The sequence below is a fragment of the Streptomyces sp. NPDC057565 genome (genome assembly GCF_042801455.1).
In the GTDB taxonomy this organism is placed as follows: domain Bacteria; phylum Actinomycetota; class Actinomycetes; order Streptomycetales; family Streptomycetaceae; genus Streptomyces; species Streptomyces yanii.
Window position 1 is genome coordinate 485651 of the sequence record NZ_JBHVFU010000004.1, and the last position, 56457, is coordinate 542107.

The window sequence follows — 56457 nt, forward strand, 5'->3', positions numbered from 1 at the left end:
CCTCCTCGCCGGGGCCTCGCTGGGTGGTCGCCCCCGACACCCGTAACCCTTGGCTGCCGGGCCCCGACGTACTGCTCTGGGCCTGTGTGCGCGTGACGCGCTCCGCGCCCACTGGGTCGGCTCGGATTTCGATTTTTCCTCCCGCCGATCAGGGTGCTAAGGTCTACGACGTCAGCAGGCGCCGCTAGCTCAGTTGGTTAGAGCAGCTGACTCTTAATCAGCGGGTCCGGGGTTCGAGTCCCTGGCGGCGCACAGACGGGAGAAGCCCTTCGCGGAAGCGAGGGGCTTCTTCGTTCTGCCGTCACGGCAGCGTTACGTACCCGTGGTGATACGGACGGTCCACGCACCCGACGGCGTCCGGTCCGCGACCTCGATCCGGGTGTGCTCACCGGGGACGGAGTACGTCTCGCCGACTCGCAGCGGGGCGTCCGCCAGCGGTGCGTAGACCGACTGGTCCCAGCAGGCGTCGGTGTGGGGGTGGGTGTCGATGACCTGGATCGGCCCGCCGCCGGACGGTGTCTCGTTGCGGACCCGGTAGATCAGCACCCCCTCGCTGCACGTCGCCCGGTCGTTGCCGGTGGCACTGCGGGCCTCCAGCGCCACGGCACTGCCCTCACCGGTCCTGATCACCGCGAGCCGCGTACCGATGGATGCGCCGGGCACCGGCACGGCCGCCATCGACTCCAGGGTGATGTCCTGGTTGTGCTGGATGCACGCCACTTGCCTGCGGTCCAGCCAGCCCAGCTTCCACTTGTGCCAGCCGAACAGATCCGGCGCGAGACCGAACTGGCTGCCCATCACGTCCCAGTCGCCGACGTAGGTGTCCCAGTCGCCCTTGCCGTCCGACGGCCGGTGGTAGAGATCCGGCAGGTCGAAGACGTGCCCGGTCTCGTGGGCCAGCACGTTCCGGTCCGGCGGATGCTGCTCGAATACGGTGACGACGCGCCTGATGTCCGTGCCGTCGGCGTGCAGCGGCTGGTCGAAGTTGACGACCTTGGTGGCGTCGGAGTCGACGCCGGGCGCGTCCGGGTCGGCGACCAGGTAGACGATGTCGTACTTCGAGAAGTCGACCTGGTCGTCGGCCGCGGCGATCGCGTCGCGCAGATAGGAGCTGCGCCGCTTGTCGTCCCAGTCGCGTTTTATGCCGTACGAGGTGGATGCGTGAGGCATCTGGACCCACCGCCGCTGCGGGTGCGGGCGCAGGGTGAACTTCCCGTACGAGGCGCGCCGGAAGAACTGCGTGGTGGCGGGGAAGTAGTCGGCGGCGAGCTCGGCGGGGGTGGTGACGGGGCGGGCGTCGGGGAACGAGAGAAAGATCATGACCGCATCGAGGGTGTGGTCCGGGCGCGGGTAGGCGCCGTTCCATTCGTCCAGGCCCAGCGTGTGGTGTGCCCCCGTCCTGGGCAGGGCGCAGGGGCCGGCTTCACCCGTGGCGGCCACGGCCGGACCCGCAACGAGGGAGGTGGAGGCGAGCGCCAGGAGAGAGACCAGACCGGCCACCACACCACGCGGACTCGGTCTCTCCAGTCCCCCGAGCCTGCGCTGAGGCGGCACATCGACCTCCGGGTGCGGGATGCGGATACACGCAGTCCACCCTGTGCCGGTTCGTGGGCATTCGCCCTGTTGTGCTGCCCCACTCGTGTCAGCAGTCAGCCTCTCGGAGCTCTTTCACGGACAGTCACAATCGATCACTGTGGCAACGTGAACGAGATCCAAGATCGACATGAGGGAACAGAGCCGCGCAGAAATAATCAGTCGCGGGCAAACCGGAACGACGCGCGAATGGCCCATGCGGGGTGCTCCCCGGGGCCGCAACGGGTCGGGAGCTGGAACGGGCGAGACAACAGCATCTATGCTTCACCACGCTTTCCTGCGTGGTTTCCGCCTCGGACAACGGCACTCCGCGCGGCGGGCCAGTCCGACCACAACTGTTCGGGACAGAACTGCACGGCGGGAGCGAGCGGTGAGCGGAACCTCCGAAGGGCCGAGGCCCGCGGCAGGCACAGCGCCCCCTACCGTGCAACCACCCGTCACGGAGCGTCACACAGAACCGGTCGGCCCGGGAGCCGTCGACTCACGCCCGGCCGATTACCGGGCCGCCTTCCGGGGCGCCGTGCTGCCGATGGCCGTCGTCGACCACGAGGGCCTGGTCCTGTGCGCCAACGACGCTCTCGGCGGGCTGCTCGGCGCCGATCCCGCGGCGCTGGCCGCCCAGTCCGCGTCCGATCTGCTCGACCTCTCCGCCGACGTCCGGACCTGGCATGCGTACCGCGAGGTGTTGCGCGGCCGGCGATCCCGGTTCCGCTGCACCCGCAGACTCAAGCACCCCGACGGGCGCTCGATGTGGGCCGAGATCACCGTTGTACCGATGCCGGAGACGGGGACGACAGACCCGGAGACAAGCGCGGGGACAGATCCGGAGACCGGAACGGGCGCGGAGACCGGAACCGGGGTCACCCGGGGCGCCTCCGCCGTGCTGCTCTCCGTCGCCGACATCAGCGACCGGCACGAGCTGCAGAAGCGACTGCGCCACCTCCAGACGCACGACCCGGTGACCCGGCTGCCCAACCGGACGCTGTTCTTCGAGCGGCTCGCCTCCGCTCTGGAGACCCCGCCGTACCAGGACGACAGTCGACCGCGGCACGGCCGGATCGGGCTCTGCTACCTCGACCTGGACGGCTTCAAGGCCGTCAACGACACGATGGGGCACCGGATCGGCGACCGGCTGCTCGCCGCCGTCGCCGCCCGGCTCACCGACTGCGCCGAACAGGAGAGCCTGCACCGCACCGGCGGCACGCTCGTGGCGCGCCTCGGCGGCGACGAGTTCGCGATCCTGGTCGAGGAATCCGCCGGGACGCAGCAACTCACCGATCTCGCCCGCGCGGTGCTCGCCTCCCTCCAGAAGCCGTTCGACCTGGCCGGCACACGGCTGGCCGTGTCGGCGTCGATCGGAGTGGTGGAGCGTGGCGTCGCCGGGACCTCGGCCACCGGTCTGATGCAGGCCGCGGACACCACGCTGTACTGGGCGAAGGCGGACGGCAAGGCACGCTGGACGCTCTTCGACCCCGAGCGCAACGCGCACCGGATGACACGGCAGGCGCTCTCCTCCACGCTCCGGCCCGCCGTCGAGCGCGGCGAGTTCACCATCGAGTACCAGCCCCTTGTCGGGATGGCCGACGGAATCGTGCGAGGCGTGGAGGCTCTGGTCCGCTGGAACCACCCGCAGTTCGGCATGCTCTCACCGAATCGGTTCGTCGCGATCGCCGAGGAGGACGGCTCGATCGTCCAGCTCGGCCGCTGGGTGCTCCGGTCGGCCTGCCGTCAGGCCCGGCGCTGGCAGCTGGACCATCCGGCCGAGCCGCCGCTCTTCATCAGCGTCAATGTCGCCGTGCGGCAGGTCTGGGACTCCGACCTGGTCACCGATGTCGCCGAGATCCTCGCCGAGACCGGTCTGGCCCCCGGACTGCTGCAGCTGGAACTGACCGAGTCCGCGGTGATGGGCTCGGCGGGCCGCCCGCTGGAGGCGCTCCAGACGCTCAGCGACATGGGCGTCCGGATCGCCATCGACGACTTCGGGACCGGCTATTCGAACCTCGCCTATCTGAGCCGGCTGCCGGTCTCCGTACTGAAGCTGGACGGCTCGTTCGTGCGCGGCTTCCGGTACGAGGACGGGGCGCACCCCAGCCCGGCCGACGAGACGATCGTCGAGGCGATGGTGCAGCTGGCGCACCGGCTGGGGCTGACCGTCACCGCGGAGTGCGTGGAGACCTTGAGCCAGGCGGAACGGCTGCGGCGGATCGGCTGCGACACGGGGCAGGGCTGGCTCTACTCCCGGGCGGTGGCCCCGGAGCGCATCGCGGAACTCATCGGGACGAGCCCCCTGGCGCTCTGAGAGAGCCGCGCCCCGGAACACGGAGCCGGCCGTGCCCCCGAGCGCCGGGAAGGCCGGGCTCAGGCCCGCCCGGCGCTCGATGGCGGAACGGGCCGGACCGCGCAGACCTCAGCCACGCAGCCCGTACGCATCCGCGATCAGGTCGTAGCTGCGCAGCCGCGCCTCCCCGCCATGCGCATTCGCCGTGATCATCAGCTCGTCCGCCCCGGTCCGCTTGGCCAGGTCGTCCAGACCGCTGCGCACCTCGTCCGCCGTCCCGTGGATGACATTGCCGAGCCAGCTGTCGACGAACTCCCGCTCCATCGGACTGAAGGCATAGGCCTCCGCCTCCTCCGGCGTCGGGATCAGACCGGGGCGGCCGGTGCGCAGGCGGACCATCGACAGGGCACCGGTCAGGACCTGGCGGCGGGCCTCGCGCTCCTCGTCGGCTGCCAGCGCCGAGACGCCGATCAGGGCGTACGGAGCGTCCAGCACCGCGGACGGCTTGAACGAGTCCCGGTACAGGTCGAGCGCCGGAATCGTGTTCTGCGCCGAGAAGTGGTGGGCGAACGCGAACGGCAGACCCAGGACCCCGGCCAGCCGGGCGCTGAAGCCGGAGGAGCCGAGCAGCCAGATCGGCGGGCGGCCCGTGGGACCCTGCACCGGGCCCGGGACCGCATGGATCCGGGCGTACGGGTGGCCGTCCGGGAAGTCGTCGTCCAGGAACCGGGTCAGCTCGGCGAGCTGCTGCGGGAAGTCGTCGGCGCCCTCGCCGAGCCGGTCCGTGCGGCGCAGCGCGGCGGCGGTCGCACCGTCCGTGCCGGGGGCGCGCCCGAGGCCGAGGTCGATGCGGCCGGGGGCCATGGCCTCCAGTGTGCCGAACTGTTCGGCGATGACCAGCGGGGCGTGGTTGGGCAGCATGACCCCGCCGGAGCCGAGCCGGATCCGCTCGGTGCGGGCGGCGAGGTGGGCCAGGATCACGGCCGGGGACGACGAGGCGACGCCGGGCATGGAGTGGTGCTCGGCGACCCAGAGGCGGTGGTAGCCGCGGCGCTCGGCGAGCTGGGCGATGTCCACGCTGGTGCGCAGCGCCTGGGTCGCGGTGCGGCCCCGGCCGACGGTCACCAGGTCGAGCACCGACAGCGGCACGGAGGCCGTTCCCTCGGCCCTGCCCCGAATGCCGTCGCCGCGACTCTCGTCGCCTCGGTTCTCGCCGCCTCGGTTCTTGTCCACGTGAAGGCCTCTCCGGTGATGCTCGTACGTCCGGGGAAACCTAACAGGAGGATGTCTCCGTTTATTCCCGGCCGGTCACTTCCCGACCGGCGCGGGCGGCGCCTCCCGGGTGGCGAACAGCGTGCCGAGCTGGGGCGCCCAGGTGCGCCGACGGGCCAGCCGCAGAGCCTCGTACACCGCCACCTGGTTCGCGGTGAGGACCGGTTTGGCGAGGAGTTCCTCCAGGTCACGAACGTGCGCGGCGGTGTGCACGGCGTTGTCCGGCAGCAGCACCGCCTCCGCGTCCGGTCGGTCCGCGGCAACCGCGAGCTCCTTCAGCCGGTCCAGCCCCCACCCCGCGGCCGCGGCCGCGGAGGTGACGCCACCGCCGCGCACGGCGACCACCTCGACGCCCGCGGCGGCCAGGAAGTCGCCGAAGAGCCCCGCGATCTCCTCGGTGTACGGAGCGGCGACCGCGACACGCGCGGCGCCCAGCGCCCGTACCGCGTGGACGAAGGCGAGCGACGTACTCGATGCGGGCAGCCCCGCCGCCCTGGCCAGAGCGGTGCTCTGCTGATGGGCGCCCTCCCAGCCGTACACGAGACTCGCGCCGGTGCTGGCCCAGACCACCGACTCGGCACCGGCGCGCCGCAGCTCCTCGACCCCGGCGGCGAGGCGTTCGGGAGCGCCCCGCTGCCGCAGGGTCTCGGCGCGGCGGTCGTCCTCGCCCGGCTCCGTGCGGTTGACGACGAGCCTGATGGTGGTGTCGAGGATGACCTCCATACGCGGGAAGTCGTCGTCCGCGAAATGGCCCGGGTAGAGGAATCCGACGGTCGTCATATTCACCCTCCTGCACTGCTGGACCGCTGTACTGCCGCTGCCCTCCCCTCTGCCCAGTATTCCTCCGGCGCCCGCACCCCTGCCGACCTTGGCGTTGACGGGCGCGGACCCGGGTGCGAGCGTGGTCAATCCGCACATCTCAGACGTTGACGAGGCGACCATCCCCTGATGTCAGAGCCCACCCTCCTCGTACTGGACGCCGCCCCGCCGCCGCGCCTCGGACGGCTGACCGGTCGGGTCCGGATCCGCTCCGTGGACGAGGCCGGCCTCGCCGCGGAGCTGCCGCACGCCGACGCCCTGCTCGTGTGGGACTTCACCTCCGACGCGGTACGCGCCGCCTGGCCCGGCGACGGACCGCGGCCCCGGTGGGTGCATACGGCCAGCGCGGGAGTGGACCGGCTGCTCTGCCCGGAGCTGGCCGGGTCCGACACCGTGCTGACCAACGCGCGGGGCATCTTCGAGCGGCCGATCGCCGAGTACGTGCTGGGCCTGGTGCTCGCGTTCGCCAAGGACGTCCCCGGCACGCTGGAGCTGCAGCGCCGGCGGCGCTGGCACCACCGCGAGTCGGAGCAGCTCGCGGGCACCCGCGCGGTCGTTGTCGGGGCCGGTCCGATCGGCCGGGAGATCACCCGGCTGCTCGACGCACTGGGCGTCCAGGTGGCACTCGTGGGGCGTACGGCGCGGCGCACCATCCATGGCGCCGATGATCTGGACCGGCTGGCGGCGCTCGCCGACTGGGTGATCTGCGCGGCGCCCCTGACGGAACGGACGCGCGGGATGTTCGACGCGCGGTTCTTCGGGCTGATGCAGCCTTCGGCCCGCTTCATCAATGTGGGGCGAGGTCCCATGGTCGTCGAGGACGATCTCGCCGACGCGCTGCGCCGACGGTGGATCGCGGGCGCGGCGCTCGACGTCTTCCAGCACGAACCGCTCGCTGCGGGCAGTGAACTGTGGGACGTACCGGGCCTGATCGTCTCCCCGCACATGAGCGGCGACACCGTGGGCTGGCGGGACCGGCTGGGCGAGCAGTTCGTGGAGATGTACGAACGGTGGGCGGCCGGGGAGCCGTTGCCGAACGTGGTCGACAAGCGGCGCGGATACGTTCCCTCACCGGATGTCCCCCGGAGCCCCGAACGGCGTTGACACGTCTGCGCATTGAGACACGGAGAGGTCACCCTCCGGACACCGTTCGGTCACACCGGGCCGCTTCCTGCATAGACGCACGGGATCGGGCAGGCGTTCCCCCTGTCCGAACTGTTCGTCCGTTCCAGGAGATTGCAAACCATGGCCGACTTCCCGAACCTGTCCCGTCGGGGCTTTCTCAGCCGCTCAACAGCCGTGGGCGGCCTGCTCGTCGTGCCCGGCGCGCTCGCGGCGTGCAGCAAGACAGCATCCGGTGGCACGGACGGCGCGGGGGCACTCGACAAGCTCCGCAAGCAGGGCTTCGTCCGGGTCGCATACGCCAATGAGGCACCGTACGGCTATCTGGAGGGCAAGGAGCTCAAGGGTGAGGCACCCACCCTGCACCGGGAGATCTTCAAGGCGCTCGGGGTCGAGGAGCTGAAGCCCACCCTCTCCGAGTGGGACGGGCTGATTCCCGGGCTGCAGGCCGGGAAGTACGACGTGGTCAGCGCGGGCATGGCGATCACCCCCGAGCGCTGCGCCAACGCCCTTTTCTCCGAACCGGAGTTCATCTCGCCGACCGCGCTGATGGTGAAGAAGGGCAACCCGAAGAAGGTCACGGACCTGCCGTCGGCGAAGGCCGCCGGTATCACCGTCGGTGTGATGTCGGGTGCGGTGGAGGGCTCGTACGCCGAGGGTGCGGGCATCTCGAAGGAGAAGATCAAGACGCTGCAGAAGCCGCAGGACGGCGCCGACGCGGTCAAGGGCGGCAGGATCGACGCCTTCCTGCTCACCGGAATCTCGCTGCGCTGGCTCGCGAAGACCAACCCGGGCACCGAGGTCACCGAGGCGTTCCTGCCGGAGCTCGACGGGAAGAAGCAGTACAGCCCCGGCGGCGCCGTCTTCCGCAAGGGCAACGAGGACCTGCGGGACTCCTTCAACCGCGAACTGAAGAAGATCGTGTCCGACAGCTCACGCTATGTCGAGCTGCTCCAGGAGTACGGCTTCGGCGCCACCGAGCTCCCGCCGGCCACGCTGCGGACGGCGGATCTGTGCAAGGGCTGACCACGCCGACAGGGACGGGCAGCGCCGCATGAGCGACTTCTTCTCCGCCTTCTCCGACAATCTCCCCCAGCTCCGGTCGGGACTGTGGGTCACCCTTCAGGCCACGGTGCTGGGCTCGCTGCTCGCCCTGCTCCTGTCGTTCGTCCTCGGGCTGATGGCCATCAGCAGGATGCTTGCGGTGCGCGGTGTGTCCCGGGTGGTCGTGGAGTTCTTCCGCGGCACCTCCCTCTACATCCAGCTGTTCTGGCTGTACTACGCGATGCCGCCGCTGACCGGGTACGAACTGACACCGCTGCTCTGCGGCGTCGTCGCGTTCGGCCTCAACTACGGGGCGTACGGCTCCGAGGTGGTGCGCGGCGCCATCAACTCCGTGCCGCGTGCCCAGCACGAAGCGGCCGTCGCACTGAACCTGACACCGGTCCAGCGGATGCGGAAGGTGATCCTGCCGCAGGCCTGGGTGCAGATGATTCCGCCCTTCACCAATCTGCTGATCCAGCTGCTGAAGTGCACACCGCTGCTGTGGCTGATCTCCGCGGCCGATCTGATGACCGTGATCCAGCAGCTGCGCGACCGTACCGGCGAGACCCTCACCGCTTATCTGACCCTGCTGGCGGTCTACTTCGTCCTCGCGTACGCGCTGACCCTGCTGATGAACCTGCTCGAGCGGACCGCCAAGCGGCGGCTCGGACTGCCGACCGGCGCGGGCTCACTGCTGCGCACCCGCTCCGCGGTGGACGCCGTGGCGACGACCGCCGGAGGTGCCCGGTGAACGGCTTCGACTGGAACGCCGCGGGCGACGTCCTGCCCCTGGTTCTGCACGGGTTCGAGGTCACGCTGCTGGCGACGGTGCTCGGCACGCTCGTCGCGGCCGTCCTCGGGCTGGCCGTCGCGGTCGCCGGGCGGGCGCCGAGCCGGTTCGTGACGGTGCCGGTGCGGGCCGTCATGGAGTTCATCCGATCCACCCCGCTACTGGTCCAGCTGGTGGGCGCGGCAGCTCTTTTCACCTCGGTGGAGCCGCTGACCATCGGCATCGTGGTGCTGGGTATCCACTACGCCGCCTACACCTCCGAGGTGTACCGCGCCGGGATCGACGGTGTCCCGAAGGGCCAGTGGGAGGCCTGCCGGGCGCTCTCGCTGTCGCCGCGGCGGACCTGGCAGGCCGTTGTCCTGCCGCAGGCGGTACGCAAGGTGCTGCCCGCCCTCGGCAACTATGCGATCTCGATGTTCAAGGAGACCCCGTTCCTCGCCGTGATCACGGTGCAGGAAATGGTCTTCGAGGCCCGGAGGTACGGGGCCGACCACTTCGCGTACACCGAGGCATTCACGCTCGCCGGACTGGTCTTCCTGGTCGCGAGCTACCCCACCTCACTGCTGATGAGAAAGCTGGAGAAGCGCCTTGGCCACTGAACCTCTCCCCCTGCAGAAGACGGCGGCCGCAGCGCCCGAGGACGCCGCGGGCACGGACGCCCTGGTCCGCTTCGACCGCGTGGTCAAGCGGTACGGCGACCACGTCGTCCTCGACGAGCTGGACTTCTCGGTGCGGCGCGGCGAGCACGTCACGCTGATCGGGCCGAGCGGCTCGGGAAAGACCACGATCCTGCGGCTCCTGATGACGCTGGAGAAGGTGAGCGACGGCGTGATCTGGGTGGACGGTGCGCCGTTGTCCCATGTCCGGACGCCGGACGGCGGCCTGAAGCCGGCGGGTGAGAAACATCTGCGCGAGGCCCGGAAGAAGATCGGGATGGTCTTCCAGCAGTTCAATCTGTTCCCGAACATGAAGGTGCTGCAGAACATCACCGAGGCGCCGGTCAGCGTGCTCGGCATGGACCGGGACGAGGCGGAGAGCCGCGCGCGCGAACTGCTCGACCTGGTCGGGCTGGCCGGGAAGATCGATGCGCACCCGTCCCAGCTCTCCGGCGGCCAGCAGCAGCGGGTGGCGATCGCCCGGGCGCTGGCGATGCGGCCGGAGATCCTGCTGCTGGACGAGGTGACGTCCGCGCTCGACCCGGAGCTGGTGGCGGGCGTGCTGGACCTGCTGTCCGACATCGCCCGGACCACCGACATCACCATGCTCTGCGTGACCCACGAGATGAATTTCGCCCGTGACGTCTCGGAGAAGGTGCTGATGTTCGACTCGGGGCGGGTGGTGGAGGCCGGTCCGCCGGAAAAAATCTTCACAGCTCCCGAACATGAACGTACGCGCGATTTCCTCAACGCGGTGCTGTGACCTCGTCGTCCATCGATTTGTCACTGACTCTGGCATATGCCAGAAGGGTGCGCCCCAGCTGACAGCGCCGGGGCGCACCGAGAACTCATCAACAGGCCCCCACCGAAAGCCTCTTGGCGGCTATCGTGGTGCAGAAGCTTGCGGACAACCTGGTGGGGGGAAACCGTGGCGTTGAAGCCCGAACCGGCCGCACCGTTCCACTCGGTGCAGTACGCCCTTCGTGTTCTCGAAACGGTCTCCAAGCACGGCACCGGTGTCACCGACACCCAGATCTCCCGGGAGACGGGACTGCCGGCGGGGCACCTCACCCCACTGCTGCTGACGCTGCGCCGCGAGGGCTATGTCGAGCAGGTGTCCGACGGCGCCTACGTGATCGGCGCCTCACTCCTACTGCTCGGCTCCGGCGCCGCCCGCAGGCAGGCACTGGAGAACAAACTCCAGCAGATCCTGGACCAGCTGCGCGACTCGGTCGGCGCCGCGGTGTACATAAGCCGGTACGTCGACGGCGAGGTCCGGGTCACGCAGTACGCCGACGGTCCGCACACCCCCGCGGTCAACGAGTGGGTGGACTTCCGGTCCGCCGCGCACGCCAGCGCGATCGGCAAGTGCCTGCTGACCCAGCTCGACCAGAACGGCCGCCGCGACCATCTCTCGCGCCACAAGATCGCCCGGCTCACCTCGCGGACCATCACCAGCGAGAAGGCCCTCTTCTCCAAGCTGGACAGCCAGCCGGCGACGGTCCCGGTGCTCGACCTCCAGGAGTACGCGGTGGGCACCGTCTGCGCGGCCGTGCCGCTCACGGCGGGCTCCTCGGCCGGCTGCCTGGCACTGTCGCTGCCCATCGAGCACGCGCACCGGCTGCGCGCGGCGGCGGACACGCTGAACCGGCGGGCCGCGCCGGTCCTGCTGTCAATGGCGCTCTAAGGCGTGTGTCGGAAGTCCCGCCGTCCGCCCGAAGGGCGGGCCCGGCGGCGTCCGGTGCGTGCGATCGCAAGGCGGAGGGTCGTCCTCGTACTGGACGTACTCGGGCGAGCCCGACAACGCAGCGAGCGTGCGTGCCAGGCGTCGCCGGGCAGGCGGGACTTCCGACACACGCCCCTGCGCCGTGACCGGCAATGTTTGCGACGGGGCAAAGCTTGCCGGGAGGGGCACCAGGCCTGCTGGCGGCCGCGGCCGGCGAGTTCCGAGAGCTCGAGGGCGGTGCGCCTGCTACGCCTTCAGCCTGGCGGCGACGGGCCGGTGGTCGCTGCTGGTCGCGGGGAGGGTCCAGGCGGCGGTGGGGGTGACGCCCCGGGTGAGGATGTGGTCGATACGGGCGACCGGGAACGCTGCGGGCCAGCTGAAGCCGAAGCCGGTCCCCGCCTCGTCCTGGACAGACGTCAGCCGGGAGTTCAGGGAGGCGAGGCCCCGGTCGGTGGTGGCGCCGTTGAGATCGCCCATCAGGAGGATTTTCTTCTGCCGTTCCTGGTCGACTGCATGATCGAGCGCGGTCAGGACCTGGTCGCGCCGTGCGATGGTGAAGCCGGAGGCGCCGACCCGGACGGAGGGCAGGTGCACCACGTAGACGGCGAGCGGGCCGTCCGGCCCCTGGACCCGGGCGCGCAGGGAGCGGCTCCAGCCGGGGTCGATGGTGACGCGCTCCGAGTCGGTGATCGGGTAGCGGCTCCACAGGGCAACGGTGCCGATGTGGACCGAGTGCGTGAGCCGGCGGCTCAGCACCTTCCGGTAGGCGGGCATCGCGTCATCGGTGATCTCTTCCAGGGCCACCAGGTCGGGGTCGGCGGCAAGCAGCGTCCGGGCGGTTCCGGCAGGGTCCGGGTTGGCGGCACCGACGTTGTGGGTGACGACCGTCAGGTCCGGCTCGGCATCCGGCCGCCCGCCGAGAAACAACTGCCCGAACATCGCAGCCCACACGGCAGCGACCAGGAGCGCGGCGACGCCGGCCGGCACCGACCTGCGGAGCAGGGCGGCCGACAGCAGCACGGGCACGGCCAGACCTGTCCAGGGCAGCAGGGTTTCGAGCAGGCTGCCCGGATTGCCCATCGAGTTGGGAACCAGCGAGTGGCCGACCAGCACGATCCCCGTCATGACCGCCAGGGCGGTCGGAACCCGGCCCCTGCGCCATCCGTAGTCACGTCCATGCCGATCGGATATGTGGTCCGGCCGGTCGTGGGCTTGTCGGTCCGGCACGGGTGCTGCCCCGGAAGCGGCCTGCTGTTCGGGCTCGGAGTCGGTGGGCGGTATCTGGGCGGGGTCGAAGAATCCGCCACCGATGTACACATCCGGGTAGGGGTCTTCGTGCAGGTCGGGCATGCCGTGTCCTTCAAAGGAGGGGGTGGGTCGGCGCGGACCGGCTCGGCGGTGCCGGCTCAGGGCGAGGCGATGGGTACCCGTCAGCCGGCGGCATTGTTCAGGGGACCGGGGCAGGTGCCGCCGGGGCCGGTCAGCAACTCGAAGTGCCACATCTCGTTGGCGTAGACCTGACACAGGCCATAGGCGGAGCCGTTGCGGATGAGCCAGTCGTCGGCGTCGGTGGGGCCGATGTCCACCGCTTTCCCGGACACGTGGGTCGACTTCTCCGGGGTGTTCACGAACTCCCGCGCCTTTTCCGGGCTCCCGTACTTCTCGATTCCCTCCTCCAGCAGGCGCTGCTGGTGTTCCTTGCTGCGCCAGCCCGACGTGACCACGAATTCGATGCCGTCGTCGCGGGCATCCCGGGCCGCTTCCTGCACGGCCTTCAGCAGACGCTTGTCCAGACGGGTGACGGCCGCGTGGCGGGTGTCGAAAGGGGTGATGTCACGGTCGTCCGGCAGGGCACCGTCGTCGGCGACCTCGGCTGGGACCTCCGCGGGCGCTCCGCCGCTGTCCGGCGAATGCCCTGCCGGTGCGGTTGCCCGCGCGGCCGGTTCGCTCCGGGTCGTCACGACCCACATCGCCGACAGCGTCAGAACCAGGAGTGCGCCGATTCCAGCCATCGTCCAGCCGGGGAATCGGCGCGCCGCCGTGGTTGAGCGGTTCGCCACGTGGGTGTCGTGCATCGCGGCCTCCAGGCATCTCGGACACAGCGGCGGGTGCCGCTCGGTGATGCCTTGAGTCAAGGGCGGGCCGTGTTGTCGGGCCGTCTCGATTTCCCGATACGTTTTCGATAGGCCCGGACCGCTCCAATAGGGATGGCCGCGTACAGGACCGGCGGCCGGTCCGACTCGCGGCGGGAATCGCGGCAGGAGCCCTCCGCAGTGCGGAAATCACTCTTCGCCACCGTTCCCTTCCAGGGCCGTAGGCTGGACCGGAAGCCGGATATCAGCCGGTTTGAGACAGAGCGGGAGAGGCCGCATGCGGGTGCTGATTGTCGAGGACGAGCCGTATCTCGCCGAGGCGGTGCAGGCGGGTCTGAGGCTCGAAGCCATCGCCTCCGACATCGCCGGGGACGGCGACACCGCCCTGGAGCGCCTCGACGTGAACGAGTACGACGTCGTCGTACTCGACCGTGACATCCCCGGCACGCATGGTGACGACGTGTGCCGGATCATCGTGCAGCGGCGCCTCGGCTGCCGCGTGCTCATGCTGACGGCGGCAGGCCTCCTCAGCGAGAAGGTCACCGGGTTCGAGATCGGCGCCGACGACTACCTGACCAAGCCCTTCGACCTGAAAGAGCTGGTCGTACGGCTCCGCTCACTGGCCCGCCGGCCCAAGGACAGCACACCCCCGGTCCTCGAGTACGCCGGAATCCGGCTGGACCCGTTCCGGCGCGAAGTCTTCCGCGACGGGAAGTACGTCGCGCTCACCAGGAAACAGTTCGCCGTCCTGGAAGTCCTCATGACGGCGCGGGGCGGGGTCGTCAGCGCGGAGACGCTGCTGGAGCGGGCCTGGGACGAGAACGCCGACCCGTTCACCAACGCGGTCCGCATCACCATGTCCACGCTCCGCAAACGGCTGGGCGAACCGTGGTCCATCCACACCGTGCCCGGCGTCGGATACCGGCTCGACGAACCGGCGGGGCACGGACGGTGAACCGGCGATCAGCACCCCACCGAGCCACCACCGCGGCACCGGCGGCGGACGACCCGGCGCGCCCCGTTCGGCCGCGGCGGCTGACCGCCCGAATGAAGCTCACCCTCACTTATGCCCTGTTCGTGGTCGTCGCGGGCGCGTTCACCCTTGCCGTCATCTACCTGGCCATGCGCTTCGTGCCCAACTACCCTTTGACCGCAGCGAACCCGCGGGACGAAAGCGGCGCCCCTTCCCGGCAGGAGATTCTTCAGACCCTGCTCGAAGCGTCCGGCCTCACGCTGCTCCTGCTGGCGCTCGTCGGGGTCGGCGGCGGCTGGTTCATCGCGGGCCGCGTCCTGCGGCCCCTGCAGGACATCACCCGAGCTGCCAGGCGGGCGGCCGACGGCTCCCTGGACCACCGCATCGGACTCACCGGTCCGCGCGACGAGTTCACCGATCTCTCCGACACCTTCGACACCATGCTCGCCCGCCTGCAGCGGTCCTTCGACGCCCAGCAGCGCTTCGCCGCCAACGCCTCGCACGAACTGCGCACCCCGCTCGCCATCAACCGCACCATGCTCGACGTCGCCACCGCCGACCCCGACGGCCAGGACTACCCCCGACTCGTGTCCCGGCTGCGCGAGACCAACCAGCGCGGCATCGAGGTCACCGACGCCCTGCTGCAACTCTCCGCCCTCGACCACACCTCGCCCACCACCCGGCCCCTCGATCTCGCCGACACCGCCGAAGAAGCCCTCGATCTCGTCCGCGAGGAAGCCTGGACACGGGGCATCACCCTCTCCACCGACATCCACCCGGCCCCGGCCACCGGCGACGGCGTACTGCTCCGCCAGCTCACCCTGAACCTGCTCCACAACGCCCTGCGGCACAACCTGCCCACCGGCGGATCGCTCACCCTGACCACCGGCCCCGACCCGGCACACCCTGGCCGCGCCGTCCTGACCGTCACCAACACCGGGCCCCTCCTGCCCGACACGGTCGACCACCTCACCGAACCGTTCCTGCGTGGCAGCGGACGCCTGGCCGAGAAGGACCCCGCACGCCGCGGGCACGGCCTCGGCCTGGCCATCGTCGCGGGTATCGTCCGCGCCCACCACGGCGACCTGACCTTGACCCCCAACCCCGGCGGCGGGCTCACCGCCCGCGTGTCACTCCCCGGCCCTTAGGGGCCGTCCGGCCAGGCCGGATGTCCCCGCGGGCCCGTCGCGGGCGCGTGTCGTCAGCACCCTTCGGGACCAGGTATTATTTTCGAGTCAGCAGGCGCCGCTAGCTCAGTTGGTTAGAGCAGCTGACTCTTAATCAGCGGGTCCGGGGTTCGAGTCCCTGGCGGCGCACAGACAACGCCCAGGGCGGTTCACGTACACACGTGGACCGCCCTGGGCGTTTTTCGCGGTCCGCCGCTCCGTACACGCATGTCACGCAGGCGTACCGGACAACCGTCGACCCTGTCGTCCTCAGTCGCCCGACGACACCAGGTGGGCGCGCCCGTGCGCCTCGTACTCGCCGAGCAGGGCGGCCAGCTCCGCGCCCCGCAGCCTTTCGTAGGGTCCGCCGGCCCCGTTCCACCAGATGGGGTCGGCGCTCCGGAAGCCCTCGCGGCGGAGCGCCACCCGGTGCACCTTGTTCGTCGCCGTGACCGGCATCGCCGCGACGATGCGTACGAAGCGGGGCGCCATCTTCGTCCCCAGGTCCGATTGGGCCGCCAGGAACGCGGCGAATCCGCCGGGGTCGAAGGCCGCCCCCTCGCGCAGCGCCAGCGCCGCCATCACCTGGTCGCCGGCCACCGGGTCCGGCACCGCGTACACCGCGACGGCCGCCGCGTCCGACCAGCGGGCCAGGATGTTCTCGATCATCGCGGCGGCCAGGTTCTCGCTGTCGACCCGCAGCCGGTCGTCCGTCCGGCCCGCGAAGTAGAGGAATCCGGCCGGGTCACGGAAGAAGAGATCCCCGGTCCAGTACCAGCCGCCGCGCACCCGGGCCGCGTCCGCCTCCGCGTTGCGCCAGTAGCCCTCGAAGGGCGTACGGCCCCGGTTGACCAATTCTCCTATCGCATCGTCCCCGTTGAGCAGCCGCCCGCGCGCGTCGAGTACCGCCGCAGCCCGCTCCTCGCCGGTCTCCGGGTCGACGACGGCCAGATCGTCGCGGGGGGACGCCCGGCCGACAGCGCCCGGCGGGGTGTCCGGGGTCCGCTGGATCGCCGCACCGCCCTCGGAGGATCCGTACCCCTCCACCAGCCGCACCCCGAACCGCTCCCGGAACCGGGCCGCGTCCACGGCGCCCGCCTCCGTGCCGAATCCGAGCCGCAGCGGATGGTCACGGTCGTCGGGGCGCTCGGGGGTGGCCAGCAGGTATTGGACGGCGCGGCCGACATAGGTGAAGTACGTGGCCCCGTGCGTGCGCACGTCGTCGAGAAAGCCGGAGGCCGAGAACCGGCGGCGCAGGGCGACCGCGGCGCCGCCCGCGAGCGCGGGGGCCCAGTCGGCGATCACGGCGTTGCCGTGGAACATCGGCATGCAGATGTAGTGGACGTCGTCGCGCCGCACCCGGAAGTGGTCGACCAGCGACTGCCCGGCCGCCGCCAGTCGCCCCTGGGTGCAGATCGCGGCCTTGGGCGCACCGGTCGACCCCGAGGTGAAGTAGAGCAGCATCCGGGTCTCGCGCCCGACCTCCCGGAGCACCGCCTCGCCCGGCTTCGCCCCGGCATATCCGGCGAGCAGCGCGGTGTACGCGTCGGTGTCGGTGACCAGCACCCGTACGCCCGGCAGATCGAGCCCGTCGAGCAGCGGCAGATGTGCGCTTTCGGTGACCAGGACCCGGCAGTCGGTGTGCAGGATGTCGCGGGCCAGCTCGGCTCCGCGGCGGGTCGGGTTGATGCCCGCGACGGCGGCCCCGGCCAGGGCCGCCGCGCTCAGCCAGAGCGGGAATTCGGGGGTGTTGTCGAGCAGTACCCCCAGGTGCGGTTCGCCGTCCGCCGACAGCAGATCCGCCAGGAGCGCGGCCCGCGCGGCAGCTCCGGAGGCGACCTGGTGGTGGCTGAGGACGGTGTCCTCGTGCTTCAGCCCTGGCCGGTGGTCGCCCCATTGGCGCTGTACGAGCTCCGCTACGGTGCCTGCGCTCCCCATGGCGCCGAACGGTAACTGACTACGCGTCAGAACTGAACATCGGAGCACGCATAGAACGCGTTCCCGGTGTCCGCGATGGTCCAGACGCTGAGGATGATGTGCTTCCCGGTCTTCTGGGTGGGGATGGTGCCCTGCTGCGTCAGGGTCGCCGGGGGCCGCTGACCGCCGTACGGCACGGTCATGAACGGCTGCGACTCGAGCGCCGCCCTGGTGAGCGGCTTGGTGGGGTCCCAGCCGTTCTTGGTGATGTAGTACCGGAAGTCGGTCGTGGCGTGCTGGGCGGTGAACTGCCAGCGGAAGCTGAAGCCCTGGCCTGCGGTGACCTTGGTGGCGGGCCAGTTGCCGCCGCGCGGGTCGTCCAGCGCGGCGAAGTTGTCGTGGCCGCCGGAGCAGATCCTGCCGTCCGCCGGACCTGCCGCCGGGAAGCCCTTGGGAGCCTCGACGCTCTGCGGTTCCCACTGGATGGCGCCGCAGCCGGTTACGGTGCCGTTGGCACAGAGCTTCTGGCGGCTGATGGGGTTGTCGGTGTAGCCGTGGCTGCCGGCGCTGCTCGTCGCGAACATCGAGACGCCCGCTATCGCCAGGCCGACTACGGCCGCGCTTGCCCTTTTACGCATTGCTGTCGCTCCTCAAGAACGTGGGGGAGGTTCCATGAGCACTGCTGCGCGCGTGGTCGTGCGGTCTAGACCAAGTCTTAGATTATTGACGGAGCATGAACATGTCCAGACCAATGGGAACGGGATTCCGGTTCGCCGCGGACGCGGTACGGACGCGCCGTCAGGCACCGCCCCCACCGCTGCGTCCGGTGTAGAAGGCCACCGTCAAGTCCTTCACCAGCGCCTTCCGTTCATAATCGTCGAGCTCCACGAGGCCGCGCGCGGTCAGCCGGTTGACCGTGTCGTCCACCGCGTCAACCACCGAAGTCAGCACACTGTCCCGGTGCTCGGCGTCAATGGCGGCGATCCTGCGACGCTGCATCGCGGCGGCGAGCTCTGGTGCGTACTCGATGCGGGTCGGCTGCGCGGAGTACACCTCGATGCCCACCGGCTCGCACTCCGCCTTCAGCGTCCCGGTCAGCGCGTCACCGACCGCCTCCGCGTTGCGCAGCGTGTGGGCGTCCTCGTGGAACGCGTCGACAGGCAGCTGCGACAGGACCCGTGCCATCGCCGCCTCGACCTGCTCGCGCAGGTACTTCTCGTGGTCCGCCACCCCGAGCGTCGCCCGCACGGTGTCCTTGATCCGCCACACGACGAGGACGACGACGCGCAGCGCCGTACCGTTCGCATCCACCGTGGGCAGCGGTTCGCTGCGCCAGTGCCGGAGCCGCACGTCGACCCGGCGGCGCCGCAGCAGCGGGCTGACCCAGACGAGCCCCGTCCGCCGCACGCTCCCCCGGTAGGCACCGAAGAGCATCACCACCCATGCGTACCCGACGCGACCGCGAGTCAGACCGCCGAACGCGAAGAGCACCACGGTCACCAGGACGGCGAGCGCCGCCCCTGCCCCGATGCCGATGCCGTCGTACGGACGCGAGCCGATCCCGAGCCGGGCGAGCACCCCGGCGGGCAGCACGCCGGCCCACCACAGCACCGCCCCACCGCCGACCGTCCCGGCCAGCCCGGCGAGCACCCCGGCCCACCCGGGCAGCGCGGGCCCCGGCTTCTCGGTCAGCCGCGGATCACCCACCGGCGCGGGCCTGGTGGGCGCCTGCACCTGCATCCGGCGCGCGACGGGCACTCGCCGCAGGGCCGCCCCCTGCTCGCCGCCGCCGGTCCCCCGGGCGGGACCGACAGGGAGAGCGGCGGCGCCGGGGCGCTCGGACTCGCCAGGGAAGGGCAAGCGTACGAGGGTGGAGCGGGTGTGCTCATGAGCGATGACGACGTGCCGCCGCCCGGTCACCGCGTCGTCGGGGTCCGACACCGATACAGGGGCCGATGCGGATTCCTGTACGGGGACGGCTTCGGCGGCCGAGGCGGGCACAGGCACCATGAGGGGCGGTGTGCCGTGCGGCGTGTCGGGGCCGGGTTCGGTTCGAGTCGGCGCCGTGCTGTCGAACCGGGCGCCCAGGAGCGGGCGGGTCAGCAGGTACGAGCCCGGGGCGAGGGCCGACGCCGAAGCCCCGGCCGGAACCGACACCGAGGCCGAGGCCGCACCGAAGGCGGGGTCCTTGGCGCCCCCCGGGACCAGGTCGAGCACGAGGTCGAGGAGGGCATCCGAGCCGGCCTCCGCCTGCGTCCCCGCACCGGAGCCGCCCCCAGCCTCCACGCCCGGAACCGATGCCGGACCCGCGCCCGGCCAGATGTCCGCACCCGCGTCCGGGCCGGCCCCGGCGCCCGAGGCGCCCTCCGTGGCGTCCGCTCCGCCGCTCATCGGCTCCCGTTCCTTCCCTTCCTCCGGGGTTCCGGAGCTGCCCGACACCGTGGATCGCATTCCCGCCTCCGTCATGTCCGTGTTCTCACGCGAAGAGTCGCCGCCAGGTCTCCGGGCCGGGGTATCCGTCGGCCTCGGCGCCCCGCCAGCCCTGGGCGCGCTGGAAGGCCTCGACGTTGCGCCGGTCCGCCTCCGTCCACCGGGGTCCGGGGCCCTGCGTGTAGTACTTGCCGTATCCCTTCTTCACCAACTGTCTGCCGAGCCTGTCGACATGGCTGTTGGACCGACCCGGCCGGAAGTAGCTCCGGCCGGGGAAGGCCGGGGCCGCATGCGAACCGCCGCCTGCGCTTCCGCTTGCGCTCGCCGGGATGTCGCGGCCGGTCCCGTTCACCAACAGGCGCCAGGTGTGCGGACCGGGAATGCCGTCGGCCTCCTTGCCCTTCCAGCCCTGCGCCCTCTGGAACGCCCGGGTCGCCCGCCGGTCGGCGTCACCCCAGCCCGGCCCGGGTCCGACCTTGTAGAAGTGCCTTCCGCCGCGGTCCACGAGCATCCGTCCGAGCTGGGTGATGTACATGTTGCTGACACCCGCACCGAATTTCGTGGTGCCCGGGAACACCGTCGCCGTCCCGCTGCCGACCTTGTCGGTTCCGGTGGTCAGGCCCTTGTAGCGGTACGGAACGTATTTGCCCGAGTTGGTCCAGTAGGCCATGGGCGTCGTCTGCTTGCGCGTGTGCGCAGGAGTCTGTTCGTAGGCCGTGTAATGCGTGTGCGTGTAGTCGGTCCAGCCTCCGAAGATCGTGACGTGCGAGCCCTTCGAGGGGTCGGCCGGGTTGTGGAAGAGCAGCATGTCGCCGGGCTGCAGCTCCGAGCGCGCGATCCGGGTCCCGTACTCGGCGAGGCTGCCGGTCCACTCGTTGCGCTTCAGTTTCCAGGCCATCGACACATAGCCGGAGCAGTCCTGCCGATACCCGTCGGACCAGTACTTCGCCATGCTGTACGGGACCTTCGCGCTCACCCACTTCTTGGCCCGGTTGATGATGTCCGCCCGGGTCACCTTGTTCAGTGCCGATTTCGAACCGCCGGACGACGGCGAACCCGGGGCCCCGGCGCCGTTCAGCGGACCGGGCATACCCTGCGGATTACCCACATCCGCGTCGCCCGCACCCGAACCCGGATCCGCCATCTCGTCCGTCCGGGCGGACCCGGGCGCCGGCCCGGTCACCACGCTCACCGCCTCGGCGGCACCGGTCCTCAGCGGACCGGGCATGCCCTGCGGATTACCCACATCCGAATCGACCGGCCCCAGATCATCCGGATCACCCACCTCGTCCGGATCCGTCGCCCCATCCGTCGAGCCGGTCCTCAGCGGACCAGGCATGCCCTGCGGATTACCCACATCCGAATCGACCGGCCCCAGATCGCCCGCATCACCCACCTCGTCCGGATCCGTCGCCCCATCCGTCGAGCCGGTCCTCAGCGGACCGGGCATGCCCTGCGGATTACCCACATCCGAATCGACCGGCCCCGGATCGCCCGCATCGCCCGGACCCGTCGTCCCGTCCGTCCGGGCAGACCCGGGCACGAGCCCGGTGACCGCGCTCACCGCCTCGGCCGCGCCGGCGCTCAGCACCACACCGGCCGCCGTGGCCAGCACCAGCACGCGCCGTGCACCACGCGCGGCAGGGTGCCCTCCGTACCGCGTGGGCAGGGCACGAGCGGCGGTGCGCCGCTGCGCGGCGCACCCCGCACAGGTGCAGTCGATGGCGGGCACGTACTCCTCGAAGGCCGGCACAGTCATGCGAATCCCCTCGGCACTCGTCAAGATCTTTTGGCGCATCGGCACGGGCGTCAGTGTCTCAACTCTCCCGACATATTGTATTTTGACGGACAGAACAGAAAAAACGACCATCCGACAGGCCGCGACGGGCGGGAAATGGTCAGGAGCATCCCCCCGTATCGGGTAGAGTTCTCCAGGTCAGCAGGCGCCGCTAGCTCAGTTGGTTAGAGCAGCTGACTCTTAATCAGCGGGTCCGGGGTTCGAGTCCCTGGCGGCGCACGCAGAGTCAAGGCCCCCTCACTCCACGTGAGGGGGCCTTGTTCGTATGCCATTCCCTCATCCACGGCCGCCGAGCGAGCCCCGAGCCGTCTCCCGGGGACCGAAAAGCTCCCCTCATACACCTCCGCGCGCCCCTCCGCAAGAGCCGCCCAAATCGCTCATATGACCGGCAAATACCCCGTTTCGCCCTTGCGATCACGACCTGGGTCATACAACCTGTCATGGGGTCATCAGCCGCAATCGAGTCGATGACGCCCGCAGTTGGGGGCAGTATCAGGGGGAAGTTCCGGTTTGCGCGTACCGCGGGATGGGGGTCCCGCTCGTGGACGGATGCCGAAGGGCACCGGGCGACCGGAAAGGCGCCTTCCGTGAGGGGATGGCGCCCGCCAGAGAGTTCGTCCGCCGCGATCGAGGGGGATGCACGGCGGACGAGACGACCGACCGACCGCGCAGCCAGCATGCGCGCAGGGGGGATGACCCATGACGTCGACGCCGACAGGCGCCCGGCAGAACAGCGACCCTTCCCGGACCATGCAGCTGTGGACCGGGGGCCGGCGCCACCCGAAGAAGGCGCTGCCCCGCTACGACTACGAGCACTACAGCCGTCTCGCCGGGCCACTGACCCTGCCCGATCCGAGCAGACCGTACTCCGTGCAGTACCGCTCGCTGCTCTCGCAGGAACCGCACAGACTCCGCGCGGCGCTCCTGCTCGGCGCCGCACCGCTCGTCTCGCTCGGCCTGTTCGCATGGCTGATGCAGCCCGAACACTGGACCCAGCGCGATCCGAACCTCAAGAACGACACGCTGCTGATCCTCGACATCGTCATGCTCGTCTCGATCGGTCTGATCGAGCTCTTCCGCACCATGAACGTCCTGTCGAACGCGCACGCGACGCTGGTCGCGCGCGACCCGGTCCCGGTCGTGCCGGAGCCCGGCACCCGGGTCGCCTTCCTCACCTCCTTCGTCCCGGGCAAGGAGCCCCTGGAGATGGTGACGAAGACCCTCGAAGCGGCGGTCCGCATCAGACACCGCGGACTGATGCACGTCTGGCTGCTCGACGAGGGCGACGACCCGGCCGCCAAGGAGGTCTGCGCCCGGCTCGGGGTGCACCACTTCTCCCGCAAGGGCGTCGCGCACTGGAACCGGGCCACGGGCGCGCACCGCGCGAAGACCAAGCACGGCAACTACAACGCCTGGCTCGACGCGCACGGCGGCGCGTACGACTTCTTCGCCTCGGTCGACACCGATCACGTGCCACTGCCCAACTACCTGGAGCGGATGCTCGGCTACTTCCGCGACCCGGACGTCGGCTTCGTCATCGGCCCGCAGGTCTACGGCAACTACGACACGTTCGTCACGAAGGCCGCCGAGTCCCAGCAATTCCTCTTCCACGCGCTGATCCAGCGCGCGGGCAACCGCTACGGCGCCCCGATGTTCGTCGGGACCAGCAACGCCGTGCGGATCTCCGCCCTCAAACAGATCGGCGGTCTGTACGACTCGATCACCGAGGACATGGCGACCGGCTTCGAGATGCACCGCGCGCGCAACCCGCACACCGGCCGGAAGTGGCGGTCGGTCTACACCCCGGACGTGCTGGCCGTCGGCGAGGGCCCGACCGCGTGGACGGACTTCTTCACCCAGCAGCTGCGCTGGTCACGGGGGACGTACGAGACGATCCTCACGCAGTACTGGAGAGGGATCGGGACACTCCCCGTCGGCAGGCTCTTCAACTACACGATGATGATCATCTTCTATCCGATGTCCGCCCTGAACTGGATCCTGGCGGCGCTCAGTTGCGCGCTGTTCCTGGGCATGGGCGCCTCCGGCGTGCAGATCGACCCGGTCGTCTGGATGATGCTGTACGGCAACGCCTCGGCACTCCAGATCGGTCTGTACATCTGGAACCGGCGGCACAATGTGTCGCCGCACGAGCCGGAGGGCTCCGGCGGTATGGCGGGGATGATGATGTCCGCGCTCTCCGCCCCGGTCTACGCGCGGTCCCTGATGGATGCCGTGCTGCGCCGCAGGAGCTCGTTCGTGGTGACGCCCAAGGGCGACTCGTCCAGCCCCGACACGTTGTTCGGCACCTTCCGTATCCATCTCTTCTTCATGCTGGTCTTCGGCGGTTCGATCGCCGCCTCCTTCGTCCTCGGCCACAACCATCCCGCGATGCTCACCTGGGCCGCGCTGGCGCTGATGATCACGGCGGCGCCGATCTTCGGCTGGCGGTACACCGTCCACGCGGAGGGGAAGCAGCGGCGCGACGGACCAGCCCCGCAGGACGGCGCACCGGCTCGTCGGCCGGCGCATGCCCCGCAGGGGAAGCCGCACCGGGTGCCGGACGAGCGGACCGTGCAGATCCCCCTGGGGGGACGTAACCAATGACGTACCGTCCCGGCCGCCGTACCCGCCGCATGGCGATCAGTACGGCGGCGGTGCTGGCGCTCGCGGGGGCCAACGGGCCGTGGCTGTACCGCGTCAGCGGCGAGCGCTACCACGAGTACAAGATCAACAAGCCGGAGTACAAGGCCGCCAACGGCCACTGGGGCTTCCTCGACGTCCCGTCCGGGTTCCGGATCAATACGATCCATGCCGCGCTGCTGCACACCGGCAAGGTGCTGCTCGTCGCGGGCTCCGGCAACAACCCGAAGAACTTCGACGCGAAGAGCTTCCGGTCGGTGCTGTGGGACCCGCGGACCGGCAGGTTCACGAACGTACCCACGCCCAAGGACATGTTCTGCTCCGGTCACACCCAGCTGCCGGACGGCCGGCTGCTGATCGCCGGCGGCACGAAGCGGTACGAGAAGCTGAAGGGCGATGTCACCAAGGCGGGCGGCCTGATGATCGTCCACAACGAGGACCCGGACAAGCCGGTCACCCTGCCCGGGGGCACCCGGTTCACCGGCAAGGAGAACGGCAGGACGTTCGTCTCCAAGGATCCGGTGCTGGTCGAGAAGGCCACCAAGGTCTTCGACAGGAGGACCGGCGCCTTCCTGCGCAACGACCCCGGGCTCGGCCGGATCTACGTCGAGGCCCAGAAGTCCGGTACGAAGTACGAGACGGGCACCCAGGACAACTACCGGATCTCCGGGCTCTCCGGCTCCGGCACACGGAACGTGTACGGGATCGCCCAGAAGCTCGCCCTCGACAAGAAGGACTTCCAGGGCATCCGGGAGGCGTTCGAGTTCGACCCGGTGGCGGAGAAGTACATCAGCGTCGATCCGATGAACGAGGCGCGCTGGTACCCGACGCTGACCACGCTGAAGGACGGCAGGGTCCTCGCCCTGTCCGGACTCGACGAGATCGGTCAGATCGTGCCCGGCAAGGACGAGATCTACGACCCCCGGACGAAGAAGTGGGCGTACACCGGCATCGTCCGGAAGTTCCCCACCTACCCCGCGGTCTTCCTGCTGGGCGACGGCCGGCTCTTCTACTCCGGCTCGAACGCCGGGTACGGTCCGGCGGACATCGGCCGCGCACCGGGCGTCTGGGACCTCGCGACGAATACGTTCGAGGAGATCCCCGGGCTGAGCGACGCCCGCGAGATGGAGACATCGGCGACAGTACGGCTGCCACCCGCCCAGGACGAGAAGTTCATGGTCATCGGCGGAGGCGGGGTGGGTGAGTCGGACAGGTCCACCGAGAAGTCCCGGCTCGTGGACCTGAAGGCCGCCGCGCCGAGATTCAGGGACGGCGCGGCGCTCACCGAGGGCACGCGCTACCCGAGCGCGTCGCTGCTGCCCGACGACTCGGTGCTCGTCACCGGCGGGTCGAGCGACTACCGCGGGCGCAGCGGCTCGAACGTCCTGCAGGCCCGGCTGTACGACGCGAGGACGGACACGTACCGGAGGGTGGCGGATCCGGAGGTCGGACGGAACTATCACTCGGGGTCGCTGCTGCTGCCCGACGGGCGCGTCATGATCTTCGGCTCGGACTCGCTGTACGCCGACAAGGCGAACACCCGCCCGGGCGTCTTCGAGCAGCGCATCGAGATCTACACGCCGCCCTACCTGTACCGCGGCTCACGGCCGGAGCTGACGGCCGGGCCGAAGGGCATTCGACGCGGCGGTACGGGGGTGTTCACGACCGGGCAGGGATCGACGATCACGTCGGCGAAGCTGATGCGGCCGAGCGCGGTGACGCATGTGACGGACACGGACCAGCGGTCCGTGGCGCTGGGGCTGAAGCGGACGGCGGGGGGTATCGCCGTGACGGTGCCGGGAAACCGGGCGCTGGTGCCGTCGGGGTGGTACCTGCTGTTCGTGGCCGATGCGAAAGGGACACCGTCGAAGGGGACGTGGGTGCGGGTCCCGTAGGGCCTCCCGTTCGGGTCATGCCGGGGGCCCGGACGGGCGCAGCCCCGTCGAGCCCGTCCGGCGGCCGGGGCAGAGAACCGGCCACCGGACGCCCCGGTACTACTTCGTGTTGCGGGCCAGCCCCAGCGCGTACTCCGGCCACCACTCCCCCGCCTTCGGGCCCCCCTTGCACGCGCCGTCCGACTCCCCCGGCCGCTTGATCCAGAGGTATGCGTCGACCAGGTCCTCAGCCGTGTCCGTGGTCGGGGGTTCGCCCAGGGCACGACCCGGTGGGTTGCACCAGTTCTCCTTGGGGTCGCCCTCGTCGTACGGGCCGTTGCCGTTGCGGCTCGTGTCGATGACGAACGGCTTGTTGCCGACCTTCACCGAAAGCCGCTTTCCGAAGTCCGTACTGGCCGCCGTGGTCTGGAAGTTGGAGACGTTGACCGCGAAGCCGTCCGCGTCCGCGATGCCCGCCTGCCGGAGCGGCCGGAAGAGCGCGTCCGGGGTGTGCCAGCCCGCGTTGCCCGCGTCCATGTAGACGCGCGTGTGCGGCAGTTGCTTCAGCCGTTGCACGGCGCCCTTGAGCAGGTCGTACCGCTCCTCGTGGAACTCCTGCGGGGTGCAGCCGTCGATCAGGTGCAACAGCGCGTCCGGCTCCAGGATCACCGTGGTGCGACGGTCGCCGATGCCCTTCGCCACGCTCTCCAGCCAGGCACGGTACGCGTCGCCGTCCGCGGCGCCGCCCTTCGAGAACTGGCCGCAGTCACGGTGCGGGATGTTGTAGAGGACCAGCAGCGCCTCCCGGCCGGACTTCCGGGCCGCCTCGGTGAAGCCCTGCACCTCCGCCTCGGGGTTGTCAGGACCGATCCACTCCCCGACCGGCTGCCGGGCGATCTTCTTGATCAGGCCGGCGTTCCTGTCGTTTCCGGCCTCGGAGTAGGCGGCGACCTGCCGGGCCGCGTTCCCGTCCGGGTTGACCCAGTAGGGGTCGCTCGCGACGGGGCGCTCGTTGCCACCGGAGGACGAGGACGAAGAACATCCTGCGAGCAGCAGCGTCACGGTCAGCGCCACCGCCCCCGCACCGGACCGGCCGGTGTAATTGCCGTACATCCACTCCCCCTTGGGCACCGGACAAGACCGGGCGAATCCATCCTGACACACCCAGACATCGAAGGACGGAGAGCGACCCGTTCTGGACGTATCGTCAAATGTCTGTTGGGGGTGAGCCGTTGCGCGCCCTACAGTGGCGCGTAGTGGCCCACACACCCCCTTTGCCTCCCGTGTCGGCGCCGGGCTTCTCCCGCAGCCCGCGCACCGCGGTCGAGGACCGGCCCGGTCGGCGCCCCGGGGGGAAAACGGGCGGCCGGCCGGGCCAGGTGTACCCGTCCACCGGACGATCCGCTACGCGGACTTGCCCGCGGACGGCTTCTCGCCGGTCAGGTACGCCGAGACGACCACATTGGCGTTGTACTCGTGCGACGCGCGGTCGAACCTGCCGCCGCAGGTGATCAGCCGCAGCTCCGCCCGGCCGTCCTTGCGGGGCCCGTAGGCCTTGCGGGCGTCGAAGCGTTTCCGGGTGAAGACCTGGACGTCGTCGATGGTGAATTCGGCGACCGAGCCGTCCGTCCGGACGACCCGGACCTTCGCGCCGGGGCGGGCCGCGCTCAGTCCGTAGAAGACGGCCGGTTTGGTCTCGGTGTCGACGTGGCCGACGAGGAGCGCTGCGCCCGCCGCGCCGGGTCGGGTGCCGCTGCCGTACCAGCCGACGGTCTGCGATTTCGCGAACGGTGGCGGGTCGATCCCTCCCGCCTTGTCCAGGCCGCGGACGACGACGGGGGCCCGGACACCTATGGAGGGAATCTCGATGCGTTCCGGTGCCGCGCCCTTGATCGGGGCGTGCGCCGCGGGCAGCGGTACACCGTGGGGGCGCCCGACGGCCGCGATGTCACCGGTGGTCGGGGCGGAGCTGGCGCCGGAGCCGTCGGTGATGCCGCGGCCCCAGAGCCACAGTCCCAGGAGCAGAATGGCCCAGGCCACTCCGGTGAGCAGTCGGCCGGACCCTGCCGGGCGGTTCGAGGCGGACATCTCGTTCAGTCCGCGGCCGTGCGGCGACGGCGGGCGCTGCGGAGGGCTACGGCGACGGCCGCGACGGCGGCCAGGGCCAGCCCGAGCACGGCGTGCGCGGTGCCGGGGCCGTCCTGCTCGGCCTTCTGTTCGCTGAGGACGGCGGTGCCTCCGCCACCGGCGCGGACCGGGGCGATCGGGGCGAGCGGTCCGGAAGGGTCGCCTGCGACGACGGTGACGGTGCCGGACACCCTGGTGTCCTGGTCGCCGTCACAGGTCACCCAGATGTCGTACGCGCCGGGTGCGGCGTCGGGGCGAATCCTGGCCCGGGTGACGAGCCCGTCGCGGTCGTCGGCCGAGAAGCTCGCATCGGAGGCGAAGGCGTCGGAGATCCCTTTGGCCTCCTTGCCCTTGCAGCCGTCGACCTGCAGGTCCACGTCATCGCCGGGGGCGAGGGAGGACGGGGTCACCGAGAGGGTGGCGTGGGACTGCGAGTCCTTCTCGGAGCCGGAGCCGGAGCCGGAGTCGGCCAGTGCGGCGGGAGCGGGTATCAGGGTCGCCGCGATCACCGCGGCCCCACAGAACGTGAGGGGTATGGAACGCATCGTGAACCTCCTGATGGCAGGTTCACGCGTCCGGCGGCTTTTCGCATCCGCAGGGGTGAGGGACTGGGCCGTGCGGGTCAGCGCCTCGCGGGAAACGAGGGGGTGCGGGGAAGGCGCGCAGGCGGCCTTCCCCGCACGGGGCTCAGCCCATGTCGACGAGGTCGACCAGGTCGGCGATGGAGTCGACGACCGTGGAGGGCCGGAACGGGTAGCGGTCGATGTCGGCGGGGGCCGTCAGACCGGTCAGCACCAGGAAGGTGTGCATGCCCGCCTCCAGGCCGGCGAGCACATCGGTGTCCATCCGGTCGCCGATCATGGCGCTGGACTCGGAGTGGGCACCGATCGCGTTCAGCCCGGTGCGCATCATCAGCGGGTTGGGCTTGCCCGCGAAGTACGGGTCCTTGCCGGTGGCCTTGGTGATCAGCGCGGCGACGGCCCCGGTGGCGGGCAGCGGGCCCTGGGCCGACGGGCCGGTCTCGTCGGGGTTGGTGCAGATGAAGCGGGCGCCGCCGTTGATCAGCCGGATCGCCTTGGTGAGCGCCTCGAAGCTGTATGTCCGGGTCTCGCCGAGGACGACGTAGTCCGGCTCCTGGTCGGTGAGGACGTAGCCGATGTCGTGCAGCGCGGTGGTGAGTCCGGCCTCGCCGATGACATAGGCGGTGCCGCCCGGCCGCTGGTCGTCGAGGAACTTCGCGGTGGCCAGTGCGGAGGTCCATATGTTCTCGACCGGGACGTCGAGACCCATGCGTGCCAGCCTGGCGTGCAGGTCGCGCGCCGTGTAGATCGAATTGTTGGTGAGGACCAGGAACGGCAGCCCGGAATCCCGCAGCCGCTTGATGAAGGCGTCGGCCCCGGGGATCGGCGTCCCCTCGTGGATGAGGACTCCGTCCATGTCGGTGAGCCAGGATGTGATCGGCTTGCGCTCTGCCATGTGGGACTCCTGCCGTACGCCGTGTGCGGGGACGCCGGCGGCACCGCGTTGTGCAGCGCCGACGTCACCGATTTTAGAGGTACGGGCAGGTGGCGGGGGGCGGCGGCGGTCCCGTACCCGATCCGGACCGATCCGGACTCCCACCGGGCATGCGCTCAACTCCCCGCTTCGGCGAGGAGTTGAGCTTCAGTCCAGACCCGTTATCTTTCCGGTACGGATCACCGGTGGTCCATATCGGTGCCAGGCCCCGTCGAGCGGGGGTTCAGCTGCCGGTGGCGGCCTTCCAGGCGTCGACGTAGTCGTCCAGGTGAGTGCCGATGTCCGACCAGTCCGGCTCGAAGACCTCGACTCCGTCCATCAGCCCGGTCAGCGCGATCGCGTTGGCATCGGTGGCCTCGACGTCCTTACGGGCGGCGAAGCCGCCGCCGACCTCGCTGACGTCCTTCTGCGCCTGCTCGGAGAGCATGAAGTCGAGCAGCTTCTTGCCGTTGGCGCTGTGCGGAGCCTTGTCGACCAGTCCGGCCGCGTACGGCAGGGCGAAGGTGGTGGGCTTGGAGCCGGCCTTCGCGGGGAACCAGATGCCGAGGTTCGGCATGTCCTTGGACTGGGCGTAGTTCATCTGGACGTCACCGTTGGCGACGAGGAGTTCGCCCTTGTCCACCTTGGGGGCGAGCTTGCCGGTGGAGGCGGACGGGCCGACGTTGTTGGCCTGGAGCTTCTTCAGGTACTCCATCGCCGGCTCCTTGCCGCCGAAGTCGTGCATGGCCTTGATGAGCACGGCCGTGCCGTCACCGGCGACTCCGGGGGTGGAGTACTGGATCTTCTCCTTGTACGTCCCGTCGAGGAGCTCCTCCCAGGTGGCGGGCGCGGTCTTCAGCTCCTTCTTGTTGTAGACGAACCCGAAGTAGTTGTTGACGACCGAGGTCCACTTTCCGTCGGACGCCTTGTCGGCACCGTCGACCTGGTCGGAGCCGGCCGGCTCGTACGCCGTCAGCAGGCCCTTGGAGTCGGCCTGCTGGATGAACGGCGGAAGGGTGACGAGGACGTCGGCCTGGGTGTTGGACTTCTCGCGGACGGCGCGCTGCACCATCTCGCCGGAACCGCCCTCCACGTACTTGACCTTGATGCCGGTCTTCTTCTCGAAGTCCTTGAAGACCTTGTCGTACCAGCCGTCGCCGTTCTCGCCCTTGAGCCCGTCGGCGCTGTAGACGGTGACGACCTTCTCGTCGGAGGCGGCGGAGGAGGACCCGCCGCAGGCGGAGAGGGTGGCGGCGAGTGCGAGGCAGCCGGTGACGGCGGCTACCGGCTTGAGGAAGTTCTTGCGCATGGGTGTGGTATCTCCTGGAAGGTGAGTAAGCATCGGGGTGTCAGCGGTACGAGGCCCTGGTGCGAATGCGGGCGACGCCGAGGAGCACGAGCAGCGTCGTCCCCATGAGGACCACCGCGACCGCGGCACCGGTGAAGAGCGAGCCGCGGTCGGTCGCCGCGAAGATCTGCACCGGAAGCGGAGTCCAGTCGGGCGGGTAGAGCATCATCGTGGCGCTCAACTCGCCCATGGACAGGGCGAAGCAGAGCCCTGCGGCCGCGGTGAGGGCGGGCAGCAGGAGCGGCAGTCTGATCCGCCACAGGACGTAGGACGGGCGGGCGCCGAGACTGGCCGCCGCCTGTTCGTACATCGGGTCAAGACGCACTATTGCGGCTGAAACCGACTGATAGGCAAACGCCGTGACAAGAATGGTGTGCGCCAGGATCACGATCCAGCGCGTTCCGTTGAGCAGCATCGGTGGCTTGCTGAACGCGACGAGCACGGCGAGACCGACGACGACGGACGGCACGGCGACCGGCAGCATGAACAGCCCGTCCAGGAATCGGCGTCCGCGCCGTCGCAGCGAGGCGGCGGCGAGCGCGGCCCAGGAGCCGACGGTGAGGGCGAGCAGGCTGGCGCTGACGGCGGTGATCAGGCTGGTGGTGAGGGCTTGGAGCGAGTCGCCGCTGGTGGCGGCCTTGTAGTGCTCGGAGGTCGGTCCCGACGGGAAGGCGCCGGACCAGTTGGTGGTGAACGACGCGGCAACGATCACCAGCAGCGGCACCGCGAACAGCGGGACGAAGAGCAGGAAGAACACGACCCAGGTGGCCCACTTCCCGGTACGGCTATGCACCAACACGGCGGCTCACCATCCGATACAGGCTGTAGAGACCGACGGAGATCGCGATGTTGACGACGGCGACGACGCAGGCGGCCGGGTAGTCGGACTCCAGGATCGCCTTGCCGTAGACCAGCATCGGCAGGGTCGTGACACCTTTCGCGCCGGTGAACAGCACGATGCCGAACTCGTTGAGGCACATCACGAGGACGAGGGAGCCGCCCGCGGCGAGCGCCGGGAGCGCCTCCGGGAGGATCACCTGCCGCACGATCCGGGCCGGCTTCGCGCCCAGGGAGGACGCCACCTCCAGTTGCGCGGTGTCGAGCTGGGAGAACGCGGCGAGCAGCGGCCGCATCACGAACGGGGTGAAGTACGTGATCTCGGCGAGGAGGACACCCCACGGGGTGGTGAGGAAGTGGAAGGGCCCGTCCGCCGCCCCGGTGACATCCGTCCAGACGCCGTTGGCCATGCCGACGGTGCCGTAGATGAACAGCAGGGCGAGCGTGATCAGGAAGGACGGGAAGGAGAGGAAGACGTCGATGAACCTGGCGACCGCCCGGCCGCCGGGAAACGGCACGAAGGCGATCACCAGCGCGAGGACGAAGCCCAGCACCAGACAGCCGACCGTCGAACCGACGGCGAGCCAGACGGTGGTGGTCAGTGCCGAGCGGAACGACGCGGAGGCGAAGACGTCGCCGTACGGGGCGAGCGAGGTGCCGCCCTCGTCCGGGCTGACGGACTGCTGGACGACGAGGGCCAGTGGGTACAGAAAGACGAGGGCGAGGACGGCGACAGGCGGGAGCGCCCAGAGGAACTTGCCGGGGCCCGTCCAACGATTGCGGACAGGACGGCTGCCGGACGCACCCGCGGACACGTCTCCGGCCACGGCGCTAGCCATGAACCCCTCCCCCGAAGCCGGCGCCCGCCGGCAGCAGCACCGCGTCCTCGGCGGCGAAGTGCACGGTGACCTTGTCGCCGAGCGCCGGGGTCTCGCGAAGTTCGCGCAGGTCGGCCTTGATCCGGTGGCCGTGGATGTCGACGTACAGCCGGTGGGTGGAGCCGCGCCACTGGACCTCGGCGAGAGTGCCGGTCAGCGCGTTGGGGCCGTCGCCGAGTCCGACCAGGTGGGGCCGGACGCAGAGGGTGGCGGTGACGCCGCCCGCCACCTCGCCGGTCGGCACGGCGAGTGCCTGCCCGGCGAAGTCGACGGCGCCGGTGGTGCCTGCGACGGTGACCGGCAGCAGGTTGGCGTTGCCGACGAACGACGCGGTGAACTCCGTACGCGGGCGTCGGTACAGCTCCTGCGGGGTGCCGCAGTCCTGGAGCCGTGCCTTGTCCATGACCGCGATCCGGTCGGCGAGAGTCAGCGCCTCGACCTGATCGTGCGTGACGTACAGGATGGAGACGTCCGGCAACTCCCGGTGCAGCCGCGCCAGTTCGGCGAGCATCCCGGAGCGCAGCTGGGCGTCGAGCGCGGACAACGGTTCGTCGAGCAGGAGTACGCCGGGGCGGATGGCGAGCGCGCGGGCGATGGCGACGCGCTGCTGCTGTCCCCCGGAGAGCTCGCGCGGGTAGCGCGTGGTGTAGGCGGCCATGCCGACGAGTTCGAGGGCTTCGGCGACCCGCTCGGGTATCTCCGCCTTCGCGACCTTGCGGGCCTTGAGGCCGAAGGCGACGTTGTCCCGGACCCGCATGTGCGGGAACAGGGCGTACTGCTGGACGACCATGCCGATGCCGCGCTTGTGCGGCGGCAGGCCGGTGACGTCCCGGTCGCCGAGCCGGATCCGCCCGGAGACGGGCTGGACGAAGCCGGCGACGGCGCGCAGGGCCGTGGTCTTGCCGGACCCGGACGGCCCGAGCAGGGCCATGACCTCGCCGGGTTCCACCGTCAGGTCGAGCCGGTCGAGGACGATGTTCCCGCCGTACGCGACGCTGACCTGGTCGAACCGGATACCGCTGCCCTGGGTGGCCCCGCCGGTCATGCTTCCGCCCGGGCGATGAGGTCCGGCAGCTCGGCGACCGAGCCGAGTACATGCGTGGCACCGTTGCGCTGCAGCTGTTCCTTGTCGTGTGCGCCGGTCAGCACGCCGGCGACGATCCCGGCGCCGGAGCGTACGCCGCTGAGCATGTCGTACGAGGTGTCCCCCGCGACAACGATCTGCTGGACGCCGTCCACGGCCCCGGTGCGCAGGAACGCGGCAAGGACCATGTCCGGGTAGGGGCGGCCGCGGCCGCCCGCGTCGGCCGGGCAGAGGGTCAGGGCGACCAGGTCCCGCCAGCCGAGCGCGGCGAGGATCGCGTCCTGGGTGGTGCGGGCGAAGCCGGTGGACAGGACCACGGTCCGCCCTTCGCCCGTGAGCCGCTCGATGGCTGCGCGGGCACCCGGGACCGGCGCGATGCGGCCGCCGTCGACCAGCTCCCCGTAGGCCTCCTCGAAGGCGAGGTTGGCCTGCTGGGCCTTGCTCTCGTCGCCGAAGAGGTGCCGGAAGACGGAGATCTTGGACTCGCCCATGGTGGCGCGCACGTAGGCGAGCTTCTCGGCGTGGTCGGCGGAGCCGGGCGCCACGCCGAGGCGCCGGGCGGCGGCGCCGAAGGCCTGCTCGACGAGGCCGCCGTCGGCGACGGTGGTCCCGGCCATGTCGAGGACGACGAGATTCAGCGTGTCGGTGTGGGTCAACTTCTTCACCAGCCCAGTTCGTTGGCGGTCGTTTCGGCGATGGCGGGCGAGCAGGTCATGCCGCGGCCGCCCGGCCCGGTGACCAGCCAGACGCCGTCCCGCACCTGCTGGCGGTGGACGACCCGGCTGGTGTCGGTGCACTGGGCGTAGACCCCGGCCCAGCGGTGGCGGATCCTCGGCAGGGGGCGGCCGAGGAAGGACTCGACGACCCGGGTGAGGTGTTCGTACGGCTCCTCGACGACATCGAACGCGAACGGGTGCTCGTACTCGTGGGTGTCGCCGATGGTCAGTCCGCCGTCCTTGCGCTGCACCATCAGCAGCTGCATCCGGTGCTCGGCCGCGGTCGGCGCCTGGGCCTGGCCGGCGTTGAGGGCGTCGAGCGCCTCGCTCCGGTACGCCGGGTAGTAGCGGAAGCTGTCGGCGTCGGCGACGGACGTGGTGAGCGCTTCGCCGAGCGGGTCGGTCTGCATCATCTGGAGGCGGACGCGGCGCACGGGCAGCTCGGGTCCGGCCAGCTCGCGGACGAGGCCGCCGAGCCAGGCGCCGGTGCACAGGATGACGGCGTCGCCGGTGTGCACGTCGCCGTGGTCGTCGCGGACGGAGGCGGTACCGACGACCTCGCGGACCTCTCGGCCGCCGAGGAACGTGTACCGGCCGGACGCCTCCAGCTTCTGCTTCAGTGCCAGCTGCGCCGTGCGCGGCTCGACGGCGGCGTCCCGCTCGCACCACAGGGCGGCGACGTAGTCACCGCGGAGCGCGGGGTTGATCGCGCGGGCCTCGCCGGCCGTCAGCAGCTTGTAGCCGCGGGCCGCGGCGTCGGGGCGGGCGACGGCCGCCTCGGCGACGGCGATCTCCAGCTCGGTGCGGAGCGGGGTCAGCGAACCGCAGGGCCGGAAGCCCAGGCCGGGCACCTGCTCCCCGATGTCCTCCCACAGTTCGCGGGCGCGCAGCGCGGTCTCCAGCTCTTCGCCGCCGGCCCGGCCGCTGACCCATATCTGTCCGAAATTGCGGAGCGATGCTCCGCGTGCCTCGCTCTCGCGCTCGATCTGTACGACCTCGTGGCCGCGGTTCACTGCGTGCCAGGCGTGCATGGTTCCCACCACGCCGGCTCCTACGACGATGACTCTCACGACGGCAACGCTCCTGGCGGCGCATGACTCGCACGGATCGGTATGGCAACGGGAGGGTGAACTGGGACCCAAGGTTGGCCTAGACCCGTTACATCTCCGTTATCGATGTAAGTCGATTGCCGCGCCGTATCGCTCAGTCCTGGCGGCCCAGGTGTGCGGAGAAGGAGAACCGGTCGCCGCGGAAAAGCGTGCGCACCCGCTCCAGCGGCTGCCCGCTCGCGTCCCGCGAGATGCGGTGGAGCAGCAGCATGGGCAGGGCGGGCGGCGTACCGATCAGCAGCGCCTCGCGCGGGGTGGCGAGCACGGTCTCGATCCGCTCGTCCGCGTCGCCGAAGGTGATCCCGAGCCGGTCGTGGAGGTAGGCGTAGAAGGACGAGTCGGGGTCGAACTCCGTGTCCAGGTCCGGTACGCGGGCGACGGAGACGTAGGTGCTCTCCAGGCCGACCCGGTCGTCGTCGGCGAGCAGCACACGCTCCATATGCCAGACCGGTTCGCCCCGCTCGACGCCGGTCTCGGCGGCGAGTGCGGCGGGGCAGGGGAACTGCTCCAGGCCGATGAGGTGACGGCCCGGTGTCCGCCCCTGGCGGCGTACGCCCTCCGTGTAGCTCGCGAGGGAGAGCGGCTGCTCCAGCTTGGGCCCCGCGACGACGGTGCCACGGCCCTGACGGGCGAGGCGGCCCTCCAGCAGGAGTTCACGCAGCGCCTGCCGCACGGTCTCGCGCGACACCTCGTAGCGGACCGCGAGATCACGCTCGGTGGGCAGCATGCCACCCTCACCCAACTCCTCTATGAGGGCGGAGACATGGGCCTTCACGGCGTAGTACTTGGGGATACGGCCGTGCTCCGGGATGCCGGATCGGATCGGTGCGCCAGGTGCCTGGTCGTGCAGGTAGTCCACCTCCCGATGGTGGCAGACGGACATGAACGCCGGTGAACGTTTCGGGGCCCGCAGGTCAACGACGGGTGCGACGGAGCCGCCGCGCCCCTCTCACGGCGGCCACACCGCCGACCAGACAGAGCACGGCGGCGACACCCTCGGCCCAGATGACGGCCCCCGGTCCGGTCCTGGCGAGCTCGGGCTGGTCCTGCGGATCCCGGGCGGTTGACGGCGCCTCTCCGGATCCCTTGGGGCTGGGCGTTTCACCGGATCCGCCGATGTCACCGCCGCCGTCGACCCCGCCCACGTCACCCGATGCCCCGATGACACCGCCGCCGTCGACCCCGCCCACGTCACCCGATGCCCCGATGACACCGCCGCCGTCGACCCCACCCACGTCACCCGATGCCCCGATGACACCGCCGCCGTCGACCCCACCCACGTCACCGGACCCCCCAACGACGCCGCCACCGTCGACCCCACCCACGTCACCGGACCCGCCGGCGTCACCGCCACCATCGACCCCACCGATGTCGCCGATTCCCGGAGTGGCGCTGTCGAGGGGCGGTTCGGGCAGCACGTCCCCCTCGCGGCTGATGCCGCCGACATCACCCGTACCTCCCGTGTCTTCGCCACCACTGGTGTCGCCATCACTGGTGTCGTCCTCGACCACGTCGAAGACGTAGTCGCCGGACTCACCGACCCAGTCCCCGTCGTCACCCGCCGGCATCTTCTTGGCACCGTCGGCAGGCTCGGCCTGCTTCCGCTGGACGATCGCGGCCTTGGCGGTGATCCGATTGGGTTCTGTGTCGGAGGTGAACGCCATCCGGACCTGGACGGTGACGGTGCGCCCCGCAGGGACGGTGAAGCCGCCGAACGTGTCGGCGCCGTCGCCGCCGAAGACGCCGATGTGTTCGTCGCGGTCGGTCGTCTCCCAGGTGACGCGGTGCGGGAAGTCGGGGCGGTCCGGGTCCGAGAACTCCAGCTGGATCTGCTCGGAGGTCAGCTTCTCGTCCTCGTCGGTGAGGACCAGAACCGGATGGATGGAGCCACAGGGCTTCGACGTCGTATTGGTCAGATCCAGGAACCAGGTGCCGTATCCCCCGCCGGACGCATACGTCTCCTGGCCACCGCGGATCCGGGTCGTGATCGGGAAGTCCTGCGCCGTCGGGTCACCACAGGCGGGTTGCTGGTCGGCGGTGACGGCGACGGGCACCGCGGCGGCGTCGGCGGATGCGGCGGACGCGCCGCCGAGCACGACGGACGCCGCGGCCAATCCGAGGGCGATTCCGCGGCGCGGCCGGGGAGGGGGAGGCGTGGGAGGCATTGGGGGGACACCCTTTGCTGCTCGCGAGACGGCCGGATCGCCCCGTACCCGGAGTTCACCGGTTTCGGAGGAGCTCACAAAATGGGCGCCCGGCTCGCGACGCCTGGCACGCACGCTCGCTGATCGGACTCCCACTTTGTGAGTTCCTCTTTGGCAGCGACGCTGCCACGCACGCGCGACCCGGCACACCCCGACATGCGGGAGAGTCGCCCGATCGGGCGACCCGAACCGCTCGAACGGCCCTACGCTCCGGCGCCGCCGAGTCGCCCGAACAGCGGGGCGAGGACGAGCTGGGCGGCCCCCTCGGCGACCGGCCGGTCCCCGCCCGCGGTCATGACGAGCGGCACGGCCGCACCGATGCCGTCACGCCGGACGCGCTCACCGATCACGGCCCGGACCCCTCGGACGTACGCATCGGGGTCGGCGTCGACGGTACGACCGCCCAGCACCACCCGGTCGATGTCGAGCAGCCCGACCAGGTTGGCGGCGCCGGTCCCGAGCACCCGCGCGGCCTCCGCGGCATCACCGCCCGAGACGGCGGCGAGGCAGAGCGCCTCGATACAGCCGCGCCCACCGCAGCTGCACAGGGGCCCGTCCAGCAGCACGGTCTGATGCCCGAACTCACCGGCCCCGGTTCGGGCCCCGCGATGCACGGCCCCACCGAGCACGAGCCCGGCACCGAGCCCGGTCCCGAGATGGAGGTACGCGAAGTCCCCCGGCCCGTCGGCGCGCAGGGCGAGCCCGAGAGCGGCGGCATTGGTGTCCTTGTCGACGACGACGGGCAGCCCGGTGCGAGCGGTGAGAGCGTCCCGGAGCGGAAACCCGTCCCACTGCGGGAACCCGGTGACGCGATGCAGCACACCCCCCCGGTGATCAAGCGGCCCGGGCACGGCAACACCCAGCCCGAGCACGGTGGACGGCGGAGCCACGGGGGAGGCCGCGTGCGGGCCGGAGCCGGCCACGTCGGGGGCGGTGGGCCCGGAGCTTTCCGGCCCTGCTTCCGCGGCCTCGCCCGAGCCGGACCCGCCGGGCCCACCCAGCACCAGGCCCACCTCCCGGGCCGCAGCGGCGACCACCTCGCCCGCCGGTGCGCCGAAGTCCAGCGGCGTCCTGCGGCTCGCCACGACCGCGCCCGCGAGGTCGACCAGGACCACCGTCAGTTCGTCCCGGTCCAGGTGCAGCCCCACCGCGTGTCCCGCGTCCGGAACCAGGCGCAGCACCGTGCGTGGCTTGCCGCCCGTGGAGGCACGATGGCCCGCCTCGGTCGCCAGGCCCTCCGCCCGCAGTCGGGCGGTGATCTTGCTGACGGCCTGCGGGGTGAGCCCCGTCCGTTCCGCCAGCTCCAGCCGGCTGATCCCCCGCTCGCCCGCGACACGCAGCAGGTCAAGCACGAGCGCCGCGTTGTGGCTGCGCAGTGTCGGTAGGTTCGCCCCGGTGTTACTCATGTTCACTGCCCCATTGTCTCCTTCGCTTGCACTTTGGCAACAGCGTTGCTTAAGTGGATTGCATGACTGGCATCACGACACCCCGGACGCCCGGCTCCCCCCTCCGCGTCGGACTCGTCGGCTACGGCCTGGCGGGCTCCGTCTTCCACGCCCCGCTGATCGCCGCGACCGAGGGACTGGCCCTCGACACGGTCGTCACGTCGAACGAGGAGCGTCGGGCCCAGGCCCGTGCCGAGTTCCCCGACGTCCGGTTCGCCGCGTCGCCCGAGGAGCTGTGGGCGCGCGCCGACGAGCTGGACCTGATCGTGATCGCCTCCCCCAACAAGACCCACGTCCCGATCGCGACCGCCGCGCTCGAAGCCGGTCTGCCGGTCGTCGTGGACAAGCCGATCGCCGGCACAGCCGCCGAGGCGCGCGAGCTCGCCGCGCTGGCGCAGGAGCGCGGGCTGCTGCTGTCCGTCTTCCAGAACCGCCGCTGGGACAACGATTTCCTGACGCTCTCCCAGCTGGTCGCGGACGGCGAGCTCGGTGACGTACAGCGTTTCGAGTCCCGTTTCGAGCGGTGGCGCCCGCAGCTCAAGGGCGGCTGGCGCGAGTCGGGCGACCCGGAGGAGATCGGCGGGCTGCTGTACGACCTGGGCAGCCACGTCGTCGACCAGGCGCTCGTGCTGTTCGGCCCGGCGGTGCGGGTGTACGCGGAGTCCGACGTTCGCCGCCCCGGCGCCGTCACCGACGACGACACGTTCATCGCGATCACCCATGCGAACGGGGTCCGCTCGCATCTGTACGTCAGCGCCACCACCGCCCAGCTCGGGCCGCGCTTCCGCGTGCTCGGTTCGCGGGCCGGTTACGTGAAGTACGGTCTTGACCCGCAGGAGGCCGCCCTGCGGGAGGGCCACCGCCCGTCCGCCGCCGCTTCCGGCTGGGGCGAGGAGCCCGAGACCCTGTGGGGCCGGACCGGTTCGGGCGAGTCGCCGCTGACGGGTGGCGGCACCCCGGTCCGCACCCTGCCGGGCGACTACCCGGCGTACTACGCGGCGGTCGCTGACGCGGTGCGCGGAAAGGGCGAGAATCCAGTGACGGCGCTGCAGGCCGCCGCGGCCCTGGACGTCCTGGAGGCCGCCCGCCGCTCGGCCCGCGAGGGCGTCACCGTCACCCTGTCCACCGCTTCCGAGGAGCAGTCCGCATGAACCCCACCGCTCCGACCATCTCCGAGCTCATCGCGCAGGAGCGCCGGCTGACGCTGCCGCATTTCAGTTACGACGACGCGTACGCGCTCGGCGGGCTGCTCGTCTCCATGGCCCGGGAGCGCCACGCGCCGGTCGCGATCGACATCCGGCGCGGCGCCCAGCAGCTGTTCCATGCCGCGCTGCCCGGTTCGAGCGCTGACAACGACGCGTGGATCGACCGCAAGCGCAAGGTCGTCGAGCGGTACGGCGAGAGCTCGTACCTGGTCGGGACCCGGTTCCGGGCGAAGGGGACGACGTTCGAGGACTCCTCGCGGCTGGACCTGGACACGTACGCCGCGCACGGCGGTTCGTTCCCGATCGCGGTCGAGGGCGCGGGAGTGATCGGCTCGGTCACGGTGTCCGGACTGCCGCAGGCGGAGGACCACGCGCTGGTCGTCGAGGCACTGGAACAGTTCGCCACCACGATCTCCGGCTGAGACGACGGAAACGACGGAGGGGTGGCTCGCCGCACCAGCGGCCCGCCACCCCTCCGACCTTTACGCAACGGCTACGCGTCCTTCAGCTCCTGCCGCTGCCGCCCCAGCCCCTCGATCTCCAGCTCGACGACGTCCCCCGCCCGCAGATACGGCTTGGGATCCGGCTGCCCCAGGGCCACACCGGCCGGTGTACCGGTGTTGATGACATCGCCCGGGTACAGCGTCATGAACTGGCTGAGGTAGCGGACCACCTCGCCCACCGGGAAGATCTGGTCGGCGGTCGTGCCGTTCTGCTTCAGCTCGCCGTTGACCCAGAGCTTCAGCGGCAGCGCCTGCGGGTCGGAGACCTCGTCGGCCGTCACGAGCCACGGCCCCAGCGGGTTGAACGTCTCGCAGTTCTTGCCCTTGTCCCAGGTGCCGCCGCGCTCGATCTGGAACTCGCGCTCGGAGACGTCGTGGGCGACCGCGTACCCGGCGACGTGGCCGAGCGCTTCCTCCGCGGAGTCCAGGTAACGGGCGGTGCGGCCGATGACGACGGCGAGCTCGACCTCCCAGTCGGTCTTGACGCTGCCGCGCGGCACCAGCACCGTGTCCTCGGGTCCGACGACGGTGTCCGGTGCCTTGAAGAAGAGGATCGGCTCGGCCGGAATCGCCGCGCCGGTCTCGGTGGCGTGGTCGTGGTAGTTCAGCCCGATGCACACGATCTTGCCGATGCGGGCGAGCGGCGGCCCGACCCGCAGCCCCTCGGCGTCGAGTGCGGGCAGCTCGCCGGGCGCGGCCGCGGCGGCCCGTACCCGCGCCAGTGCGGACTCGTCGGCGAGCAGGGCGCTGTCGATGTCGGTGACGATTCCCGACAGGTCACGCAGGGTTCCGTCCTGGTCCAGCAGCGCCGGTCGTTCCGCACCTGCCGTACCCACGCGAAGCAGCTTCACGGTCTTTCTCCCCTTGGTCGAGATCGGGCCCGTCGAATGGGTGGCGGCCATCGCAGGCTTGGCCGATCCTCCAAGACATCGGATCACTCCGCAAGACCCTGTTCATACACTGGACCGGCGCACTCGCCCCGCCGGTTACGCCACGGTGGCCATGGCGGCGCCGGCGGCCGGCATGTCGCGGTAGAGAGCGGCGCGCTCGATCGCGGTCCAGGTGGTGCTCGTGACGATGTAGAGCGCGGCGGCGAGCGGCACGTACGCCACCGAGACGAGCGTGAAGAAGGACATCAGCGGCATCAGCTTCGTCATCGCGCCCATGCCCGGCACGGGCTGTCCGTCGGGACCGGTGGCGGGGGTGGCCGGGGCGGCCGCGAGCTGGCGCTTCGTACGGCGGTAGTTGAACGTCGCGACGACGGCGACGATCACGAAGAGGCCGAGATAGACGACGCCCTGGGTGCCGAACGGTCCGCCGGCCGCGAGCGCGTCGTGCCAGCGCTCGCCGAGCGGGGCGCCGAAGAGGTCGTGGCCGAGCAGCTCGTTGGGGTCGCCACCGATCTTCTGGCTGGAGAAGAGGTGGTACAGCAGGAAGAAGGCGGGCATCTGCAGGAGGCTGGGCAGGCAGCCGGACAGCGGCGAGACCTTCTCCTCCTTGTGCAGCTCCATGAGCGCCTTCTGCATGCGCTCGGGGTTCTTGCCGTGTTTCTTGCGCAACTCGGCGATCTGCGGCTGGAGCTTGGTGCGGGCCTTCTGCCCACGCGCCGCGGCCCGCGAGAGGGGGTGCACGGCGAGTCGCACGAGCGCGGTGAAGAGGACGATCGCGGCGGCGGTGGCCGCGCCCTGGAAGAGCGGGTGCAGCAGATCGGCGAAGGAGCCGACCAGGGCGGCGAAAGCGGACATGAATGTGGACATGGATGAGCCCTCCGGGGGTCTCGTCGTGCCGGGAGAAGAACGATCTGGCTCGGCATGACGACCCGCGCGGGGCGCGCCTGAGCACACGTGCTCGTGCTCGGGCGGAGAAGGTGCGAAGTCCCTACGCGGCCGTCAGGAGGGCACGGCCGGGGGCTCGGGGCCGCCTGCGGCCCTTGGCGTCGGGATCGCGCTGCGGCAGGAACGCGGTGCGTTTCTCGCGGTCGCGCATGGCGGTACGGACCCGGGTGCGGGGCACCGGGGCGGCGCAGCGGGCGCTGATGACCGAACAGACGACGAGCGCGGAACCGGCGGCGGCGGTGGCGGCGAGCGCGACCGCGGCGGAGAGGCTGCCGCTCTCGGCGAGGAGGACCTCGGTGAGCAGGAAGAGCAGGATTCCGACGGGCCGGGGCAGGCGGGTGATGCCACCGCGCAGGCGGCTGCCGATGCTGCTGCTCATCGATCCCTCCCCGCTCGGTCCGGTGGGCTCGCTCGTTCGGCCCTCCAGTCGTTATACACGATGGCCCGGGGAGTCGGCCGATGTCGGACGGCGTCGGTCGCCGGCGGCCGGAGGAGCCGGCGCGGCGCGAGCCGGGCACGGCCGCGCTCACGCCGGGCCGACGCCCTGCCGCTGAAGTCGGTCGGGCTGTCTCTGGTGGCGGCGGTCGGCGTCAGGCTCCTGCGGAACCGGCGCCCGCGACGGTAACGGCCTCACTCCCGGTCGTGGGCGAGGCCGCCAGAGCCGGCTCCCCGATCTCGTCCCGCGCGAGCACCTCGCTGTCCGGCCGCTCGTCGTGCTCGCGCGGACCCGCGTACGTCACCGCGAGTGCGACGACGAGGTTGGCGGCGAGCGCGACGATGCCCGCGTTCACACCCCACACCGGATCGTTCTCGGTGAACACGAACCCGCAGACCGTTCCCACCCCGACGACCAGCCCGGCCAGCGCCCCGAGCAGCGTCAGCCGCCGCCACATCAGCCCCAGCAGCACCATGGGGAGCAACTGCGCCATCCCCTCGTACGAGATGAGGGAGAGCCGCACCAGCGTGTTCGGCGCCGTGTAGGTGAGCACGAGCGCGATCACGCCCGCGGCCACGACGACGGTCTGGGCGGCGCCCTTCTGCCGGTGCTGCCAGCGCGGCACGAGCGAGAGCACGCTGCGCCCCCACATCGTGCCGATGACCAGCATGAAAACCGCCATGGGCACGATCGAGGACAGCGCGGCGGCCACCCCGATGACGCCGACCGCCCAGGCGGGCAGCGAGTCCACGACGAGCTTGAAGAGCGCGAGGTTGGACTCGGCGCCGACGAGCCCCGGCACGACGAAGAGGGCGGCCATGCCGAGCAGCATCGGGACGAAGAGCAGCACGTTGTAGGCCGGCAGCCACATCGCGTTGCGGCGCAGCACGTCGGCGTTCTTCGCGCCGAGGTAGCCGGCGACGGTGGTCGGGAAGATCACCACGGTGAGGGAGTTGAGGAACGAGGTGGTGATGAACCAGGCCTGCCCGAGCCCGCTGTCGCCGTGCCCGGGGAAGGTCAGCCACTCGCTCTTCTCGGTGACGAGCCGGTCGAGGAAGGGCCCGTACCCGTCGAAGTAGTGCAGAGGGACGTAGAAGACGAGAAACCCGAGAGTGGCGATCACCAGCACGTCCTTGAGGACGGACACCCAGGCGCTGCCGCGCAGCCCGCTGACCACGACGAAACCCGTGGTGACGGCGAAGGCTATGAAGTACGCCCAGTTCAGGCTGATGGCACCGTACGAGATGGTGGAGACGACGACGCCCATGCCGGTGATCTGCAGCTGGATGTACGGCAGCAGGAAGACGGTGGCGAGGACGGCGACGAGCGCGCCGAGCCAGGGCCGCCCGAAGCGGTGCGCGACCATGTCGGTGATCCCGACGAGCCCGTGCCGGCGCGCGTACGCCCAGAGCATCGGGCCGACCACGTACCCGACGGCGTACCCGCAGGACATGTAGGCCACCACGTAGAGCACGGGCGCCCCGTAGTTGTAGCCCCATCCGGCAGCCCCCAGATAACTGAAGCTGGTGTATCCCTCGCCGGCCATCAGCACCCAGATGAAGACGGCCCCGAGACTGCGTCCGCCGACGGACCACTCGGCGAGCCCGCCCCTGCCACCGCTCCCCCGCCCCCGCACGGCGAGCAGCCCGAGCCCCACGGTGACCACCATGAAGACCCCGAAGACCGAGGTCGCCACCGCGGCGTTCACCGGCGGTCCCCCCGTCGGGTCAGCCATACGGCGACGGGTGTGAGCAGCGTCGCCCCGAGCAGCCACACGAAGAGGAACGGCAGTCCGAGTACGACGGGATCGACCCGGTTCACGAACGGCAGCGCTCCCAGGTAGAGCACATAGGGAACCAGCAACCACAACAACTGCGGACGACGTCTGAGCACGTCAGGCAACCTTAGTCCGGTAGTGGCACCGCTGTTCCGCGAGGGCACTACCGCGCCCTGGCTCCCGTCAGCCTCCCCCATACGACAAGCCGGTACCGGGAGGTGAACTCGGGTGTGCACGTGGTCAGCGTCACGTAGGCACCGGGCTCGCTGTACCCGACGTGAGGCCGCACATTGCTGCGCGGAACGGCGGCGATCACCCCGCTGTCCCGCGGAGACGTCCGGGACAGCGTCTTGTCCACGACGTACGTGTACACCCGCTCCCGGGTCTCGACGGTGATCCGGTCGCCCCGGCGCAGCCGGTTGATGTACCGGAACGGTTCGCCGTGCGTGTTGCGGTGCCCGGCGAGCGCGAAGTTCCCCACGCCGCCGGGCTGCGCGGTGCGCGGGTAGTGCCCGACGTACCCCTTGTCGAGGACGCCGCTCTTGCTGATGCCCTGGGCGACCGGCGCGGCGAGCCCGAGGCGCGGGATGCGGATGACGGCGTACGCCTGATCCCAGCGAGGCGCGCGCGCCGCGGCCGTCGTACGCCCGCTCCCGCCGCCACCGGTCCGCGACACCGGGGCCGGGCCGTCGTCCCCGCCCCCACTGTCCGAGGGCCCCACCGGCTCTCCGCCCCCGTCCGTGCCCCGGCCCCACTCCTGCTCCAGGGCCCGCACTTGGTGCTCGGCTCCCGCCCTGGCCTGCCGATTGGTCCACCACAGCTGATGGACGACGAGAAGCAGCAGCACGACACCCAGGGTCATGACCGCCTCGGCGCCCGTCCACAGCCCACGCGCGGCGACGCGTCGCCCCCGCGGGTTCCGCTGCACCGCGACCGGTATCCGCTCCCTCACGGCCCGCACGATAGGGGCACGACCCGTAACTCACCAGGGCCGGAACAACCCTCCGCCCAGTAGCCGTACAGCAGTACGGTGTGGTTCATGCGCCCCGACACGCCTGCTGATCACATCGCCGAAGCCGAGCGCCTGCTGCGCACCGCGGCGCAGTACCCCGACGATCGGGAGCCGATGCTCCTGCGCGCCGCGGCCCACCTGGAACTCGCCGACCAGCGCCCCCGCGCCGCCACTCTCTACGACGAACTGCTCGCCGCGAATCCCGTCGACCCGTCCCTGATCAAAGCCTTCAAGGCAGCGAACCTCTGGGAGTACGGTCACGAGGCCGAGGCCCGCGCGATCATCGATGGCCTCCGCGCGGCGGGACCACTCGAAGCGGCCCCCTGGAGGATCGCCGCCGAGACCCTCGAATCGCACGACGAGCTGGAGTCGGCGCACGACTTCTTCTCGACCGCGCTGACCTTGCTCCTGGCTACGGACGAGGAAGTCTCCTACGCCACCCAGTCCCTGCTGTTCGGGCGCCACCGCGTACGACGCCTGATGGGCCTCGGCCACGATGCCTGGGACGAGCTCGCCGACACCCTCCACAGCGCCACGGTCCCGCTCGACGAGCTTCACGACCCGAAGCGCCTGTGGTCGCTGGGCTCGTCCGACCCGGGCGAGCTCCAGGCCGAGATCGCCCGCCTCCGCGCGGAACTGGGCACCTATCGCACGGCTCTGTCCCGCCCGTTCCCGGTGGCGGTCCTGCACTGGACGGCGGCGGAACTCGACGAGCTCCTGACCGCGTACCCGACCTTGCGCACCGAGTATCCGTCCCACCCCGAGCACCTGAACCGCCTGGAAGCCTCTCTCCGCGACCTGTATGCGGCAGGGACCCCGAACCTCGGCATCGTCACCGGCACGGTTCCGTCGTACGAGGCGTTCGCCGCCTCGGAGGCCGCGTCGCCGTCCGACCCGAACCTCCTCCCCCAGTACGCCACCACCCTCGCGGCCCGCGGCCGCGCGGTCCCGTGGCCGCCGGCCCGGCGCGCGGCGTGCTGGTGCGGGTCGGGGCGGACCTACCGGGAGTGCCACGGGGCGGCGTGACCGGCACCGCACGACCGGCAGGGCTCGACCGACGGGGTACGGCTCCGGCGTCCCGGGGCCGTACGTCCGTCGCTGATCGCCAACGGCCGCTGAGCGCCTTGCGCTGGGCCGCGTCGAGACCGGCCGCGGTCTGTTCGGCGTCGGCTCCGTCGGTCTTCAGCCAGGTGTGCACCTGCGACTGCAGGACCTGAGTGAACGCACCGTAGTAAGGGGTCCGTGGGCATTGGGGTGCCGTTAACGAACGTGTCATCAGCCGCCACAAGCTCGCGGGAGCTTCGTCGTTACGGCTTCTTGTCGCGCTCATGTCCGGCATGATGCGTGGCCGCCCGGACCTCGACCTTTTCACCCGGGTGGCAGGAGACCCGTGCCCTTTGCTGACGCCCAGTACGTATGGAGTTTGACCAGATTCTCGTCGAACTCCCAGTCCCGCCGACCACTGGTGAACAGCCCGGGCATGGTGAGTGGACGACCCTTGGTCCGGTGCACACGAACATCCCAGTACGGGCCGCCGCAGGTGCGCCGCTGCCGTTCTTCGAAGCGCGCGACCTCACTCCAAGGGATCGAGTGGCGCTTCACGAAGCTCTGCAGGCGAATGTGGTCCGGGGCGAGGTACGTGGCTCCGCGCGCTTGATTGATCATGTGGACGGCCAGAAGGATCCAGAAGACCGCTATCCCCAAAAGCCACGCGCCGCGGTCCGGATCCGGTTGCGTACTCGTCCTGTTTGCCGGAAGCCACCAGATCGCCGCCCCAACGGCGGCGCAAACAACGCCCATGCCGCCAATGGCCCACTTGTTCCGCTTCAGGTCCCGGCTACCAAGGCCGAGCCGGATCTCACTCACACCGCGAGCGTAGAGGCTGCTCGCGGAACTGCGCACCGGTTCGACCCTGATCTCCAGCCTGATGTCCTGGTGTGGTGCTGAGGTGTACCCCAGCACCACACCCGACTCTCACTGAAAGCGCGTCAGAATAGAGTCCCACGATGACGCCGTAACCCGCCACCGACAGCCCGCACGCACCGAGCGACCCGCCACCGGTCCTACGGCGGCTGGTGACACATTCGTTAACGGCACCCCGCATTGCACCGCATGCTTCAGTGCCTCGCTCGACGTAAAGGTGTACGCGGCTCGCACCCATTCCGGTTGGGCCCAGGAGCCGCCCTCACCGCCCGGGGACGCGGACGGTGCCGGGCCGGCCGAGTGGAGAGCCTCAGCGAGCGCGGGCGCGGGCGCGTTACGTAACCACGTACTGAGCGCTCTCACGTCGCCCGTTCGACATGCGTGCCGCGCACCGTGAGCCGCAACTCAACGGCCCCGCGCCCCCACTGCCCCGGCCACGTCCGCACTGTCCGCCATACGCTGCCCCCATCGGCGCCGTTGCCGCCCCGGTCGACGAGGCTCCTGACCCATCGACCGCCACGCCCCCGGGACCTGTCCGCGGCGGAACCACCCACGGATAACCGCTTACGCAGCCAATTCCCCAATGCCCCACCTTTGCAATATCATCACATTCAATCCATTGATCTCAGGGCCACACCTCCCCCACGCAGGTTCCAGCTCTGTGTGCGCGAGGAAGTCTTCATGACGCCCTATCAGCCTTCCGGCGACTGGCAGTACGAGATCCCGACGACCGGCAGCAAGCGACTTCCGCCCGCCGCCCGTTACGTCGAATCGCTGACGCACCAGGGTTACGGCTTCGAGGCCGCCATAGCCGACCTGATCGACAACTCCATCGACGCGGGCGCCCGTAACGTCGTCATCAGCTTCCTCCGGGACGAGGACCGCCTCGTCAGCCTGCTCGTCGTCGACGACGGATGCGGCATGAACGACGAGGCCCTGGACACCGCGATGACGGTCGGCGGCCGCGAGGGGTACGCGGCAAGCGCGCTCGGTCACTTCGGGGCGGGCCTCAAGGCCGCCTCCCTCTCGCACGCCGATTCGCTGACTGTCATCAGCCGCACCAAGAAGAGTCCGTCCACCGGCCGCCGCTGGCTGACGGCGCGCGCCCACGCCGACTTCACCTGCGACGTCGTCGACCCCCGCTACTGCCAGGACCTCGTCGACCGCTACGACGGGATCGTCGAATGGCACGGCACGATCGTCCGCTGGGACCGGGTGCGGGCCTTCGACACCGTGACTGCGGGTCAGGCCGACCGGTTCCTCAATGACGCGATCGAGAAGCTGGAGACCCACCTCGGCCTCTATCTCCACCGCTTCCTGGCCCGTGAGGGCTTCAACGTCGACATCGTCGTCGAGGACGTGCGGACCAAGGAGGAGCTCGACCACCGCGGCGTAGAGCCGCTCGACCCGTTCGGTTACCGGGTGCCGGGCCGGGCCGGCTACTCCCGCACGTACACCGCACCGATCGAGGGCGTCGGCGAGCTCGCGCTGACCGCGCACATCTGGCCCCCGAAGTCACCCCTGGTCAGCTTCCGCGGCATCGGTCCGCTCGCCGAACGCCAGGGCTTCTACATCTACCGCAACGACCGGCTCGTCCAGGCGGGCGGCTGGAACAGCACCCGCAGCGCCGAGGGCCACCTCGCCCTGGCCCGGATCGCGGTCGACCTGCCGACCGAACCGAACGATGTCTTCAGCCTCACGGTGAAGAAGGACGGCGTGACGGTCACGCCCGCCTTCGCCCGCGGTCTCGAACAGGCCGCCGCCGACAATGGCCACACATTCGCCGCGTACCTCCAGGAAGCGGAGACGACGTATCGGGAGGCGGCCCGCCGCTCCACCGAACCGACCCGCAAGGCCGTCATCCCGGCCGGCAAGGGCCTCGACCCGAAGCTGAAGCGCGCCCTCCGGGACGAACTGCCGGAACTGGACGGCGAGGACCCGATCACCTTCCGCTGGGACACGCTGCCGTCGGAAGTCTTCTTCGAACTCGACCGGGAGGAGCGGGAGGTCAAGCTCAACAAGGAGTACCGGCAGGCCTTCAACGGAGGCCGCCGCGGTGGCCTGAACGACGCCCCGGTCGTCAAGAGCATGCTCTACCTCATGGTCAACGAGATCTTCCAGAAGGAACGGGTACGGGCCGTCCACACCGACAACGTCGCCCTGTGGAACAGCGTCCTGGTGACGGCCGCGCGCTGCGAACTCGCGCGCTGAGCAACCGAACCGTCCTCCGACCTCCCCTCCCGAGGAAGCCGTCCCCACCATGACCGACCACCTGTTCAACCTGCACGGCGACGTCCTGGCCGCGATGCGCCGCGGACCCAAACACTTCACCAAGCTGGCCTTCGTACTCACCGAGGCCGACGAACCCGCCGACACGGAGCTGAGCCACTTCCGGGACCGCATCGTCGCCGCGGGCCCCGGCGACGAGCTCACCGCGCTCTGGCATCGCACTCTGACCGGCTGGGACCTGGCGGAACAGGCCGACTGGTCCGCCGCCCCGCCCCGTACCGACGAGCGCCGCGCGGACACGCACACCCGCCTCGGCTTCGGCGCCGACCTGCGCAAGGCGCTCGACCATGCGGTGCCGGTCTTCAAGGAGCCCGGCCCGACGATCATCAGCAGGACCCCGACTTCCTGGTACTCCCGGGACACCGCGGCGGCCCGCTCCTTCTACTGGAACTCGTACGAGCAACTGCTGCGCCGCAAGGGCTGGTCGGACGCGGCCGTGTCCAGCCTCGACGAGGCGAGCCACGCCGTGGTCGAGCGCCTCGCCGACCCCACGCGCGCCGAGGCGTACGGAGCCCGCGGCCTGGTCGTCGGCTATGTCCAGTCGGGCAAGACCGCCAACTTCACCGGCGTCACGGCGAAGGCCATCGACGCGGGCTACCGTCTCGTCATCGTCCTCGGCGGCACCCTGAACCTCCTGCGGGGCCAGACCCAGCGCCGCCTGGACATGGAACTGATCGGCCAGGAGAACATCCTGCGCGGCGCCGACCCGTCGGATCCGGACGCCCTGATCGACATCGACTACCAGGACGACGAGGACTGGCCGGCGAAGTTCGTCAGTCACGGCGGCCGGCCCTCCACCCGAGGCGCTTTCGACATCGAACGCCTCACCACCCGGGACGACGACTACAAGAGTCTGGCCACCGGGATCCGCGCGCTCGAATTCGACAAGCAGGTCCGTACGCAGCCGCTGCACGCCCCGGACAACCTGCACCGTGCGGCCGCGCGCGTGATGGTCGTGAAGAAGAACAAGTCCGTGCTGGCCAAGCTCATCAAGGACCTGAAGAAGATCGGTCCGCTCCTCTCCGAGATCCCCGCGCTGATCATCGACGACGAGTCCGACCAGGCTTCGGTCAACACCACGGACCCGAAGAAGTGGGAGGAGGGCAAGGTCGCCCGTACGGCCATCAACGGCCAGATCTCCCAGCTGCTCGGCCTCCTCCCGCGCGCCCAGTACGTCGGCTACACGGCGACGCCCTTCGCCAACGTCTTCGTCGACCCGGGAGACGGCGAGGACATCTTTCCCCGCGACTTCCTCATCTCGCTGCCGCGCCCGACCGGCTACATGGGCGTGCAGGACTTCCACGACCTGGACCGGACCGACGACTCCACCACCGGCACCGCCGAGGAATCCCACATCCGCGGCATCTACGAGGACACGGGGGACCGCCTCCGGGAAGCGCTGGACGCCTTCCTGCTCACCGGAGCCCTGAAGCTGTACCGCGCGGCCAACGGCGTCCCCGACGGCCCGTTCCGCCACCACACGATGCTCGTCCACGAGTCCGTACGCATGGCCGAGCACGCAGCCCTGGCGCTGCGCATCAGCTCCCTGTGGCACGAGGCGGCGTACACCAGCCAGGATGGGCACGACCGCCTGTCGGCCCTGCTGGCCTCCGACTTCCAGCGCTTCGCCGACGACGGACTGCCCACCCCCGCGTCGTACGAGGAGCTGAAGCCACACATCTTCCGGGCCCGTCAGCTGATCAACTCCGGCGGCACACCGGTGATCGTCGTCAACGGCGACACCGAGCGCGACTACGCCCAGCCCGACCTCGACTTCGACCGCACCCCGAACGTGTGGAAGATCCTGGTGGGCGGCACCAAGCTCTCCCGCGGTTTCACGGTCGAGGGCCTGACGGTGACGTACTACCGCCGAAAGACCCAGCAGGCCGACACCCTGATGCAGATGGGCCGGTGGTTCGGCTTCCGCCCCGGCTACCGCGACCTGGTCCGCCTCTACATCGGCCGCGAGGAGCCCATGGGCAAGTCGAAGACGGTCGACCTGTACGAGGCCTTCGAGGCCATCTGCCGTGACGAGGAGACGTTCCGCGCCCAACTCACCCGGTACGCCACCCTGGTGGACGGCAAGCCCCAGGTCACCCCGGCCCAGATCCCGCCTCTGGTCTCCCAGCACCTGTCCTGGATCAAGCCGTCCGCCCGCAACAAGATGTTCAACGCGGAGCTGGTGGAGATCCGGTCGCCGGGCGAGTGGGTGGAGCCGACGGCGTACCCGACGGATGCGGCGGATCTGCGGCACAACGCGGAGGCCTGGCGCCCCGTCCTGGATTCGCTCGACCCCACACCCGTCACGGTGAGCTGCTCCTCCCCCGAGCACGGTCGCAGCGACAGCTACGAGGCCCTGCTCGGCATCGTCGATCACAACACGCTGCTGAAGATCCTGTGCGACCTGCGTTGGTTCGCTCCCTCGCAGTTCTCACCGCATCTGGAGTCCCTCATCACCGTCGAGGAGTCTGGCCCGGGCATCGACGACTGGCTCGTGATCGTCCCGCAGCAGACGTCGGTCAGCCGTACGGAGGCGACGATCTTCGACTCCCGTCCGCTGTCCCTGGCACACCGAACTCGTCGTCGCGGAGATCTCTTCGGTGCGATCAGCGAGCCGAAGCACCGCGGGGTCGCCCTGCGGGTGGCAGGCGCGCTGAAGGACTCGGGGGACCCGCTGGTCGAGTCCCTCGCCCGTGAGCGACGCGGCGTCCTGGTCCTGTATCCCGTGGTCGAGGACGAACCCCGGCTCTCCGCGGGCGGTGCGATCGACCCCGGGCGTCTGGTCATGGCCTTCTCCCTGGTCGCCCCGAAGTCGACTACCGGACGGGAGAAGGGCCTGGTGCGCTTCCGGACCATCGATTCAGGGAAGAGCGATTTCGCGATCATTGATCGCGAGAGCGGCGGGGCGTAGGAGACTTGGCAGTGATGAGCACCGCGAAGCCTTCATCCCCCGGCGTCTCCGCCCGGATGAGCCGCCAGGCGAGCCGCGACACCGCTCCCGAGGTGGCCGTCCGAAAGCTGCTGCATGCCGCGGGCTATCGCTACCGGATCAACGAACGGGTCCCGGGCATGTCCCGGCGCACTATCGACATCGCCTTCACCCGGTCCAAGGTGGCAGTGATGATCGACGGCTGCTTCTGGCACGGTTGCCCCGAGCACGCCACGCAACCGAAGGCGAACTCCGAGTGGTGGCGGAAGAAGCTTGATCGGAACATTGCACGGGATCTGGAGACGACCGAGCATCTGACCGCGGCCGGGTGGACGGTGCTGCGGTTCTGGGAGCACGCTCCCGCGGTCGGAGTCGCCGAACAGGTGGCCGCAGTCGTCGACCGGGAACGGCGCGGGCGCCGGGTACAACACAGGGGTGGGGATCTATGAGCAAGCTGCGGTTTGTCGACGTGTGCGCCGGGGCCGGCGGATTAGCCCTGGGGCTTGAAGGGGCCGGCTTCGAACCTGTGCTGCTGCTGGACAGCAAGCCAGTGGCATGCGAGACGCTTCGCCTGAACCGGCCGACGTGGCGGGTTCTGGAAATGGACCTTCTGGATTTCGTTCCGGACGAGCATCCGGAGACCTACGACGTCGACCTGCTGTCGGCAGGACTTCCGCGCGTGAAGTCCAGCGCGACTGCGGCGAGGGCCGAGACCGAGGAGGAACTGCGCCTTCTGGAGGCTGCGGTCCTTCTGACCCACTCCGTCCAGCCGCGCGCTCTGCTCATCGAGAACGTGCCGGGACTGGTCGATGCCCCGGAGTTCGAGTCCGCTCGCGAGTTCATCCGCAAGGAACTGGAACACCTCGGATACCGGTTCGGCTGGTTCGTGCTCAACGCCGCCGACTTCGGCGTACCGCAGGACCGCAAGCAGGGGGTGCTCGTCGCGTTGAAGGAGCGGTACTTCGACGCCTTCCGGCCGCCGACGCCGACGGTCACGGAGCACGTGTCGGTGGGCAGAGCGCTGCGCCGCTCCATGGCGGCTCGTGGTTGGACCGGCGCCGACGCGTGGGCGGCTCGGGCGCTCAGTGTGGCACCGACCCTCGTGGGCGGCTCCGACAATCGCGGTGGCGCCGACCTCGGGCCGACGGGGACGAAAAAGGCGTGGGCCCGTATGGGGGTCAACGGGGGCGCTCTTGCCGACGAGGTCCCGGGGGCCGAGTTCGACGGTTCCTTGGACATGATCAAGCTCACGGACTCGCAGGCAGCGCTGCTGCAGGCATTCCCCGCGGAATGGCGCTTCGCCGGAAAGAAGACGGCCCGGTACCGGCAGATCGGTCATGCCTCTCCGCCGCCAGTCGGGAAAGCACTCGGGCAGGCCATCACGGCCGCGCTCGGCGCCTGATACGTCGTGGACGCCGGACTCGAACGTACGGCGCCGAGCGGCCTCGCACGCCGGCTACACTTTCACACCATGACCCACCCACCTCATCGATCGCTTCAGCCTGCGCAGATCCACATCGTGGATCTCTTCGCAGGGCCCGGCGGCCTCGACATCGCCGCCACGATCATGGGCCTGAAGAGCATCGGGGTCGAGTGGGACGACCCTACGCGTGCGACGCGGAAAGCGGCCGGTCTCCTGACCACCGTGGAGAAGGATGTCGCCAAACTCGGACCGTGCGACCCCGAGGTCATCGGCGCGAATGTTCTCACCGGCGGGCCGCCGTGCCAGTCCTTCTCCGTCGCGGGCAACCGGAAGGGTCACAAGGCGCTGGACGATGTGAAGCGCCTGGCCACGTGCTTGGCCGACCACGAAGACCTCGCGTCCTTCGAGGCAGCGTGGAAAGAGGTCAAGGCCGAGACCGACCTCATGTCCGACGAGCGCACGGGACTCGTGCTCCAGCCGCTGCGCTGGATCATGGAAGCCAAGCTCAAGCGCGGAAGACCGTACGACGTGATCGTTCTGGAGCAGGTACCCACAGTCCTGCCGGTGTGGAAGCACTACGTCGAGATCCTCAGGCGAACCGGCTACGCCGCTGATGCCCATGTCCTGCACTCCGAGGACTTCGGTGTCCCGCAGACGCGACGGCGTGCCGTACTGATCGCGCAGTACGACCCGGGGAACGAGCGCCGGAAGGTTCGGTTCCCGGAAGCGACCCATCAGCGGTACAGGAAGGGCGCCGAACGACTGACGGCGAAGGACGACCACCAGGACGGTTCGCTGTTTCCGCCCCCCCACGGCGACGGAGAGATCAAGCCGTGGGTGTCCATGGGGGACGCTCTCGATGCGACGCGTCCCCATGAATTCGTCATGGTCTCCAACTACGGCTCCGGCGGCGACCCCAAGAAACGGGGGCGCCGCAATTCCGTGGATCCCGCACCGACGATCACCGGCAAGGTACGACGCAACCGTCTCTTCCTGTTGAAGGAAGCCGAGTCGGGTGCGAAGGACGTCGGTGAGGAGCTGGATCGCCTGACGTTCCCGGAAGCCGGGCTGCTCCAGTCGTTTCCCGTCGCCTATCCCTGGCGATCCACCGACGTGGCCCAGCAGATCGGCAACGCCATCCCGCCTCGCCTCTCGCTCCACATCCTGAGCATGGCGCTCCTGCGCGAACCGCCGCAGGAGAAGTGGTATGCGTTGCTGAAGGACTGGAAGCCCGAGAGCCTGGCCACGGACGAGGCCGAATACGCCTGAGGCCTTCGAAAGGCCCAGGTGTCAAAGTTCGCTGGCCTTCGTGTCGTCGGCGGCCGCCTTTCCGCGTACGGGGACCTCGGCGAAGAGTTCCGTGAAGTGGTCGACAAGTACGGCCACCGAGGTCTCCGGGGTCTTCTCCTCGTCCGGACCTTCCGGAAGCGCTCTGCGCGGCACAGCCGGTGCCGACTCGGCTGCCTCGATCCAGGCCTGCAGCGGCCTGCCGTCCCGTTCCGCGTCCGGGGCGACGACGTCGTACATGAGCGTCGCTGCGGACGCGTTGATCGCTGCCACCAAGGCATTGATCTCCCTGCCGGTCCTCACCGTGGCGCGCGTGATCAGCCGCACGATCGCCTGTGCGGTCGGCCGGTGGTCGATCACGTCGAGCCGTAGAGCGGTGTTGAGCATGTCCTGGTGCGCGCAGAC

At 70.2% G+C, this 56457-nt stretch carries 50 protein-coding genes and 3 tRNA genes (2 of these 53 only partly in view); 23 read left to right on the forward strand and 30 right to left on the reverse strand.

The window, feature by feature from the left end:
* Both ACFU8W_RS12155 and ACFU8W_RS12160 read left to right on the forward strand, forming a co-directional pair.
* A protein-coding gene (locus ACFU8W_RS12155; protein ID WP_345517945.1) for a hypothetical protein crosses the window boundary here: on the forward strand, window positions 1–188 show its end. The gene continues 553 nt to the left of window position 1, outside the view; the window shows 188 of its 741 coding nt (coding positions 554–741); the start codon falls outside the window, past its left edge; the stop codon is at window positions 186–188.
* A tRNA-Lys gene (locus ACFU8W_RS12160) sits at window positions 179–252 on the forward strand. Before ACFU8W_RS12155 ends, ACFU8W_RS12160 begins: the two co-directional genes overlap by 10 nt.
* Before the next feature lie 60 nt (window positions 253–312).
* Here ACFU8W_RS12160 and ACFU8W_RS12165 read toward each other — a convergent pair.
* Window positions 313–1527, reverse strand: a complete 1215-nt coding sequence (locus ACFU8W_RS12165; RefSeq protein ID WP_384035360.1) for a M6 family metalloprotease domain-containing protein — start codon at window positions 1525–1527, stop codon at window positions 313–315.
* A 436-nt stretch (window positions 1528–1963) separates the two neighbouring features.
* On the opposite strand from ACFU8W_RS12165, the gene ACFU8W_RS12170 reads away from it, so the two are divergent.
* Window positions 1964–3892 (forward strand): putative bifunctional diguanylate cyclase/phosphodiesterase, encoded by a 1929-nt coding sequence (locus tag ACFU8W_RS12170; protein WP_384035185.1) that lies wholly within the window; start codon window positions 1964–1966, stop codon window positions 3890–3892.
* Window positions 3893–4000: 108 nt separating this feature from the next.
* Here the strand turns inward: ACFU8W_RS12170 and ACFU8W_RS12175 are convergent, their stop codons facing one another.
* On the reverse strand, window positions 4001–5104 hold the full coding sequence (locus ACFU8W_RS12175; RefSeq protein WP_345517943.1) for an LLM class flavin-dependent oxidoreductase: 1104 nt from the start codon (window positions 5102–5104) through the stop codon (window positions 4001–4003).
* 75 nt (window positions 5105–5179) lie between these two features.
* Window positions 5180–5923 carry a decarboxylase gene (locus ACFU8W_RS12180; protein ID WP_327246193.1) on the reverse strand — a complete coding sequence of 248 codons (744 nt, stop codon included), beginning with the start codon at window positions 5921–5923 and terminating at the stop codon, window positions 5180–5182.
* Between the two features lie 168 nt (window positions 5924–6091).
* Here ACFU8W_RS12180 and ACFU8W_RS12185 point away from each other — a divergent pair, with 168 nt between their 5' ends.
* The 6 genes from ACFU8W_RS12185 (at window position 6092) to ACFU8W_RS12210 (ending at window position 11261) form a co-directional block, all read left to right on the forward strand.
* Window positions 6092–7066 carry a D-2-hydroxyacid dehydrogenase gene (locus ACFU8W_RS12185; protein ID WP_384035189.1) on the forward strand — a complete coding sequence of 325 codons (975 nt, stop codon included), beginning with the start codon at window positions 6092–6094 and terminating at the stop codon, window positions 7064–7066.
* Window positions 7067–7207: 141 nt separating this feature from the next.
* Window positions 7208–8110 carry an ectoine/hydroxyectoine ABC transporter substrate-binding protein EhuB gene (ehuB, locus tag ACFU8W_RS12190; protein ID WP_345517941.1) on the forward strand — a complete coding sequence of 301 codons (903 nt, stop codon included), beginning with the start codon at window positions 7208–7210 and terminating at the stop codon, window positions 8108–8110.
* A 28-nt stretch (window positions 8111–8138) separates the two neighbouring features.
* Entirely contained in the window at window positions 8139–8879 is a 741-nt protein-coding gene (gene ehuC / locus ACFU8W_RS12195; RefSeq protein WP_345517940.1) for an ectoine/hydroxyectoine ABC transporter permease subunit EhuC, read from the forward strand.
* The gene (gene ehuD, locus ACFU8W_RS12200) at window positions 8876–9517 is read left to right on the forward strand and encodes an ectoine/hydroxyectoine ABC transporter permease subunit EhuD (RefSeq protein WP_345517939.1); all 642 of its coding nucleotides are present in this window, start codon (window positions 8876–8878) and stop codon (window positions 9515–9517) included. Before ehuC ends, ehuD begins: the two co-directional genes overlap by 4 nt.
* A complete protein-coding gene (ehuA, locus tag ACFU8W_RS12205; protein WP_345517938.1) occupies window positions 9507–10337 on the forward strand; it encodes an ectoine/hydroxyectoine ABC transporter ATP-binding protein EhuA in 831 nt (276 codons plus the stop codon). Before ehuD ends, ehuA begins: the two co-directional genes overlap by 11 nt.
* 165 nt (window positions 10338–10502) lie before the next feature.
* Complete coding sequence (locus tag ACFU8W_RS12210) at window positions 10503–11261, forward strand: IclR family transcriptional regulator (protein WP_384035194.1); 759 nt, start codon at window positions 10503–10505, stop codon at window positions 11259–11261.
* A gap of 285 nt (window positions 11262–11546) precedes the next feature.
* Here ACFU8W_RS12210 and ACFU8W_RS12215 read toward each other — a convergent pair whose 3' ends face one another.
* Together ACFU8W_RS12215 and ACFU8W_RS12220 are read right to left on the reverse strand one after the other, a co-directional pair.
* Window positions 11547–12650, reverse strand: coding sequence for an endonuclease/exonuclease/phosphatase family protein (locus ACFU8W_RS12215; protein ID WP_384035197.1), 1104 nt, complete (start codon window positions 12648–12650; stop codon window positions 11547–11549).
* An 80-nt stretch (window positions 12651–12730) separates the two neighbouring features.
* A complete protein-coding gene (locus ACFU8W_RS12220) occupies window positions 12731–13375 on the reverse strand; it encodes a M15 family metallopeptidase (RefSeq protein WP_384035199.1) in 645 nt (214 codons plus the stop codon).
* A gap of 295 nt (window positions 13376–13670) precedes the next feature.
* Between ACFU8W_RS12220 and ACFU8W_RS12225 the strand changes: the two genes are divergently transcribed.
* The 3 genes from ACFU8W_RS12225 to ACFU8W_RS12235 all read left to right on the forward strand — a co-directional run bounded on the left by ACFU8W_RS12225 (window position 13671) and on the right by ACFU8W_RS12235 (window position 15682).
* On the forward strand, window positions 13671–14348 hold the full coding sequence (locus ACFU8W_RS12225) for a response regulator transcription factor (protein WP_114244676.1): 678 nt from the start codon (window positions 13671–13673) through the stop codon (window positions 14346–14348).
* Window positions 14349–14440: 92 nt separating this feature from the next.
* Window positions 14441–15514: a sensor histidine kinase gene (locus ACFU8W_RS12230; protein WP_384035204.1), complete on the forward strand. Its 1074-nt coding sequence runs from the start codon at window positions 14441–14443 to the stop codon at window positions 15512–15514.
* A 94-nt stretch (window positions 15515–15608) separates the two neighbouring features.
* A tRNA-Lys gene (locus ACFU8W_RS12235) sits at window positions 15609–15682 on the forward strand.
* A 120-nt stretch (window positions 15683–15802) separates the two neighbouring features.
* On the opposite strand, the gene ACFU8W_RS12240 is transcribed toward ACFU8W_RS12235, so the two are convergent.
* The 4 genes from ACFU8W_RS12240 to ACFU8W_RS12255 form a co-directional block, all read right to left on the reverse strand.
* Window positions 15803–17470, reverse strand: coding sequence for an AMP-binding protein (locus ACFU8W_RS12240; RefSeq protein WP_384035207.1), 1668 nt, complete (start codon window positions 17468–17470; stop codon window positions 15803–15805).
* Window positions 17471–17496: 26 nt separating this feature from the next.
* Entirely contained in the window at window positions 17497–18087 is a 591-nt protein-coding gene (locus tag ACFU8W_RS12245) for a lytic polysaccharide monooxygenase (RefSeq protein ID WP_384035210.1), read from the reverse strand.
* A gap of 160 nt (window positions 18088–18247) precedes the next feature.
* Entirely contained in the window at window positions 18248–19900 is a 1653-nt protein-coding gene (locus ACFU8W_RS12250; RefSeq protein WP_384035213.1) for an SPFH domain-containing protein, read from the reverse strand.
* 25 nt (window positions 19901–19925) lie between these two features.
* The gene (locus ACFU8W_RS12255; protein WP_384035362.1) at window positions 19926–21218 is read right to left on the reverse strand and encodes a peptidoglycan-binding protein; all 1293 of its coding nucleotides are present in this window, start codon (window positions 21216–21218) and stop codon (window positions 19926–19928) included.
* A gap of 604 nt (window positions 21219–21822) precedes the next feature.
* Between ACFU8W_RS12255 and ACFU8W_RS12260 the strand changes: the two genes are divergently transcribed.
* The 3 genes from ACFU8W_RS12260 (at window position 21823) to ACFU8W_RS12270 (ending at window position 26212) form a co-directional block, all read left to right on the forward strand.
* Window positions 21823–21896: transfer RNA gene (locus ACFU8W_RS12260), tRNA-Lys, on the forward strand.
* A gap of 480 nt (window positions 21897–22376) precedes the next feature.
* Window positions 22377–24281 (forward strand): glycosyltransferase family 2 protein, encoded by a 1905-nt coding sequence (locus ACFU8W_RS12265; protein WP_384035216.1) that lies wholly within the window; start codon window positions 22377–22379, stop codon window positions 24279–24281.
* Window positions 24278–26212, forward strand: coding sequence for a galactose oxidase-like domain-containing protein (locus ACFU8W_RS12270; RefSeq protein ID WP_384035219.1), 1935 nt, complete (start codon window positions 24278–24280; stop codon window positions 26210–26212). Before ACFU8W_RS12265 ends, ACFU8W_RS12270 begins: the two co-directional genes overlap by 4 nt.
* A 99-nt stretch (window positions 26213–26311) precedes the next feature.
* On the opposite strand, the gene ACFU8W_RS12275 is transcribed toward ACFU8W_RS12270, so the two are convergent.
* From ACFU8W_RS12275 to ACFU8W_RS12335, 13 genes are all read right to left on the reverse strand, one after another.
* A complete protein-coding gene (locus ACFU8W_RS12275) occupies window positions 26312–27304 on the reverse strand; it encodes a glycoside hydrolase family 6 protein (protein ID WP_384035222.1) in 993 nt (330 codons plus the stop codon).
* A 291-nt stretch (window positions 27305–27595) separates the two neighbouring features.
* Window positions 27596–28279, reverse strand: a complete 684-nt coding sequence (locus tag ACFU8W_RS12280; protein ID WP_384035224.1) for a class F sortase — start codon at window positions 28277–28279, stop codon at window positions 27596–27598.
* A 5-nt stretch (window positions 28280–28284) separates the two neighbouring features.
* Window positions 28285–28863 (reverse strand): hypothetical protein, encoded by a 579-nt coding sequence (locus tag ACFU8W_RS12285; protein ID WP_384035226.1) that lies wholly within the window; start codon window positions 28861–28863, stop codon window positions 28285–28287.
* Between the two features lie 142 nt (window positions 28864–29005).
* Window positions 29006–29794: an HAD-IIA family hydrolase gene (locus tag ACFU8W_RS12290; protein ID WP_384035228.1), complete on the reverse strand. Its 789-nt coding sequence runs from the start codon at window positions 29792–29794 to the stop codon at window positions 29006–29008.
* A 262-nt stretch (window positions 29795–30056) separates the two neighbouring features.
* On the reverse strand, window positions 30057–31121 hold the full coding sequence (locus ACFU8W_RS12295) for a 2-aminoethylphosphonate ABC transporter substrate-binding protein (RefSeq protein WP_384035231.1): 1065 nt from the start codon (window positions 31119–31121) through the stop codon (window positions 30057–30059).
* Between the two features lie 40 nt (window positions 31122–31161).
* Complete coding sequence (locus ACFU8W_RS12300; RefSeq protein WP_384035234.1) at window positions 31162–31959, reverse strand: ABC transporter permease; 798 nt, start codon at window positions 31957–31959, stop codon at window positions 31162–31164.
* Window positions 31946–32836 (reverse strand): 2-aminoethylphosphonate ABC transporter permease subunit, encoded by an 891-nt coding sequence (locus tag ACFU8W_RS12305; RefSeq protein WP_384035237.1) that lies wholly within the window; start codon window positions 32834–32836, stop codon window positions 31946–31948. The genes ACFU8W_RS12300 and ACFU8W_RS12305 overlap by 14 nt, the downstream gene beginning before the upstream one ends.
* Window positions 32829–33920, reverse strand: coding sequence for an ABC transporter ATP-binding protein (locus ACFU8W_RS12310; RefSeq protein ID WP_384035241.1), 1092 nt, complete (start codon window positions 33918–33920; stop codon window positions 32829–32831). Before ACFU8W_RS12310 ends, ACFU8W_RS12305 begins: the two co-directional genes overlap by 8 nt.
* Window positions 33917–34624 (reverse strand): phosphonatase-like hydrolase, encoded by a 708-nt coding sequence (locus ACFU8W_RS12315; protein ID WP_384035244.1) that lies wholly within the window; start codon window positions 34622–34624, stop codon window positions 33917–33919. The genes ACFU8W_RS12310 and ACFU8W_RS12315 overlap by 4 nt, the downstream gene beginning before the upstream one ends.
* Complete coding sequence (locus tag ACFU8W_RS12320; RefSeq protein WP_384035247.1) at window positions 34621–35745, reverse strand: TIGR03364 family FAD-dependent oxidoreductase; 1125 nt, start codon at window positions 35743–35745, stop codon at window positions 34621–34623. The genes ACFU8W_RS12315 and ACFU8W_RS12320 overlap by 4 nt, the downstream gene beginning before the upstream one ends.
* 133 nt (window positions 35746–35878) lie before the next feature.
* Window positions 35879–36643, reverse strand: a complete 765-nt coding sequence (locus ACFU8W_RS12325; protein ID WP_384035250.1) for a GntR family transcriptional regulator — start codon at window positions 36641–36643, stop codon at window positions 35879–35881.
* A gap of 55 nt (window positions 36644–36698) precedes the next feature.
* Window positions 36699–37949, reverse strand: coding sequence for a hypothetical protein (locus tag ACFU8W_RS12330; protein ID WP_384035253.1), 1251 nt, complete (start codon window positions 37947–37949; stop codon window positions 36699–36701).
* A 242-nt stretch (window positions 37950–38191) separates the two neighbouring features.
* Entirely contained in the window at window positions 38192–39394 is a 1203-nt protein-coding gene (locus tag ACFU8W_RS12335) for an ROK family protein (protein WP_384035256.1), read from the reverse strand.
* A 62-nt stretch (window positions 39395–39456) separates the two neighbouring features.
* Between ACFU8W_RS12335 and ACFU8W_RS12340 the strand changes: the two genes are divergently transcribed.
* Both ACFU8W_RS12340 and ACFU8W_RS12345 read left to right on the forward strand, forming a co-directional pair.
* The gene (locus ACFU8W_RS12340; protein WP_384035259.1) at window positions 39457–40584 is read left to right on the forward strand and encodes a Gfo/Idh/MocA family oxidoreductase; all 1128 of its coding nucleotides are present in this window, start codon (window positions 39457–39459) and stop codon (window positions 40582–40584) included.
* On the forward strand, window positions 40581–41060 hold the full coding sequence (locus ACFU8W_RS12345; RefSeq protein ID WP_266985274.1) for a heme-degrading domain-containing protein: 480 nt from the start codon (window positions 40581–40583) through the stop codon (window positions 41058–41060). Before ACFU8W_RS12340 ends, ACFU8W_RS12345 begins: the two co-directional genes overlap by 4 nt.
* A gap of 71 nt (window positions 41061–41131) precedes the next feature.
* On the opposite strand, the gene ACFU8W_RS12350 is transcribed toward ACFU8W_RS12345, so the two are convergent.
* The 6 genes from ACFU8W_RS12350 to ACFU8W_RS12375 form a co-directional block, all read right to left on the reverse strand.
* Window positions 41132–41992, reverse strand: a complete 861-nt coding sequence (locus ACFU8W_RS12350; protein WP_326792318.1) for a fumarylacetoacetate hydrolase family protein — start codon at window positions 41990–41992, stop codon at window positions 41132–41134.
* Window positions 41993–42127: 135 nt separating this feature from the next.
* Window positions 42128–42898, reverse strand: coding sequence for a YidC/Oxa1 family membrane protein insertase (locus tag ACFU8W_RS12355; RefSeq protein ID WP_384035262.1), 771 nt, complete (start codon window positions 42896–42898; stop codon window positions 42128–42130).
* 121 nt (window positions 42899–43019) lie between these two features.
* Window positions 43020–43355: a DUF6412 domain-containing protein gene (locus ACFU8W_RS12360; protein WP_345517918.1), complete on the reverse strand. Its 336-nt coding sequence runs from the start codon at window positions 43353–43355 to the stop codon at window positions 43020–43022.
* Between the two features lie 211 nt (window positions 43356–43566).
* Entirely contained in the window at window positions 43567–45120 is a 1554-nt protein-coding gene (locus ACFU8W_RS12365; protein WP_384035365.1) for a sodium:solute symporter, read from the reverse strand.
* Window positions 45117–45275, reverse strand: coding sequence for a DUF3311 domain-containing protein (locus ACFU8W_RS12370; RefSeq protein WP_327249530.1), 159 nt, complete (start codon window positions 45273–45275; stop codon window positions 45117–45119). Before ACFU8W_RS12370 ends, ACFU8W_RS12365 begins: the two co-directional genes overlap by 4 nt.
* A 77-nt stretch (window positions 45276–45352) precedes the next feature.
* Window positions 45353–46150: a class E sortase gene (locus tag ACFU8W_RS12375; protein WP_384035265.1), complete on the reverse strand. Its 798-nt coding sequence runs from the start codon at window positions 46148–46150 to the stop codon at window positions 45353–45355.
* A 78-nt stretch (window positions 46151–46228) separates the two neighbouring features.
* Between ACFU8W_RS12375 and ACFU8W_RS12380 the strand changes: the two genes are divergently transcribed.
* Complete coding sequence (locus tag ACFU8W_RS12380; protein WP_384035268.1) at window positions 46229–47227, forward strand: SEC-C metal-binding domain-containing protein; 999 nt, start codon at window positions 46229–46231, stop codon at window positions 47225–47227.
* Window positions 47228–47569: 342 nt separating this feature from the next.
* Here the strand turns inward: ACFU8W_RS12380 and ACFU8W_RS12385 are convergent, their stop codons facing one another.
* Window positions 47570–48067, reverse strand: coding sequence for a PH domain-containing protein (locus ACFU8W_RS12385; RefSeq protein WP_384035271.1), 498 nt, complete (start codon window positions 48065–48067; stop codon window positions 47570–47572).
* 738 nt (window positions 48068–48805) lie between these two features.
* Here ACFU8W_RS12385 and ACFU8W_RS12390 point away from each other — a divergent pair.
* From ACFU8W_RS12390 to ACFU8W_RS12410, 5 genes are all read left to right on the forward strand, one after another.
* Window positions 48806–50335, forward strand: coding sequence for an ATP-binding protein (locus tag ACFU8W_RS12390; protein ID WP_384035274.1), 1530 nt, complete (start codon window positions 48806–48808; stop codon window positions 50333–50335).
* A gap of 49 nt (window positions 50336–50384) precedes the next feature.
* Window positions 50385–53324 (forward strand): Z1 domain-containing protein, encoded by a 2940-nt coding sequence (locus tag ACFU8W_RS12395; RefSeq protein WP_384035277.1) that lies wholly within the window; start codon window positions 50385–50387, stop codon window positions 53322–53324.
* Between the two features lie 14 nt (window positions 53325–53338).
* The gene (locus tag ACFU8W_RS12400) at window positions 53339–53791 is read left to right on the forward strand and encodes a very short patch repair endonuclease (protein WP_384035280.1); all 453 of its coding nucleotides are present in this window, start codon (window positions 53339–53341) and stop codon (window positions 53789–53791) included.
* Complete coding sequence (locus ACFU8W_RS12405) at window positions 53788–54744, forward strand: DNA cytosine methyltransferase (RefSeq protein WP_384035283.1); 957 nt, start codon at window positions 53788–53790, stop codon at window positions 54742–54744. The genes ACFU8W_RS12400 and ACFU8W_RS12405 overlap by 4 nt, the downstream gene beginning before the upstream one ends.
* Window positions 54745–54813: 69 nt before the next feature.
* Window positions 54814–56034, forward strand: coding sequence for a DNA cytosine methyltransferase (locus ACFU8W_RS12410; protein WP_384035286.1), 1221 nt, complete (start codon window positions 54814–54816; stop codon window positions 56032–56034).
* 21 nt (window positions 56035–56055) lie between these two features.
* On the opposite strand, the gene ACFU8W_RS12415 is transcribed toward ACFU8W_RS12410, so the two are convergent.
* A protein-coding gene (locus ACFU8W_RS12415; protein WP_384035289.1) for a DUF6339 family protein crosses the window boundary here: on the reverse strand, window positions 56056–56457 show its final stretch. It continues 504 nt past the right edge of the window; 402 of the gene's 906 nt are visible here — the last part of the coding sequence; its start codon lies off the right edge, out of view; the stop codon is at window positions 56056–56058.

What these genes read in the sequence shown, in the direction of transcription:
- ACFU8W_RS12340 (WP_384035259.1), top strand. Translation starts at nt 39,457, where the DNA reads ATGACTGGCATCACGACACCCCGGACGCCCGGCTCCCCCCTCCGCGTC.
- ACFU8W_RS12270 (WP_384035219.1), top strand. Translation starts at nt 24,278, where the DNA reads ATGACGTACCGTCCCGGCCGCCGTACCCGCCGCATGGCGATCAGTACG.
- ehuC (WP_345517940.1), top strand. Translation starts at nt 8,139, where the DNA reads ATGAGCGACTTCTTCTCCGCCTTCTCCGACAATCTCCCCCAGCTCCGG.
- ACFU8W_RS12410 (WP_384035286.1), top strand. Translation starts at nt 54,814, where the DNA reads ATGACCCACCCACCTCATCGATCGCTTCAGCCTGCGCAGATCCACATC.
- ACFU8W_RS12345 (WP_266985274.1), top strand. Translation starts at nt 40,581, where the DNA reads ATGAACCCCACCGCTCCGACCATCTCCGAGCTCATCGCGCAGGAGCGC.
- ACFU8W_RS12335 (WP_384035256.1), bottom strand. Translation starts at nt 39,394, where the DNA reads ATGAGTAACACCGGGGCGAACCTACCGACACTGCGCAGCCACAACGCG.
- ACFU8W_RS12215 (WP_384035197.1), bottom strand. Translation starts at nt 12,650, where the DNA reads ATGCCCGACCTGCACGAAGACCCCTACCCGGATGTGTACATCGGTGGC.
- ACFU8W_RS12180 (WP_327246193.1), bottom strand. Translation starts at nt 5,923, where the DNA reads ATGACGACCGTCGGATTCCTCTACCCGGGCCATTTCGCGGACGACGAC.
- ACFU8W_RS12255 (WP_384035362.1), bottom strand. Translation starts at nt 21,218, where the DNA reads ATGCCTGGTCCGCTGAGGACCGGCTCGACGGATGGGGCGACGGATCCG.
- ACFU8W_RS12225 (WP_114244676.1), top strand. Translation starts at nt 13,671, where the DNA reads ATGCGGGTGCTGATTGTCGAGGACGAGCCGTATCTCGCCGAGGCGGTG.
- ACFU8W_RS12400 (WP_384035280.1), top strand. Translation starts at nt 53,339, where the DNA reads ATGAGCACCGCGAAGCCTTCATCCCCCGGCGTCTCCGCCCGGATGAGC.
- ACFU8W_RS12220 (WP_384035199.1), bottom strand. Translation starts at nt 13,375, where the DNA reads ATGCACGACACCCACGTGGCGAACCGCTCAACCACGGCGGCGCGCCGA.
- ACFU8W_RS12305 (WP_384035237.1), bottom strand. Translation starts at nt 32,836, where the DNA reads ATGGCTAGCGCCGTGGCCGGAGACGTGTCCGCGGGTGCGTCCGGCAGC.
- ACFU8W_RS12275 (WP_384035222.1), bottom strand. Translation starts at nt 27,304, where the DNA reads ATGTACGGCAATTACACCGGCCGGTCCGGTGCGGGGGCGGTGGCGCTG.
- ACFU8W_RS12295 (WP_384035231.1), bottom strand. Translation starts at nt 31,121, where the DNA reads ATGCGCAAGAACTTCCTCAAGCCGGTAGCCGCCGTCACCGGCTGCCTC.
- ACFU8W_RS12250 (WP_384035213.1), bottom strand. Translation starts at nt 19,900, where the DNA reads ATGCGATCCACGGTGTCGGGCAGCTCCGGAACCCCGGAGGAAGGGAAG.
- ACFU8W_RS12380 (WP_384035268.1), top strand. Translation starts at nt 46,229, where the DNA reads ATGCGCCCCGACACGCCTGCTGATCACATCGCCGAAGCCGAGCGCCTG.
- ACFU8W_RS12265 (WP_384035216.1), top strand. Translation starts at nt 22,377, where the DNA reads ATGACGTCGACGCCGACAGGCGCCCGGCAGAACAGCGACCCTTCCCGG.
- ACFU8W_RS12290 (WP_384035228.1), bottom strand. Translation starts at nt 29,794, where the DNA reads ATGGCAGAGCGCAAGCCGATCACATCCTGGCTCACCGACATGGACGGA.
- ACFU8W_RS12330 (WP_384035253.1), bottom strand. Translation starts at nt 37,949, where the DNA reads ATGCCTCCCACGCCTCCCCCTCCCCGGCCGCGCCGCGGAATCGCCCTC.
- ACFU8W_RS12230 (WP_384035204.1), top strand. Translation starts at nt 14,441, where the DNA reads ATGAAGCTCACCCTCACTTATGCCCTGTTCGTGGTCGTCGCGGGCGCG.
- ACFU8W_RS12310 (WP_384035241.1), bottom strand. Translation starts at nt 33,920, where the DNA reads ATGACCGGCGGGGCCACCCAGGGCAGCGGTATCCGGTTCGACCAGGTC.
- ACFU8W_RS12280 (WP_384035224.1), bottom strand. Translation starts at nt 28,279, where the DNA reads ATGTCCGCCTCGAACCGCCCGGCAGGGTCCGGCCGACTGCTCACCGGA.
- ACFU8W_RS12245 (WP_384035210.1), bottom strand. Translation starts at nt 18,087, where the DNA reads ATGCGTAAAAGGGCAAGCGCGGCCGTAGTCGGCCTGGCGATAGCGGGC.
- ACFU8W_RS12395 (WP_384035277.1), top strand. Translation starts at nt 50,385, where the DNA reads ATGACCGACCACCTGTTCAACCTGCACGGCGACGTCCTGGCCGCGATG.
- ACFU8W_RS12360 (WP_345517918.1), bottom strand. Translation starts at nt 43,355, where the DNA reads ATGAGCAGCAGCATCGGCAGCCGCCTGCGCGGTGGCATCACCCGCCTG.
- ACFU8W_RS12405 (WP_384035283.1), top strand. Translation starts at nt 53,788, where the DNA reads ATGAGCAAGCTGCGGTTTGTCGACGTGTGCGCCGGGGCCGGCGGATTA.
- ACFU8W_RS12285 (WP_384035226.1), bottom strand. Translation starts at nt 28,863, where the DNA reads ATGCGTTCCATACCCCTCACGTTCTGTGGGGCCGCGGTGATCGCGGCG.
- ehuB (WP_345517941.1), top strand. Translation starts at nt 7,208, where the DNA reads ATGGCCGACTTCCCGAACCTGTCCCGTCGGGGCTTTCTCAGCCGCTCA.
- ACFU8W_RS12390 (WP_384035274.1), top strand. Translation starts at nt 48,806, where the DNA reads ATGACGCCCTATCAGCCTTCCGGCGACTGGCAGTACGAGATCCCGACG.
- ACFU8W_RS12185 (WP_384035189.1), top strand. Translation starts at nt 6,092, where the DNA reads ATGTCAGAGCCCACCCTCCTCGTACTGGACGCCGCCCCGCCGCCGCGC.
- ACFU8W_RS12355 (WP_384035262.1), bottom strand. Translation starts at nt 42,898, where the DNA reads ATGTCCACATTCATGTCCGCTTTCGCCGCCCTGGTCGGCTCCTTCGCC.
- ACFU8W_RS12240 (WP_384035207.1), bottom strand. Translation starts at nt 17,470, where the DNA reads ATGGGGAGCGCAGGCACCGTAGCGGAGCTCGTACAGCGCCAATGGGGC.